The sequence below is a fragment of the Porphyromonas somerae genome, from assembly GCF_022845615.1.
GTDB lineage: Bacteria > Bacteroidota > Bacteroidia > Bacteroidales > Porphyromonadaceae > Porphyromonas_A > Porphyromonas_A somerae.
Genome location: NZ_AP025559.1, coordinates 115,343 through 173,013 on the forward strand (window position 1 = coordinate 115,343; position 57,671 = coordinate 173,013).

44 protein-coding genes, 1 tRNA gene, 2 pseudogenes and 1 riboswitch (2 of these 48 running past the window's edge) are annotated in these 57,671 nt (G+C 47.6%); of the genes and pseudogenes, 25 read left to right on the forward strand and 22 right to left on the reverse strand.

Features of this window, described 5'->3' with window-relative positions; all coding sequences use genetic code 11:
- The 6 genes in view from MWL85_RS00430 to MWL85_RS00455 are tightly spaced (at most 32 nt apart) and all read right to left on the reverse strand, a layout consistent with a single transcriptional unit that may run on beyond the window.
- A protein-coding gene (locus tag MWL85_RS00430; RefSeq protein ID WP_244400889.1) for an alpha-L-fucosidase crosses the window boundary here: on the reverse strand, positions 1–569 show its beginning. 1,309 nt of this gene lie to the left of the window's left edge; only the first 569 of its 1,878 coding nucleotides appear in the window; it begins with the start codon at positions 567–569; the stop codon falls past the left edge of the window.
- Positions 570–573: 4 nt separating this feature from the next.
- Positions 574–1,704 carry a DNA-processing protein DprA gene (gene dprA / locus MWL85_RS00435; protein ID WP_244400891.1) on the reverse strand — a complete coding sequence of 377 codons (1,131 nt, stop codon included), beginning with the start codon at positions 1,702–1,704 and terminating at the stop codon, positions 574–576.
- A complete protein-coding gene (locus tag MWL85_RS00440; RefSeq protein ID WP_018028728.1) occupies positions 1,705–2,124 on the reverse strand; it encodes an acyl-CoA thioesterase in 420 nt (139 codons plus the stop codon).
- Positions 2,121–3,404: a peptidase U32 family protein gene (locus tag MWL85_RS00445; protein WP_021903729.1), complete on the reverse strand. Its 1,284-nt coding sequence runs from the start codon at positions 3,402–3,404 to the stop codon at positions 2,121–2,123. The genes MWL85_RS00440 and MWL85_RS00445 overlap by 4 nt, the downstream gene beginning before the upstream one ends.
- Positions 3,404–4,399 (reverse strand): glycoside hydrolase family 130 protein, encoded by a 996-nt coding sequence (locus MWL85_RS00450; protein WP_244400893.1) that lies wholly within the window; start codon positions 4,397–4,399, stop codon positions 3,404–3,406. Before MWL85_RS00450 ends, MWL85_RS00445 begins: the two co-directional genes overlap by 1 nt.
- Positions 4,400–4,431: 32 nt before the next feature.
- Complete coding sequence (locus MWL85_RS00455) at positions 4,432–5,709, reverse strand: MFS transporter (RefSeq protein WP_244400895.1); 1,278 nt, start codon at positions 5,707–5,709, stop codon at positions 4,432–4,434.
- 375 nt (positions 5,710–6,084) lie between these two features.
- On the opposite strand from MWL85_RS00455, the gene MWL85_RS00460 reads away from it, so the two are divergent.
- The 3 genes from MWL85_RS00460 to MWL85_RS00470 are packed head-to-tail and all read left to right on the forward strand — an operon-like array spanning position 6,085 to position 6,977.
- Positions 6,085–6,255, forward strand: coding sequence for a hypothetical protein (locus MWL85_RS00460; protein ID WP_244400897.1), 171 nt, complete (start codon positions 6,085–6,087; stop codon positions 6,253–6,255).
- A 59-nt stretch (positions 6,256–6,314) separates the two neighbouring features.
- The gene (locus MWL85_RS00465) at positions 6,315–6,608 is read left to right on the forward strand and encodes a type II toxin-antitoxin system HigB family toxin (RefSeq protein ID WP_244400899.1); all 294 of its coding nucleotides are present in this window, start codon (positions 6,315–6,317) and stop codon (positions 6,606–6,608) included.
- Between the two features lie 12 nt (positions 6,609–6,620).
- On the forward strand, positions 6,621–6,977 hold the full coding sequence (locus MWL85_RS00470; protein ID WP_244400901.1) for a helix-turn-helix domain-containing protein: 357 nt from the start codon (positions 6,621–6,623) through the stop codon (positions 6,975–6,977).
- A 167-nt stretch (positions 6,978–7,144) separates the two neighbouring features.
- On the opposite strand, the gene MWL85_RS00475 is transcribed toward MWL85_RS00470, so the two are convergent.
- Positions 7,145–9,394 (reverse strand): TonB-dependent receptor, encoded by a 2,250-nt coding sequence (locus MWL85_RS00475; RefSeq protein WP_244400902.1) that lies wholly within the window; start codon positions 9,392–9,394, stop codon positions 7,145–7,147.
- A 115-nt stretch (positions 9,395–9,509) separates the two neighbouring features.
- Positions 9,510–9,609: riboswitch (TPP riboswitch) on the reverse strand.
- Between the two features lie 161 nt (positions 9,610–9,770).
- Between MWL85_RS00475 and MWL85_RS00480 the strand changes: the two genes are divergently transcribed.
- The 5 genes from MWL85_RS00480 (at position 9,771) to MWL85_RS00500 (ending at position 14,227) form a co-directional block, all read left to right on the forward strand.
- Entirely contained in the window at positions 9,771–10,037 is a 267-nt protein-coding gene (locus MWL85_RS00480; protein WP_244400904.1) for a hypothetical protein, read from the forward strand.
- On the forward strand, positions 10,034–10,870 hold the full coding sequence (locus tag MWL85_RS00485; protein WP_244400906.1) for a DUF5675 family protein: 837 nt from the start codon (positions 10,034–10,036) through the stop codon (positions 10,868–10,870). The genes MWL85_RS00480 and MWL85_RS00485 overlap by 4 nt, the downstream gene beginning before the upstream one ends.
- Entirely contained in the window at positions 10,867–11,472 is a 606-nt protein-coding gene (locus MWL85_RS00490) for a hypothetical protein (protein WP_244400908.1), read from the forward strand. Before MWL85_RS00485 ends, MWL85_RS00490 begins: the two co-directional genes overlap by 4 nt.
- A gap of 151 nt (positions 11,473–11,623) precedes the next feature.
- A complete protein-coding gene (locus MWL85_RS00495) occupies positions 11,624–13,531 on the forward strand; it encodes a family 20 glycosylhydrolase (RefSeq protein WP_244400910.1) in 1,908 nt (635 codons plus the stop codon).
- Positions 13,532–13,558: 27 nt separating this feature from the next.
- Entirely contained in the window at positions 13,559–14,227 is a 669-nt protein-coding gene (locus MWL85_RS00500) for a GDSL-type esterase/lipase family protein (RefSeq protein WP_244400911.1), read from the forward strand.
- 28 nt (positions 14,228–14,255) lie between these two features.
- Here the strand turns inward: MWL85_RS00500 and dusB are convergent, their stop codons facing one another.
- The 7 genes from dusB to MWL85_RS00535 all read right to left on the reverse strand — a co-directional run bounded on the left by dusB (position 14,256) and on the right by MWL85_RS00535 (position 21,654).
- Positions 14,256–15,236, reverse strand: a complete 981-nt coding sequence (gene dusB, locus MWL85_RS00505) for a tRNA dihydrouridine synthase DusB (protein WP_244401832.1) — start codon at positions 15,234–15,236, stop codon at positions 14,256–14,258.
- The gene (locus MWL85_RS00510; RefSeq protein ID WP_244400913.1) at positions 15,223–16,920 is read right to left on the reverse strand and encodes a SulP family inorganic anion transporter; all 1,698 of its coding nucleotides are present in this window, start codon (positions 16,918–16,920) and stop codon (positions 15,223–15,225) included. The genes dusB and MWL85_RS00510 overlap by 14 nt, the downstream gene beginning before the upstream one ends.
- Before the next feature lie 93 nt (positions 16,921–17,013).
- Positions 17,014–17,763, reverse strand: coding sequence for a 3-oxoacyl-[acyl-carrier-protein] reductase (fabG, locus tag MWL85_RS00515; RefSeq protein ID WP_244400915.1), 750 nt, complete (start codon positions 17,761–17,763; stop codon positions 17,014–17,016).
- Positions 17,764–17,777: 14 nt separating this feature from the next.
- Entirely contained in the window at positions 17,778–18,362 is a 585-nt protein-coding gene (locus MWL85_RS00520) for a TetR/AcrR family transcriptional regulator (protein WP_244400917.1), read from the reverse strand.
- Positions 18,363–18,366: 4 nt separating this feature from the next.
- Positions 18,367–19,692, reverse strand: coding sequence for a ribosome biogenesis GTPase Der (gene der, locus MWL85_RS00525; RefSeq protein WP_244400919.1), 1,326 nt, complete (start codon positions 19,690–19,692; stop codon positions 18,367–18,369).
- Positions 19,693–19,714: 22 nt separating this feature from the next.
- The gene (era, locus tag MWL85_RS00530) at positions 19,715–20,611 is read right to left on the reverse strand and encodes a GTPase Era (protein WP_244400921.1); all 897 of its coding nucleotides are present in this window, start codon (positions 20,609–20,611) and stop codon (positions 19,715–19,717) included.
- 23 nt (positions 20,612–20,634) lie between these two features.
- On the reverse strand, positions 20,635–21,654 hold the full coding sequence (locus tag MWL85_RS00535) for a beta-ketoacyl-ACP synthase III (protein WP_244400923.1): 1,020 nt from the start codon (positions 21,652–21,654) through the stop codon (positions 20,635–20,637).
- Positions 21,655–21,873: 219 nt separating this feature from the next.
- On the opposite strand from MWL85_RS00535, the gene MWL85_RS00540 reads away from it, so the two are divergent.
- The 14 genes and pseudogenes from MWL85_RS00540 (at position 21,874) to MWL85_RS00610 (ending at position 36,683) form a co-directional block, all read left to right on the forward strand.
- Positions 21,874–22,308, forward strand: a complete 435-nt coding sequence (locus MWL85_RS00540) for a YkvA family protein (RefSeq protein WP_244400925.1) — start codon at positions 21,874–21,876, stop codon at positions 22,306–22,308.
- Positions 22,309–22,711: 403 nt separating this feature from the next.
- Positions 22,712–25,030, forward strand: coding sequence for a type I DNA topoisomerase (gene topA / locus MWL85_RS00545; protein WP_244400926.1), 2,319 nt, complete (start codon positions 22,712–22,714; stop codon positions 25,028–25,030).
- Positions 25,027–25,773 carry a tRNA (adenosine(37)-N6)-threonylcarbamoyltransferase complex dimerization subunit type 1 TsaB gene (tsaB, locus tag MWL85_RS00550; RefSeq protein WP_244400928.1) on the forward strand — a complete coding sequence of 249 codons (747 nt, stop codon included), beginning with the start codon at positions 25,027–25,029 and terminating at the stop codon, positions 25,771–25,773. Before topA ends, tsaB begins: the two co-directional genes overlap by 4 nt.
- Positions 25,774–25,987: 214 nt before the next feature.
- Positions 25,988–26,848 carry an ACP S-malonyltransferase gene (gene fabD / locus MWL85_RS00555; RefSeq protein ID WP_244400930.1) on the forward strand — a complete coding sequence of 287 codons (861 nt, stop codon included), beginning with the start codon at positions 25,988–25,990 and terminating at the stop codon, positions 26,846–26,848.
- Between the two features lie 188 nt (positions 26,849–27,036).
- Positions 27,037–27,545 (forward strand): annotated as a pseudogene (locus MWL85_RS00560) (helix-turn-helix domain-containing protein).
- Positions 27,546–27,668: 123 nt separating this feature from the next.
- Positions 27,669–28,085: a hypothetical protein gene (locus tag MWL85_RS00565; protein WP_244400934.1), complete on the forward strand. Its 417-nt coding sequence runs from the start codon at positions 27,669–27,671 to the stop codon at positions 28,083–28,085.
- A 244-nt stretch (positions 28,086–28,329) separates the two neighbouring features.
- Positions 28,330–28,814 (forward strand): annotated as a pseudogene (locus MWL85_RS11670) (helix-turn-helix domain-containing protein).
- A gap of 523 nt (positions 28,815–29,337) precedes the next feature.
- A tRNA-Phe gene (locus MWL85_RS00580) sits at positions 29,338–29,410 on the forward strand.
- 185 nt (positions 29,411–29,595) lie between these two features.
- Positions 29,596–30,933, forward strand: a complete 1,338-nt coding sequence (locus MWL85_RS00585; protein ID WP_244400936.1) for a BamG family beta-barrel-assembly machinery protein — start codon at positions 29,596–29,598, stop codon at positions 30,931–30,933.
- 103 nt (positions 30,934–31,036) lie between these two features.
- Positions 31,037–32,413, forward strand: coding sequence for a tetratricopeptide repeat protein (locus MWL85_RS00590; protein WP_018029032.1), 1,377 nt, complete (start codon positions 31,037–31,039; stop codon positions 32,411–32,413).
- A gap of 36 nt (positions 32,414–32,449) precedes the next feature.
- Complete coding sequence (locus MWL85_RS00595) at positions 32,450–33,151, forward strand: LptA/OstA family protein (RefSeq protein WP_244400938.1); 702 nt, start codon at positions 32,450–32,452, stop codon at positions 33,149–33,151.
- Between the two features lie 17 nt (positions 33,152–33,168).
- Positions 33,169–34,419, forward strand: coding sequence for a hemolysin family protein (locus MWL85_RS00600; RefSeq protein WP_244400940.1), 1,251 nt, complete (start codon positions 33,169–33,171; stop codon positions 34,417–34,419).
- A gap of 32 nt (positions 34,420–34,451) precedes the next feature.
- Positions 34,452–36,215: an aspartate--tRNA ligase gene (gene aspS / locus MWL85_RS00605; protein WP_244400942.1), complete on the forward strand. Its 1,764-nt coding sequence runs from the start codon at positions 34,452–34,454 to the stop codon at positions 36,213–36,215.
- A 24-nt stretch (positions 36,216–36,239) separates the two neighbouring features.
- Complete coding sequence (locus tag MWL85_RS00610; RefSeq protein ID WP_018029036.1) at positions 36,240–36,683, forward strand: DUF4878 domain-containing protein; 444 nt, start codon at positions 36,240–36,242, stop codon at positions 36,681–36,683.
- A 64-nt stretch (positions 36,684–36,747) separates the two neighbouring features.
- On the opposite strand, the gene smpB is transcribed toward MWL85_RS00610, so the two are convergent.
- Positions 36,748–37,233 carry an SsrA-binding protein SmpB gene (gene smpB / locus MWL85_RS00615; RefSeq protein ID WP_244400943.1) on the reverse strand — a complete coding sequence of 162 codons (486 nt, stop codon included), beginning with the start codon at positions 37,231–37,233 and terminating at the stop codon, positions 36,748–36,750.
- A gap of 709 nt (positions 37,234–37,942) precedes the next feature.
- Here smpB and MWL85_RS00620 point away from each other — a divergent pair.
- The 3 genes from MWL85_RS00620 to MWL85_RS00630 all read left to right on the forward strand — a co-directional run bounded on the left by MWL85_RS00620 (position 37,943) and on the right by MWL85_RS00630 (position 45,913).
- Positions 37,943–41,092, forward strand: a complete 3,150-nt coding sequence (locus tag MWL85_RS00620) for a SusC/RagA family TonB-linked outer membrane protein (protein WP_244400945.1) — start codon at positions 37,943–37,945, stop codon at positions 41,090–41,092.
- Between the two features lie 24 nt (positions 41,093–41,116).
- Positions 41,117–43,117: a SusD/RagB family nutrient-binding outer membrane lipoprotein gene (locus MWL85_RS00625; protein WP_244400947.1), complete on the forward strand. Its 2,001-nt coding sequence runs from the start codon at positions 41,117–41,119 to the stop codon at positions 43,115–43,117.
- A gap of 414 nt (positions 43,118–43,531) precedes the next feature.
- The gene (locus MWL85_RS00630; RefSeq protein ID WP_244400949.1) at positions 43,532–45,913 is read left to right on the forward strand and encodes a TonB-dependent receptor domain-containing protein; all 2,382 of its coding nucleotides are present in this window, start codon (positions 43,532–43,534) and stop codon (positions 45,911–45,913) included.
- A 603-nt stretch (positions 45,914–46,516) separates the two neighbouring features.
- Here the strand turns inward: MWL85_RS00630 and MWL85_RS00635 are convergent.
- From MWL85_RS00635 to MWL85_RS00665, 7 genes are all read right to left on the reverse strand, one after another.
- Positions 46,517–47,845: a hypothetical protein gene (locus tag MWL85_RS00635; protein WP_244400951.1), complete on the reverse strand. Its 1,329-nt coding sequence runs from the start codon at positions 47,843–47,845 to the stop codon at positions 46,517–46,519.
- Between the two features lie 23 nt (positions 47,846–47,868).
- On the reverse strand, positions 47,869–49,266 hold the full coding sequence (locus tag MWL85_RS00640; RefSeq protein ID WP_244400953.1) for a glycoside hydrolase family 18 protein: 1,398 nt from the start codon (positions 49,264–49,266) through the stop codon (positions 47,869–47,871).
- Between the two features lie 23 nt (positions 49,267–49,289).
- A complete protein-coding gene (locus MWL85_RS00645) occupies positions 49,290–50,501 on the reverse strand; it encodes a DUF1735 and LamG domain-containing protein (protein ID WP_018028229.1) in 1,212 nt (403 codons plus the stop codon).
- Positions 50,502–50,513: 12 nt separating this feature from the next.
- On the reverse strand, positions 50,514–51,578 hold the full coding sequence (locus MWL85_RS00650) for a glycoside hydrolase family 18 protein (RefSeq protein WP_244400955.1): 1,065 nt from the start codon (positions 51,576–51,578) through the stop codon (positions 50,514–50,516).
- A gap of 21 nt (positions 51,579–51,599) precedes the next feature.
- Positions 51,600–53,162, reverse strand: a complete 1,563-nt coding sequence (locus MWL85_RS00655; RefSeq protein WP_244400956.1) for a SusD/RagB family nutrient-binding outer membrane lipoprotein — start codon at positions 53,160–53,162, stop codon at positions 51,600–51,602.
- Positions 53,163–53,192: 30 nt separating this feature from the next.
- Positions 53,193–56,303 (reverse strand): SusC/RagA family TonB-linked outer membrane protein, encoded by a 3,111-nt coding sequence (locus MWL85_RS00660; RefSeq protein WP_244400958.1) that lies wholly within the window; start codon positions 56,301–56,303, stop codon positions 53,193–53,195.
- A gap of 598 nt (positions 56,304–56,901) precedes the next feature.
- Positions 56,902–57,671, reverse strand: the 3' portion of a protein-coding gene (locus MWL85_RS00665) for an NAD-dependent epimerase/dehydratase family protein (RefSeq protein WP_244400959.1). 187 nt of this gene lie beyond the right edge of the window; the window shows 770 of its 957 coding nt (coding positions 188–957); its start codon lies off the right edge, out of view — the gene reads right to left on this strand; the stop codon is at positions 56,902–56,904.

A 57,671-nucleotide genomic window follows, 5' to 3' on the forward strand; every position in this document is an offset into this window, starting at 1 on the left:
TACTTGGTGAGTAGCTCCCGCACCTGAGCCATATTGTATTGGTGGTGGGGTGGGGTGATGGGGTCGGCATTGTGCGAAGTGAAGGGCACCGCATAGGGGTAGTGCCAATCGATGAGTGAGAAGTAGATGCCGAAGCCGATACCGGCTTGGTGGCACGCCTCTGCTAGCTCGCCAATGAGATCTCTCTTGGTAGGGGTGTTCATCACATTGTAGTCGGTGGTCTCGGTATCGAAAAGACAGAAGCCATCGTGGTGTTTACTGGTCATTACCACACTCCGCATACCGCCCTTCTGTGCCAAAGCGACGATCTCTTGGGCATCGAACTTTGCCGCATCAAGTTGTTGAGTGTAGGCTTCATACCAGTCGCTAAAGCCGATGCCGAAGGTGAGGATTTGCTCCGAATAACCTTTCGTGACTGGCTCTCCCTGAAAGACGCCACCAGGGATGGAGTAGAGCCCATAATGTACAAAGAGGGAGTACTTATCGCCGTACCAATCGTTGCTTTGTGCTGAGGCGGTAAGGGCTACTAGAGCAGTGAGTGAGAGTAAGAGTTGGTAGAGTCTTTTCATTGTCTTAATGGTTTTTGATGCAGTATCTCCCTCCTGGAAGTGAGTGGATTTGTCCATTCAATTCAAGCTCAAAGAGCATGCCCGAGATGGTCGGCACCTCCTCTCCTAGCTGCAGTGCTAGGTCTTCAAGCGTGAGGTGGTCGGCGGTGCGTAATGCCTTGAGTATTGGGTTGCTCTCCTCCTGCTCCTCTTCAAAGGGAAGCCTTTGGGGCTTGAGTGTGGGGAGGAGCTGGAGCTCGTCTAGGAGCTTATCGGGGGTGGTGATGATGCTTGCTTTTTGGTGGGCAACTAGTTTGTTGCACCCTTTTGAGGCGGGGTCAAAGATTCGTCCAGGGGCGACCAGCACTGAGCGACCGTAGTCAAAAGCGATGTTGGCGGTGATGAGTGAGCCACCCCGCTCGGCACTCTCGACCACTATCGTACCTAGGGAAAGGCCGGCGACAATCCGATTGCGCTGTACAAAGCGTTGGGGAAGAGCCCGTGTGCGGTAAGGGTATTCGGTGACCACGCCACCGCCCATGGCGATCATCTGCTCGGCGAGATCGCGGTGTGAGCTAGGGTAGAGGGTGTAGTGCCCATGTGCCACCACGCCGATGCTCTTGAGCCCATATTTCAAAGCCGCTTGGTGCGACAGTTTATCCACACCGTAGGCGAGGCCACTCACGATGGTGATATCGGGGCGTAGTGCAGCAATCCCCTCCATAAGGTATTCGAGCACATCAAGTGAGTAGTGGGTGTTGCGTCGGGTGCCGACAAAGCTTATCATCGGGCCTGAGGGGATTTGCCCTTTCACATAAAGCACTAACGGGGCATCGAAGCACTGAGCCAAGAAGGGCGGGTACTCCTCATCGCCAAAAAAGTAGAGCTTGAGGGGTCGCCTACGCTGTTGCAGCTCCTCCAGTATCTCCAATTCTCTCTTCGCTAGCTCTACCCCATTACCCGAAAGTAGCAACTGTGCTAGCTTTGGTCGGATATTGGGGTGCTTCATTAGCTCCGCAGGGGTGGCTGCCATCACCGCTTCTGCCGAACCCATTTCCTCGATAAGGGCTTTGGCGGTGACAGGTCCTATCCCCTCCGTGAGACTAAGCTGTAGGAGAGCCAACTGCTCGGAAGAAAACTGCAGGGAGCTTTCCATTTAAGGCTGGATATTAGCTAGGAGTTGGTCGAAGTATTCGCCTCGTGTCAATTTCCCGTCCTGCACCAGCACAGCCGAGATCTTGCCCACAGCGGCTATCTTTTTATCCGAAAGACGAATGACATCTTGGTCAAAGACGAGCCGCACGCCCTCGCGATGCACATTGAGGCCTACCCAAAAGCGGTCGCCACTCTTGAGGGAGACCTTGTAGTCGATCTCCACTCTCGCAACAAAGGCGTCGTAGCCGAGGTCGTGCATCCGTCCGAAGTTATCACCGAGGCTCTCGAGAAATTCGTGCCTCGCATGCTCCATATAGCGCTGATAGTTGGCGTTATTGACCACTCCTTGGAGGTCGCACTCGTAGTCTCTCACCTTCATCTCAATGAGATAGAGGTACTTCTTATCTGGCAATTGGCTCATAAAAACTTGCTTTTTCCTTTCTCTTCAACCATTCTCATCACATAAAGGCGATCGCCTGGACGTACCTTTTCGGGCACCTTGACGCTAAAGCGTATGCCTTTCTCTGTAATCTCAGGGGCGATGCTATCGGCTACCCGCATCTCATTGGCAGGGAAGAAGACGGCTCCTGTAGTGGGTCCTGTGATGAGGAGCTCCTCGCCCTCTTTGATCAGTCCACTCTCGAGCTCCAACTCTGCTACACCTAGCTTGGAGAAGTACTTGATCACCCGACCGACATGCGTCTTGACCCTTGTGGCAGAAGAACCGTACTTGTGTGTCCACTCGCCCAATCGCTGGCCGAGGTAGTAGCCGTCCCAAAAACCACGATTGAAGACAGTGGCGAGTCGCTCGTCCCAATTCCGTATCTTCTCCTCGGTGTAGCTCCCATCGAGGTGGGCTAGGATCGCCTCATTGTAACACTCGCATACCGTCCGTACATACTCGGGTCCTCTGGCACGCCCCTCTATCTTAAAGACACGCACCCCAGCGTCCATCATCTTATTCATAAAGTGGATGGTCTTGAGGTCTTTGGGCGACATAATATATTGGTTCTCCACCTCCAGCTCCATATCACTTGTGGTATCCTTGACTAGGTAGCTGCGTCGGCAGATCTGGTTGCACGCCCCGCGATTGGCACTGCTATTCATCTCGTGCAGGCTGAGGTAGCACTTGCCACTCACCGCCATACAGAGAGCGCCGTGGGCAAACATCTCTATCCGTACCAGTTCGCCCCTTGGCCCTCGGATATCCTCCTCTACAATGGCTTGGTGGATGCGATCCACCTGGTCTAGATTGAGCTCGCGTGCCAACACCACCACGTCGGCAAAGCGGGCGTAGAAGCGGAGTGCCTCCACATTGGTGATATTGAGCTGCGTAGAGAGATGCACCTCTACCCCTTGGTCAAAGGCGTAGCTCATCGCTGCAATATCGCTCGCGATGATGGCCGATATGCCAGCCGCTTTGGCGGAGTCTACAATCTCGTGAAGTAACTCCATATCACCATCGTAGATGATGGTATTGACCGTAAGATAACTCTTCACCCCCTTTTCGTCGCAGAGCTTTACGATCTCCTCCATATCGTGGGTGTCGAAGGTCTTGGCACTCCTTGCCCGCATATTGAGCCCTTCGATGCCGAAGTAAACGGCATCGGCACCCCCTTGTAGTGCAGCGTGGAGCGACTCCCAGCTGCCTACAGGTGCCATAATCTCAAAGTCTTTGCGACTAAGTCCTTTCTGTATCATCAGAGGATATTGGTCTCCTTGGTAAACTTGATGATCTCATCAATGTAGCCAAAGGCTAGCCCCGTTACACTATCGGCACAGCCGTAGTAGATAGCAATTCGGCCAGTCTCCGCATCGTGGATCGCTGCACAAGGGAAGGTTACATTAGGTACATCGCCCATGCACTCATACTGCTCAAGGGGGCTGATCAGATACTCCCCACTACGGGCAATCATCTTCCAAGGCTGCTCCTTATCTAGCAGTGCACTACCAAAGGCATAGACATACCCATTGCAGCTCCTCAATACTCCGTGGTAGATCATCAGCCACCCCTCGCTCGTCTCGATAGGGATCGGTCCGGCCCCCACCTTGAGGCATTGCCATGCACTCACCTCGAAGGGTGCTGGCGCCATTACGTGGCGGTGCTTACCCCAGAAGACCATATCAGGAGACTCGCTATAGAAGATATCGCCGAAAGCGGTATGCCCATTGTCGCTCGGACGAGAGAGCATCGCGTAGTTGCCATTGATTTTACGAGGGAAGAGCACGCCATTCCTATTGAAAGGAAGGTAGGCATTCTCTAGCTGATGGAAGGTCTCAAAGTCCTCTGTCCACGCCACTCCAATCGTAGGCCCATGATAGCCATTGCACCAGGTGACATAATACTTGCCTTCCATCTCTACCACACGTGGGTCGTAGCCATAAACCCACTCACCAATCTCAGGGTCGGGGCAGGTGAATTCGATCTTCTCGGGGCGGATATCCCACTTGATACCATCCTTACTGAAGCCTACGTGCAGACGCATACGGCGGTTCTTGTCATCCACTCTGAATACCCCAGCAAAGCCATCCTTGTATGGCACCACGGCACTATTGAATATGCTATTGCTGTGAGGTGTCTCGTAACGACCGATCACCGGGTTTTGGCTATAGCGCCAGAGTACCTCCTTTGACCCCTTTGGTCTATCTTCCCATGGCATATTGAGCATCGCAGGCCCTTCAATCTTTATATCCATATCTCTATTGATTCATTAAAAAGTGATTATACTTATATCTCATTGCCCTCGTCATCGTAGGTAAAGGGCACTTTATAGGCACAAATAAGCCCAGGAATGGCTACCACTAGCGCGATGAGGAAAAATAGCTCGTAACCCACACGGTCGCTGATAGAGCCACTCACCATGCCAGGGAGCATCACACTTAGATTCATCAGACTGGTGCCTATGGCATAGTGTGCCATCTGGTGTGGTCCACGTGCCACCTGCTGCATCATAAAGAGGTTGAGCCCCACAAAGCCGAAGCCATACCCGAAGTACTCCATTGTGATCCCTATAGTAGTCCACCCGAGCCATTCTGGTTGGAAGTAGGCGAGCAGGAAATAGACCACAAAAGGGATGTTGAAGATCAAGGCTAGGGAAAAGAGCACCTTACGCAGCCCGAAGTGACTAATGTAATAGCCACTCAGTAGGCTACCGAGGATAAAGGCGGCCGTACCTGCCGTGCCGTAGATGAGTCCAAATTGCTCATTGGTAAGCCCGATACCCCCCTCCGCTACTCCTGCCTTAAGGAAGAGCGGTGCAATCTTTATTGCCAGCCCCTCCGTGAGACGGTAGAGGAGGATAAAGAGTAGGTAAAACCAGATGTGCTTCTTCTCAAAGAAGCTGACGAATATCTCCACAAAGCTCTTCATTGCATCGGATAGGGAGCGAGTCTCCTTGCTCTCTTCGGTGTTCTTCATCTTCCCCGGCAGTATCGCTAAGTGGTAAAGCGCCACAGCAAGCATAATCACTCCCGCTAGTAGAAAGACGATACGCCAGGCCCACAGCACTCCGTAGTCCTTTGAGAGGCTACCCACGAGGTAGACCAAAGCACCACGGGCAAAGATCTTGGCAATATTGTAGGCGGCACCTTGCCACCCAATGTATTGGCTCTGTTGCTTTTGGCTAAGGTATTGCATATAGGTGCCATCGCCTGCAATGTCGTGCATGGAGCCACTAATCGCCATCAGTGCCATTAGCACAATAGTCACCGCAAAGAAGTTCTCCACCCCGAGCCCTGCAAAGATGAGACCTAATACCACTGCCGACACCAACTCCGTTAGCACCACATACTGCTTCTTGGTGCCAAAGATTTCCATCACGGGACTGAAAAGGGGTTTCAAGCTCCACGGCAAAGTGAGGAGCGATGCCCAAAAGGTAATCCGACCATCGGGGATCCCGAGGTCCTTAAACATCAAGAGCGATACATCCGATAGCAACACCATCGGAAGCCCCATCGCAAAGTAAACCGTCGGCACCCACACCGCAGGACTTTTCGTTTGACTCATCAGATAACTTAATCAATAATATTACTATTAGAATACAAACTTACCAAATTCCTCCCTATTCACCTTATCACCATTGGCCCCCTTGCGGGTCGGATCTCCTGATTTAGTGCTAGAATGTTCTTCTTGGAACAGCCATAAAACCTCTATACAAGTAGAGCAAAAGTTGAGATGCAACAAAGCAAATGCTTAGTTGCATCTCGGCGATTGCTTAGTTGCAACTCGCCAATCGCTTAGTTGCAACTCAGTTTTCTTTTTTATATAGTATTGAATATCAGTTTGTTATAAATGGGCTTTTTGAGCCACTACTTCCTCCTATTTTATAGGGTCATTAACTTATACATTTACTCCTAATGCGTAACCCCTGAGGAAGTCGGTGTGGAAGTGGGTTTGGAGGGGGTGGTGTATCGTCTATGTATCTTGAGAATGTTGCACGAAGTGCCATTCATCTCTGGTAGTATTGAAGAGCGTGTGTGTAAGGTGCTTGGTGTGAAGGGGGATGGGCAAAGTGCTTTAATGGAGGCGGTGAAGGCTGAGCTGGAGGAGTAGAATGTTTTGTAATTCAAAATAATTGTGCTATATTTGTGGCGTAATTCAAAACTTTTGATGTGAGGATAATTAGTATAAGACGTATTCGGGAGTATTACGAGGCACACCCTGAGAGCAAGGTGGCTTTGCTTTACTGGGTGGAGGTTGTAAAGCGAGCCAAGTGGCGTAATGCTATGGACGTGAAGCGTAGTTTTGGGAGTGTAGACTCGATTGGCGGTCAGAGATATGTCTTTAACATAGGGGGCAATAAGTTTAGGCTTGTTGCGGTTGTGCAGTTTAATCACGATTGTGTATATATTCGCTTTATAGGTACACATAGTGAGTATGATAAGATTGATTGTAGGACTATATAAGTAGAGGGGATTATGGATATTACACAAGAAAAGTATGAGTATGCCCTCAATAGGATTGAGGAGCTTTTGCCACTTATGGAGCGTGGAGAGCTATCTACTTCGGAGGATAGTGAGTTGGCGATTATGAGTGATATTGTTGAGGCGTATGAGGCGGAGCATTATGCCCTTGACACTTTGTCGGTAGGAGAAATGATTAGGTATGCTCTTGATGAGTGTGGCAAGAGTCAGGCGGAGCTTGCTCGTGAGCTTAATTTGTCGGCTTCTCGTATTAGTGACTTTGTGAATGACCGGAGCGAGCCTTCGTTACGTGTCGCTGGTGAGATTTGCAGGTTGCTAGATATTAGTCCTCAGATGATGTTGGGGGTGTAGATAGATTGTTTTAGGGTGAAAATAAAGGGTGCTACTGTGTGGTGCACCCTCTATTGATTTCATACGATAAATTAATATGGGATGAAGCAGGCAGATTCATTCTGTAGTTAAGACAATAATAAAGGACCCCCAAGAGGAGGTCCTTTATACGTATTAGGGATCGTAGCTTAGAAGGTGAGGGTAGCACCTACTACGAAGTGAAGTGGTGCGGCAGGGAAGTAGCCTGTCCATGCCTTGCGCTCTAGCTTGCCACCCTTCTCCTCTGCGTAGCCTTCGCTCCAGCCATTGGTCACGTAGCTACTATTGTAGAGGTTGAGCACCTGTAGCTGAAGTGATAGCGACTGCCCATTGCTGAATGGCTGCAGATAATTGGCCATGAATTGACCTGTGTAGTAGTGTGGAATTGAGCGGTTCTCAAAGCCCGAATTATCGAGATACTGCTTGCCTACATAGTTGCCACTGAGTGCCAAAGAGAGGCGGTCAATTGGCGACCAAGTGAGCGAGTGATTGAATAGTAGCTCTGGGCTCTTAGAGAGGGGAGTGCCCTTGAGAGGGGTTGCTACTTTTTCCTCGGTAGTATAATTGTCCTCAACAAGTGTCATCTCCACCACTCTATTGCGGGAGAGGGTCCCATTGGCCGATAGTGTGAGCTGAGAGGTGATCGCCCAGGTAAATCCTAGCTCTGCACCAGCACGGTAGCTCTTAGGTACATTCATAAGGAGTGGTTCGCCTACGTCACTCACCTTGCCATTTTGCACCAATTGATCCTTGTAGTACATTCCGTAGAGATTGGCAAATAGGCTGAGGTTCTCCCCATTATTCCAATTGCCCCCTAGCTCTAGGTCGAGCATATACTCGGGACGAGGCATGATCTCATTGCCATTGGCATCGTACTCCTTGCTCTCAGTATAGGCCTTGCGATTGGGCTCCTTGCCAGCAGTGGCTAGCGAGAGGTAGAGAGAAGTCCGATAATTGGGGCGATACTGAATGCCCACCTTTGGGAGGATAAAGTTGTAAGGTAAGCGGTAGTCGAGCTGATCTAATTTCTTATCGTGCTTGCTCCACTTGTCGGTAGATCCGTTCATCACGGCATAGACGTGACGATACATCACATCGGCGTAGAGCATCACCTCATAGGAGAGGTCCAGCTCCCCCTTTAGGTAAATGGAGGCATCGGTACGGGTGGAGTGGTTGCGATAATACTCCTGATTAGGCGTGTACTCAATTGACTTATCCTCTACGTAAGGGATCAATCCATAGTGGTCGCCAATGTAGCGATTGGCTGCCAACCCTCCTGATAGGCGGAGATGGTCTACAGAGTAACCGATATTGAATATTCCACCAAAGAAGTGGTTGTCTAGGTACTTCTCTCTAATCAGCGTTCCCTTGGACTTGTCCGAAGCAGGCAATAGACCATACTCTCTTAGCTTCCGCTCGGTGCGGTACTCGTGGGTAAAGCCTTTGCCACGAGTGTAGTGAAGGGTAATGTCGTACTTGAGGTTGGGCAAAGGGTAGTGGCGGAAGATAGCGTAGGTATGCTGCTGGTCGTAGTTGTCGGTGTTGTCGTAGAACTGATGCTTGCTGGCATCCTTCTCCTTGACATTCATCCAGCCTGCCGAATTGAAGCGACGACCAAAGGCTTTCTCTTGGTCAGGAGTCAAACCATTCCACGCAATTCCTGTCTTCTGAATTCCACGGTGGTGGATCAGGCGGAAGCTATAGTAGGTGCCTTGATACATTGCTTGGGCTAGGTAAGCTAGTCCCTCAGTGCCAGAGCGATCTACATAGCCATTGCTGCGAATGTGAGAGAGGTTGCCCCCGAGTCGCCAGCCACTAGCGAGGTTACCACTCTCTAAGGCCACCCTATTGCGGTTCAGTCCGTACGAGCCCCAGTGGGTGCTCAGGCTTCCTCCCGCCTTTGAGCTAGGATCGGCACTCTGCATATCCATTGTCGCACCAAAGGCACCAGCGCCGAAAGAGGAGGCACCAGCTCCGCGGACAATTACAATATCCTTCAGACGCGAACCGAAGTCGGGCATATTGGCCCAGAAGACGGTCTGGCTCTCCGAATCATTCACTGGTACGCCATTGACTGTGATATTGACACGAGTGGGATCCACACCACGAACCGTGAAGTAGGTATAGCCTCCGAAGACGCCACTCTCATTGGTGGTGACGAGCGAAGGGGTGCCCTTCAGAAGGGAAGGGATATCCCACGCTGTGGTCTGCTGCTGCAGCTTCTTTACCACTATCTGTTGCTTAGTGATGGGGACCCTTGCACCTGGGCGAGTGCCAAGTACTACCACCGTCTCTAGATCTCCAGTCATCTCCACCTTCTCTTGTGCCGAGGTGGCTACTGGCAATAGCACTAAGAGCAACCCCGCTAGGGTGGCTCTCAATTGTTTGGTTGTTTTCATTCTCTTTTCTCCTTTTGTTTTTTGATAAACATTTCATTTGAGCTGTAGCCATATTTTTTATGTCTCAAATAAGGAGTGGTAATAAAAGATAAGAGAAAGGCGCGACACAAAGCGGTCGTTCGCCTAGTTGCATCCCTACGCCGGCATTATCCGTACAGGTTTGGAGGGTCTCATCTCAGCCAAAGCAATTGTCTTTAGCACCCCTTGCGAGTTTTGAATATATGGTAGCTCAGCTACTTCACCCGCAAAGTTACGTGAAATAAATCGACCTAGCAAATATGGCATCGTGAAGAGCCTCGGTGAATAGTTTGTAGTTATTATCTTTTCTTGTAAATTTGCAATGGATACCAAGTTGGTGTCTTAAATAAGAAGTGTTATGATAACAATAAGTGCAAGAGACTTTAGAGAGAGTCAGGGGAAGTATTTAGAAAAGGCACTCAACGGTTCTGACTTAATATTGACAACTCGAGATTATGGATCGTTTCGCATTGTACCAGTCAGAAGTGAGGATAAGGTGTATAGTGATGCTGAGTTGGACGAGATGGTTCAATCTGCTATAGCAGAGTATGAGGCGGGTGAGACTATTAGCTATACAGCTAAAAAGCTCAGAGAAATGGCCAACCTTCAAGTCTCAGAGAAATGAATATCAAGCTAACTAAGGAGGCAGAAAGGGACTATAAGAAGATAATCAAGAATGGTCAAAAGAGTAGCCTTAAAAGGATAGTTCAAATATTTGAGGAGCTGGAAGTGAGCCCAAGAGAAGGAATAGGCCAGCCTGAGCGATTGAAACACTTCAAAGATAAGGAGGTGTGGTCGCGTAAGATTGATAAAAAGAATAGGATCAAATTTATAGATCCAGATGGGATGGAAGTAGTTATTGGAGACTTTTACGATAGGCAGGGCAGGTATCTAGGTTCTGACGGAATAGATGATGGTAAAATCTATCTGCTAAACAAAGGGATGCGAGCCAAGTTCGAAAATAAGGCTGTGAACTGGGGAGGATCTTTATCCGAAGCTAGCGTGAGTAACCTAAAAGAAAATTCTACCCAAGTAGGTGGATTGATAATACAAAATCGCATAGAAGAGGGAAATGATTATACCATTAGTGAGTTTGAAACTGTTGGTGGTGAACAGAATGTTACGGGTTATATGCTTGAACCTGCTGGACCTTCAACAACTACACCTAATCAAGATAGAAGAATCCCAGAGGGAGTTTATAACATAGAAAACTATTCCAGCAAGAAATATCCTAACAATTTTCTCCTTTCAAATGAAGATGTTCCCAAAGAAAGATTAATTCTATATCATTCTGGGAATTACGGTCACAATACTGAAGGTTGTAATATGCCTGGAGCAACAAAAGGAGAAGGCTTTGTAGGAAATAGCAAGAAAAAGATGCAAGAATTGAGGGTGTTTATTAATGGCATTGGGGCAGAAAACGTGCTAACAATCATCAACAATAAGATTGAAAAATGAAACTAAGAAAGATGCTTCTGACTTTTGGAGCTTTATGTCTATTACTTGCGTGTAACACTAAAAAAAACACTAATAACACCAATTGTGATAATACTATAACAACGAGAGTAGAAAACCTCAAGCAAGCTTTTGAACAAAGAAATTATCCTTGTTTTTTTAGACAGTTTCCAAACACATATAAAGAGCTTATAGAGTTTTATGGTTACGATGATTCCACTAGAGCAAAACCTTTATACGATTATTATCACTCGCACATCAATTATTTGTTTGAGTATGATGGCAAGTTAATTGATGAAGCTTTTGTAATCAAAGTGTATGGGATAGCAAAAAATGGTATATGGGATGCAGATTGCGTAGGTCTTTTTCAGTTGAATTTAATCGAGCTAATAGAAAGAAACCCAGTTGTTATTTTGCAAGTATTATCAAAGCAACCCGCAAAAGACATAACTGGCTTTTGGTTCTTCGTCTTTGATGGGGCTGAAATTTTTGACTTACAGAACAAAGAAAGGTTTGATATGATATACAACAAAATAGACTCCCTTGATAAAAAGCAGGGACTCATATTGAAAAATGAGTTTAAAAAAAATGTACTCCCCCCCTAAAGTACAATACTCCTATGATAGATCTTTTCCTGGTTATTTAGAAGGAAAAGGATTAGATCGTTTATCTCATTAAGGATGATGAACTAATTATCTTAGTTATTTCAATGCTAGGGCACTACGACGATAAATAACTCACTGCTTCCCTCCGATTATGGCTGCCAAACATTATATCGCTTTATGGCTGATTCTTTGCCTTGCACCGCTTTCACTCTTTGCTAGTGAGCCTCCACTCCTGCCTATGCCTAAGGTGGTCACGTGGGACGAGGGGTATTTAACGCTTGATTCACTTGGGGATAGTATCGATGCTCCTAGAGAGCTTCAGCAATATAGCTCTTTAATTAGTAGTGAGTATCCACTTGGAGGTGAAGGGGGAGTGATCTCGCTTTCACTTGGCCTGAAGCACTCCAATCGGGAGGCGTACCGACTAGAGGTGAGTAGGGAGGGTATAAAGATACGGGCGGTGGAGCCTATCGGGATTTTCTATGCCATTCAGACATTGCGCCAGCTCTATGATCCAGAGCAGCGGGGCTTTAGATATGTGGCGATTGAGGATTATCCCGCCTTCCCTTGGCGTGGCTATATGATTGATGTGGGTCGCAACTACCAGCGGGTGGAGCTAATCAAGGAGCAGATAGATGTGATGGCGGCCCTTAAGCTCAATATCTTTCATTTCCATCTCACTGAGGATGTGGCGTGGCGACTAGAGATCAAGCAATATCCTCAACTCACCGATCCGAAGAGTATGACGCGGGACCACGGACTTTTCTATTCGGAGGCTGAGGTGAAGGAGCTCCAGCACTATTGTAGTGAGCGAGGAATTACTCTGGTGCCTGAGATAGATATGCCTGGCCACTCCAAGGCATTTGAGCGGGCGATGGGCTTTGGTATGCAGACGCCCGAGGGACGGGAGGCGGTGCTCAATATCCTGCGTGAGGTGGCGGAGACTTACGATTTTCCGATCATCCATATCGGGGGTGATGAGGTGCAGATTACCGATTCTACCTTTCTGCCAGAGATGATCCGATTCCTTGAGCAGAAGGGCATCACGGTGGTCGGCTGGCAACCAGGGGGCAACTTGACCTCCAGTACCCTCCGACAGCTTTGGGGCGAAGACTCTAGTACACTCTCTAGTGGCTCCTCGCTTCGCTATATTGATTCCCGAAACCTTTATACCAATCACCACGACCCTTTCGAGGCGATCCCTCTGATCTTCAATCACCAGATTGGTGGGGTGGACCAGGCTACCGATCGGGCTTTGGGTGCTACCCTTTGTCTTTGGAACGACCGTCGGCTCAGGAGAGGAGAGGATAATCTGCTTCACAATCCTCTCTATCCTTCGCTCTTTGCCTTTGCAGAGAGATGCTGGAGAGGGGGCGGTAATGCCTACTCATATGTGGGCATTCAAAAAGGGACCCTTCAGGAGTTTGCCAACCTAGAGGAGCGTATGTTGGCACTTAGAGAGAAGCAATTCCCGCACCTTCCCTTTCAGTACTACAAGCAGAGCGATATTAGCTGGAATATCTATGGCCCGTACGATAATGAGGGGCAAACGGATGCACGCTTTGCACCCGAACTGGTGCCACTTGAGACGCTCACCCCTGATACCACCTTGGTAGGAGCTACCATTATCCTTCGCCACTTTTGGCACCCAGCTGTGCGTGGGCACTTCCAAGAGGCAAGGGCCAATACTACCTATTACGCTAGTCGTAAGGTGTGGAGCGACCAAGAGCGAGAGGCGGAGATGTGGATAGGCTTTTACGACTTTTCACGTTCTACCGCTACCCCTACTCCAGCGGAAGGAACGTGGAATAATTACGATGCCAAAATATGGGTCAATGGTGAGGAGATCGCACCTCCGCACTGGCTGAGAGCTGGGCAGGATGGAGGAAATAACGAATACCCCTATGAGGATGAAAACTACTTCATTCGCCCTCCACACCGTGTCCACCTTCACTACGGGTGGAACGAGATTCTAGTTAAAGCGCCAATCCCTGCACTCTCGTCGGGCATTTGGTATGCCCCGAATAAGTGGATGTTTACGGCCATTATCCTTCCTTAGTTTTATAACAATAGAATTATTATATATATGAAGACGATTAATCATTTATTGTTGATTCTCACGCTGTGCAGCCTGTCGACCGTTGCTTTGGCGCAGAGTGGCGATTACCGAGGTTCTACCTACTATCACCAGCGTGAAAGCCTATTCCGTACGCTACCAGTGCAAAATGGTGCAGTAGTCTTTCTCGGTAATAGTATCACCGATGGGGGCGAGTGGGGCGAGCTATTTCCCGACCAAAAGGTCCTCAATCGTGGTATTAGTGGGGATGTGACTTTGGGTGTTTTGCATCGCCTCGATGAAGTGATTCGCCATCAGCCGAGTAAGGTTTTCCTGCTGATTGGTATCAATGACTTGGCTCGGGGACGTTCCAAAGATGAGATTTGCCATAATATTTTCCAGATTGTCCGAGAGATCCAACAACAGTCACCTGCCACACAGATCTATGTCCAGAGTATTCTCCCGATCAATGACCAGTATGATCGCTTCAAGGCTTTAGTGAATATGGGCGATGAGATTATTCGTATTAATAATGAGCTTGAGCAACATGCTGCTGAAGGTGGCTACACCTATATTGATCTCCACTCTGAGATGACAGATGGGGCAGGTCGTCTGCGTGATGACTTTGCCAATGATGGTCTCCACCTAATGGGTGTCGCCTATCAGCACTGGGCAGATATCCTCCGCAAACTACTATGAGATAGGCCTCGCCACCGTTATATGGCGGCTACGGAATCATCTCTGCTGCTTGGTCGATGAGCTGTAGCAGCTCTGCTTCGGTATTGGTGCGGAGCATAGCTACACGGTGGCTCTTGAAGTCGGGAATCCCTTTGAATAGGGGCGTAATGGCGAGGTGTCGGCGGAAGTGTAGGATCCCTTTGAGTTCGTTTTGGCACTTGGCAATGCTCTCGTGGAGCATCCTCTTGAGTACCTCTACGTACCACTCTGTGGGGTGCTGCGGTACCTCTTTGCCATCGAGCACCGCCCGCATCTCCTCAAAGACCCACGGCTGACCGATCGCACCTCGGCCTACCATCACCGCATCCACTCCAGTAGTTTCAAATCGTTCGAGGGCTATCTCGCCACTCGTTACGTCGCCATTACCGATGATTGGAATGGTGATGTTGGGGTTTTGCTTCACGCGAGCAATCGGTTCCCAATCGGCCTCTCCCTTGTACATCTGACTTCGGGTGCGGCCATGAATGGTGAGTGCTTGGGCACCCGCCTCCTGTATCTGCTCCGCCAGTTCCTCGATGATGATATGGTCGCTATCCCAGCCGAGTCGTGTCTTGACCGTCACCGGTAGCTCTACCGCATTGACCACCGAGCGAATGATCTCCAGCATCAGCGGGATATCGCGTAGCATCCCTGCCCCTGCCCCTTTGCCTGCCACCTTCTTCACGGGGCAACCAAAGTTGAGGTCGATCAGCTCGGGTCTCGCCTCTTCTGCCACCTTCGCTGCCTCCGCCATCGTGGTGGCATCTCGCCCGTATAGCTGTATGGCAACTGGTCGCTCCTCATCTGCCACTACCATCTTCCGTAGAGTGCTAGGGATTGAGCGAATGATGGCATCGGCATTGACAAACTCTGTTACCACAATGCTGGCGCCAAACTCACGAGCGAGCAGCCTAAAGGAGGCGTCGGTGACATCCTCCATCGGGGCAAGGAATAGGGGGCGGTTCCCCAAGTCGGTTTTACCTATCTGCATGCTTCTTGGTCCATTCCTCATAATCGTGAGGGTAGTGGGTCTTGAGGAAGTCCATTGCCCGCTCCACGGCTAGTGAGATGTGTGGCGTCACGTTTTCCTCACCGAGAAGGTCCACCACTCCACCCTGTCGGAGTGTCTCTAGCACCGCTGGCTGTACTCCACTGAGAATAATCTGCGTATGCGACTCCTTGTGGAGTTGGACCATAGTGATGAGGTTGTGAATGGCTGTGGTATCTACGAAAGGCACCATGCGCATACGGATGATACGAGCCCTTGGGTTACCCGGCATATTTCGCATTGTCTCATCAAACCTATTGGCAATGCCAAAGAAGAATGGCCCTTCAATCTCGTACACCTCTATGCACTTAGGGAGATTGAGCTTAGTGGATTCAGGGTGCCTATTTTCGTCATCTATTAGGTTGATTTCCGAGGCATCGAGCACTCGCTTCAGTAGGATTAGAATGGCGAGTACCATACCGATGCCGATCGCTACTGTGAGGTCAATCAGTACCGTGAGGAGAAAGGTGATCACCATCACGAGGGAGTCGCCCTTCGTTCCCTTAAATATCGCGATAAAGGAGCGCCAGCCACTCATATTGTATGAGACCACTACCAGCACACCTGCCAGCACAGCCATCGGAATATGACTGGTGAGCGGGGAGAGTACCAGCAATATCAGTAGCAGCACCACCGCATGGATAATGCCTGCAACGGGAGTTCGACCACCATTGTTGATATTGGTCATGGTACGAGCAATCGCACCAGTCACAGGGATACCTCCGAAAAAGGGCACCACGATATTGGCCACTCCTTGCCCCACCAACTCCATATTGGAGTCGCTCTTAGCCCCAATCACACCATCGGCTACAGACGCAGAGAGTAGGCTCTCAATAGCACCCAGCATCGCAATGGTAAAGGCGGCGGGAAAGAGTTGCTGCAGTCGCTCAATGGTCACCACTGGCATCACCAGGTTAGGCAAACCCGCCTCAATAGTGTAGCGGTCACCGATATTCTCAGGACGCGCAATCCCGAGGTAGCCCAGTAGCACACTCACAAGGGTGAGGAGAATGAGAGCAATGAGCGAACTCGGTAGGTTTTTATTGATCTTTGGCACCAACACAATGATCGCAATAGCAGCGATACCGAATAGGAGTGCCATCCACGAGGTAGTGCCAAAGGCACCGAAATAGGCTTCCCACTTACCGAGGAAGTCGCCCGGGAGGTCGGTGACCTGTAGTCCAAATAGATCCTTGACCTGAGTGGTAAAGATGGTGACGGCGATACCAGCAGTAAAGCCGACAATAATGGGGTAGGGGACAAACTTAATCAAAGAGCCAAGTCGTAAGAGCCCTAGCAGCACCAGCATCACCCCTGCCATCAGTGTGGCAAGTGCTAGTCCGTCGATGCCATGCTTCTGGATAATCCCAAAGACAATAACGATAAAGGCACCCGTAGGGCCTCCAATCTGCACTTTACTCCCGCCGAGTAGCGAGACGAGAAAACCTCCGATGATGGCGGTAATCAATCCCTCGGTAGGAGAGACGCCACTGGCGATACCAAAGGCAATGGCGAGCGGAAGCGCCACCACACCTACAATGATACCAGCGGTGAGGTCTTTGAAAAAGGTCTCCTTATTATAGTCCCTAAGATCTTTAAATAGTTGTGGGACAAGTCTATTTTTCATAATGAGTAAGTAGTAAATAGTTACCTGAACATAACGAGTCGAAATGGTAGGCAGCTAAAGCTATCGTGGCTCACGATAGGGGAGGTCGGTGATTTACATCACCATCCCGCCGCAGACATTGATGGTCTGCCCAGTAATGTAGGAGGCGGCATCGGAGGCGAGGAAAGCCACCACTTGAGCCACCTCTTGTGCCTCTCCAGGGCGACGTAGGGCAATCGACTTGCTCCACTCTGCCACCACCTTTTCATCTAGTACATCGGTCATATCGGTGCGGATAAAGCCGGGGGCTACTGCATTGATTCGGATGCCTCTCGAGCCTAGCTCCTTGGCTGTGGACTTGGTAAATCCAATTAGCCCCGCCTTGGAAGCCGCATAATTGGCTTGCCCAGCATTGCCCGTCACACCTACGACCGACGAGATGTTGATAATGGCTCCACTGCGGGCCTTCATCATCGGCATGGTGACCGCTTGAGTGAGGTTGAAAGCACTCTTGAGGTTGACCCTCAGCACATCGTCCCACTGCTCTTCCGTCATACGCATCAGCAAGGTGTCCTTGGTGATACCGGCATTATTAACCAGAATATCTATCTTACCAAACTCCTTGAGTACCTCCTCCACAAAGAGCTTTGCTGCAGCGTGGTCGGCGGCATCAGTGGCATACGCCTTTACCTTAACCCCGAATTGACCCAGCTCCTCCTCTAGGCTGCGGGTATTTTCATTGAGCGAGCGGCCGGTAAAAGCCACATTGGCACCTAGCTTTGCCAGTTCGGTAGCTATGGCTCTGCCGATTCCTCTACTTCCTCCTGTTACGATGGCTACTTTGCCTTTTAGTATTTCATTCATAGATTTATTGCATATTATTTTTGTAATCCTTCCATCAATAGGCTACGCACCACCCGATAGGTTTGCGTCACCGCCTTTTCTGTACGACCCAGTTGACCGCGGATAAAGGGCACCTCAAGCCCCTTCAGGCAAGCATGAATCAGCACGGCACTAGTGCGGATATCTATCTGCCTAAAAGAGCCATCTGCCACACCATCGGTCAGTATCTTCTGTATCAGCCTCCGCTCCAGTACATCAAACCTCATTCGAGCTCGCTCCACCGTAGCAATATCGTTGAAAAACTCCGCCTCTAGCGTGCCATTACGCTGTACCACCTCATTGATCGCCCGCTGTCGTTTGGCTATAAAGAGCATCAGCTTCGCAATGCCATTCATCGGCTGGTCCACAAACTCCTTCAGCTCTTCGTAGAGCAACTGCAGCTCGCCTTGAATTACGGCGAGGTACACATCACTCTTAGTGCCGAAGTAGTTGTACAGAGTGCGGCGCCCCTTGCCTGCTGCTACTGCGATTGCATTCATCGTCGTAGCGTGGTATCCTTGCTCCGCAAAGAGGTCTCTTGCGACCTCTATAAACTTCTGTCTTGTCCTATCTATCGCCACTGCCTTATTTTTTATCTCTGATGAAAATATTGATCGGTGTACCAGAGAAGTCCCAGTTGCTACGCACTTGATTCTCTAGGAAACGCTTGTAAGGCTCCTTGACCCACTGAGGTAGATTGCAGAAAAAGACAAAGCTAGGTACCTGCACCTTGGGGAGCATCGTCACATACTTGATCTTGATGTACTTGCCCTTATTGGCTGGTGGCGGTGTCTTCTCGATGATAGGGAGGAGCGTGCTATTAAGCTTGGCGGTAGGGATGCGCTTCTTTCGCTTATCAAAGATCTCCTGAGCCAGGTCTAGCACCTTGAGGATACGCTGTTTCTCTGTTGCCGAGATAAATAGGATCGGGAAGTCCACAAAAGGAGCCAGACGCTCGCGTATCGCCTCCATATATCCATTCATCACCTTTTGGCTCTTCTCCTCTATCAAGTCCCACTTGTTTACGCAGACGATCAGCCCCTTCTTATTCCGCTGAATGATGGAGAAGATATTTAGGTCTTGTCCCTCAATCCCTTTCGTCGCATCCAGCATCAATATGCAGACATCGCTATTCTCAATCGCACGAATACTCCGAAGCACCGAGTAGTACTCCAGATCCTCATTCACCTTGCCACGCTTGCGGATACCTGCTGTATCCACAAGGCTAAACTCGTGACCGAACTTATTATAATGCGTGTAGATAGAGTCGCGAGTGGTTCCTGCAATGTCGGTGACAATGTGTCGCTCCTCGCCTAGAAAGGCATTGATCAACGACGACTTTCCCGCATTGGGTCGCCCTACCACTGCGATACGAGGGTAGTTAAACTCCTCTTCCTCCTCATCTCTCGCCTCGGGCAGCGACTTCACCAGTAGGTCCAAAAGATCGCCAGTCCCAGTGCCGTTGATAGCAGAGATAGGAATTGGGTCGCCCAAACCTAGTTTGTAAAACTCTGCCGCATACACCTCCATATTGAAGTTGTCCGACTTATTCGCCACCAAAAGCACCGGTTTGCTGGTCTGCCTTAATAGCTGAGCAATGGACTGATCAAGGTCGCCCAAGCCAGCCTGTATATCTACCATAAATAGGATCAAGTCGGCCTCCTCAATAGCGATCTCCACCTGCCGATTGATCTCCCCTTCAAAGACATCGTCCGAATTATCCACCCAACCCCCAGTGTCTACTACGGAAAAGGTGACCCCATTCCACTCCGACTTGCCATATTGGCGGTCACGAGTAGTACCAGGCTCATCCGTAACGATAGCTGTGCGGCTCTTAGTCAGCCGGTTGAATAGCGACGACTTCCCTACATTGGGTTGCCCCACTATAGCTACCAGATTATTTCTTGCCATATCTTATACCTCTCTTTCTTTCTTAATCCAATTTATATCCGAAGTTGCGGAGCATTCTGTCGCTGCTCCTCCACTCCTTCTCTACCTTCACGAATAGCTGTAGGAATACCTTCTTATCAAAGAAACGTTCAATATCCTGTCTTGCCATCGTGCCAAGCTTCTTAATAGCCGCCCCCTTGTGCCCTATTAAGATACCCTTTTGCGACTCCCGCTCCACATAGATATTAGCGGCGATACGGATGAGGTTTTCCTCTTCCTTAAACTCCTGCACCACCACCTCTGTGGCATAAGGGATCTCCTTTTGATAGTAGAGAAATACCTTCTCCCGAATAATCTCCGAGACAAAGAAGCGAGCCGGCCGATCGGTAAGGGCATCCTCCTCGAAGTAGGGAGGCGAATCGGGTAGAAGTGCCTCTACACGCTCTGCAATATAGGCGATGCCTGCTCCGTGCAGCGCTGCTACGGGTAGCACCTCCAAGGCATTTGGCAAAAGTGCCTTCCAAGTCTCCACCAGCTCCTCTAGCTTTTCGGGTGTGGATAGATCAGCCTTATTGATCAGTACCAATACTGGCACCTGTAGCTCCCTCACATTGGCAAGAAACGCCTCATGCTTCTTAGGATCCTCTATCACATCGGTCACATAGAGCAGCACATCAGCATCTCCCAAGGCACTCTTCGAGAAGCCGAGCATCTGCTCCTGCATCTTGTAGGCGGGATCCACCACTCCTGGGGTATCGCTATAAACTACTTGCACTCCCGGTTTATTGACAATGCCGATAATCCTATGGCGAGTAGTCTGTGCCTTATTGGTGATGATACTGATCTTATCCCCCACCAACTTATTCATCAGGGTCGACTTACCCACATTTGGATTGCCTACTAAGTTGACAAATCCCGACTTGTAACCTCCTTCACTCATTATTATTGATATCCTCGCTTTATTTATTGACCGATCTTATCGCCATCATACCCCCACTTGAGGTAGATAGAGCCCCATGTGTATCCTGCACCAAAGGCGGTGAGGATCAGATTGTCACCCTTGCGAAGCTTACTCTCCCACTCCCATAGGCAGAGGGGAATCGTAGCCGAACTGGTATTGCCATAGCGGTCAATATTGACCATCACCTTATCCAGCCCTAGACCCATACGCCGTGCTGTAGCATCGATGATCCGCATATTGGCCTGATGAGGCACCACCCAAGCAATGTCTTCAAAAGTTAGCCCATTGCGCTCCATCACCTCCACAGAGCAGTCGCCCATCTCCGTCACCGCCTCCTTAAAGACGTGGCGACCATCTTGATGCACATAGTGCAGATGCTGGCGGACGGTCTCCTCACTTGGAGGAACAGCCGAGCCACCTGCCGGCATGATTAGGTGCTCCCGACCATCGAAGTTGCACTTAATCAGAGCGTCCATGATACCTACCTCCTCCTCGGTTGGTTCCAAGATAACACAGCCTCCAGCATCGCCAAAGAGCGGGAGTGTATTGCGGTCGTCAGGGTTGGTAATGGCGCTCATCTTCTCCGCAGACACCAGAAGCACTTTCTTGTAAAGACCACTCTCTACAAAGCCTCTCGCAATCTGCAACCCATAGATAAAGCCAGGACAAGCCCCTTGAAAGTCGAAGCAGGGCACGCCAGGAATGCCACACTCGCTGGCAATTACTGAGGCAGTGGAGGGAAAGTGGTAGTCGGGCGTGTTGGAGGAGCAGAGCACCAAGTCAATCTCCTTAGGGTCTACCTTGTGCCGTGCCATCATATCCTTTACCGCCTGAATGCCGAGGTACGAGGAGCCCGCACCCTTTTTCTTGAGTATCCTCCGTTCCTTGATCCCTACACGTGTGGTGATCCACTCGTCGCTCGTATCTAGTCGCTTTGCAATCTCTTCATTTGTGAGTACATCATCTGGGACATAGCCACCAATGGCTGTAATAGTAGCAAATCTCTTCGTCGTCTTATCCATCTCTTACCTATGCTGTCTTTTATAATTATTTATCATTTCCGCAGAAGTGAGCAATTCAGATAAGTCACTTCTGATGCCGCAAAGATACCAAAATATTTCTATTTATTCGGAAAGTGTGCAATCGCTTACTTACCCCTTAGTAAGAGGCAATATTTGGGAGGGTGGCTCAAAATGTGTAATATTGCACTAGATATAAAAACCAATGGATAGATAAATAGTATGGGAATATTGAGATTGACAAGGCGTGCGGGTAGTCTATGGACCGTGCTAAAGCAAGCAGAGCCAAAGGACTTTACTAAGTACAGTAGCCACTTCAGCGAACTCTCCTTTATGCAGAAGGTGGGCAGAGTGGGGGAGCTGCTGGGAGATACAATATTGATGCCCGTCCTCAAACTATACTATATATTATTGGAGCCTAGTGTGCCCAAGCAGACCAAGCTCTATATTATGGGGGCACTTGGCTATTTTATACTTCCTATTGACTTGTTGCCCGACTTCATCCCTGGGCTATTAGGTTTTTCTGACGACCTCATCGTGGTGGGCATCATCCTCAGGCAGGTGCGTAAGTATGAGACCCCACAGATACAAGCCAAGGCGGAGCACCTCCTTCGCAAGCTTTGCCCCTTGAAGAAAGAGGCCCAACCAACCCTCTAACCTCCCCCTTCCCCTGTCAAAGGAGTCGTTTCTCAACTGGTGCTTCATCGACCATCCGGCACGTCCATTACACATTGGGTGATGCTGAATTATAGATGAAAAGTGGTTTTGTAACCAACTGGTACCCAGAGATATATTTTGACGTTTGGCGAGTTGCAACTAAGCAATCGGTTAGTTGCAACTAAGCAATCGGATAGTTCCAACTAATCAATCGGTTAGTTGCAACTAATCATTTGCTTTGTTGCAACTCAGTTTTTGCTCTCCTAGCTAGAGGGTAACTTTTCGTGCAATAATCCCTTCCTGTGAGTTCAGTTTTTTGTCTAGTTATATATAATGTGTACTTTTGCAAATCCAATCAATTTTGGGCATGAAGAGTGTAGGGCAAAATAATAATGATAAAGATATGGCAAGTAACCTGGTGATAGTGGAGTCACCCGCTAAGTCAAAGACCATTAGTAAGTTTCTAGGCAAGGACTACCAAGTCCTCTCTAGTTACGGGCATATACGTGACCTTAAGACCAAGGGGATGGGTGTGGATATTGAGAATAACTTTGAACCGCAGTACGAGGTCTCTGAAGATAAGGAGCGAGTGGTTAGGGAGCTGAAGAGTGCTTCCAAAAAAGCCGAGAGTGTGTGGCTTGCAAGTGATGAGGACCGCGAAGGAGAGGCGATAGCATGGCACCTAGCTGAGGTGCTTGGGCTGGATAAGAAGGCAAAGAATAGGATTGTATTCCACGAGATCACCAAGACAGCGGTAGAGCATGCCCTTGAAAACCCTCGTGCCATTGATGAGCAGATGGTCGATGCTCAGCAAGCCCGTCGGGTGTTGGATAGGATTGTTGGTTTTGAGCTGAGCCCAGTGCTATGGCGTAAGATCCGTCCGCAGCTTTCGGCTGGAAGGGTGCAGTCGGTAGCCGTCCGGATCATCGTAGAGAGGGAGCGAGAGATCACTGCCTTTGAGCAAAAGAGTAGCTTCCGGATTCGGGGGTTATTCATTACCACGAGCGGGGAGAAAGTGGTGGCAGAGGTGGCGAAGCGACCTGAGACAGAGGAAGAGGTAAGGGAAATCCTCAACGCCCTCATTGATGCCAACTATAGTGTGGGTAAGATAGAGGTGAAGCCGACCAAGCGCAAGCCAGCAGCTCCCTTTACCACCTCTACCCTACAGCAGGAGGCTTCTAGGCGGTTGGGCTATCCCGTAGGGCTTACCATGCGATTAGCTCAGAGCCTATACGAAGCCGGGCACATTACCTATATGCGTACCGACTCAGTTAATCTCTCCGACTACGCCATTGCCACTAGCTGTGCTCTAGTAGAGCAAGCCTACGGCAAGGAGTATGTTAAAGCCCGTCGCTATAAAGTCAAGACCAAAGGTGCTCAGGAGGCACACGAAGCGATCCGCCCTACCAATGTGGAGGTGGAAATTGCAGGAAAGAATAAGCAAGAGCGCGCCCTCTACGAGATGATTCGCAAGCGGACACTCGCTTCGCAGATGGCAGATGCAGAGCTTGAGAATACCACAGTACAGATATTGAGTGGTACCCCCACCCAGTTCGAAGCCAAGGGAGAGACGGTCACCTTTGATGGCTTCCTCAAGGTCTACTTAGAGGGTCGCGACGATGAGGATACCGAGGAGGAGACTGGCCTACTACCACGCCTCCAAACTGGTGACCCCCTATTGAGTGAGGAGGTGGTAGCACGCGAACGCTTTGCACAGAGACCCCCTCGCTACACAGAGGCATCGCTGGTAAAGCGGTTGGAGGAGCTCGGGATTGGGCGTCCTTCTACCTACGCTCCTACCATTCAGACCATCCAAAAGCGAGAGTATGTGGTGAAGAAGTCCATCGATGGCGAGTCACGCAATTATGTAGAGCTCAAACTCGAGAAGGGAAAGATCTCCAAGCGTACCAAGAAGGAGGTCTATGGGGCAGATAAAAACAAACTCTTCCCTACCGACACTGGACTGGTGGTTACTGACTTCCTCGTGGAGTACTTTCCTCAGGTGTTGGACTATAACTTTACCGCACGGGTAGAGGAGGAATTTGACGAGATTGCGGCAGGCAAAAAGAAATGGAATAGCGTCATCGCTACATTCTACGACCTCTTCCACGATAACGTAGAGGGGGTGATGGCAGAGAAGAGCAATCACAAGGTGGGCGAACGCATCCTCGGTGAAGATCCCAAAACTGGTGAGCAAGTCTCTGCTAAGATCGGGCGCTTTGGTCCGATGATACAGATCGGTATTGCCGACGAAGAGGGCAAGAAGCCACGCTTCGCCTCTATCCCTACCAACCTTTCACTCGAGACCATTACCCTCGAGGAGGCACTCAAGCTATTCGACCTGCCACGTACACTCGGAGAGTACGAGGGGGATAAAGTTGTTGCCAGCATCGGTAGATTTGGCCCTTATGTTCGCTTTGGCAAGCTTTTCGCTAGTATTCCAAAAGATCTTTCGCCCTACGAGATCACCCTTGAGGAAGCGAAGCCGCTCATTGATGCCAAGAAGGAGCAGGAGCGTAATAAGTTCATCGCCTCCTTTGGTGAAGGCGATGAGGTGGTAGAGGTGCTCAACGGTCGGTGGGGTCCCTACATCAAGTATCAAAAGAATAACTACAAGATCCCCAAGACAACAGATGCCAACACGCTGACAGAGGAGCAGGCACGCAAAATAATTGCCGAGACGGCAGCAAGTGGGGCTAAGAAGAAGCGTAAAAAGAAATGATGAAAAAGAGATATATCCTACTCCTAGATAGCTCTACCGACTACTGCACAGTGGCTCTAGCCGAGGAAGGCGATACCCCAACGATTATCGCTGAGGCGGAAGAGACCGACCGCTCAAAGCAGTCGGAACGATTGGCTGTGATGGCACAGGAGGTGCTTTCGCAGCTACCACAAGGCAACGAGCTATCCGCCATCTGCGTAGCCGAAGGACCCGGAAGCTACACTGGGCTTCGCATCGCGGCAGGGTATGCCAAGGGTTTGGCTTTTGCCAAAAGGGTTCCTCTCCTCGCTATATCCACCACTCAGCTCATCGCCCGTAGCTATCTCGCCCACGAGACAGCACCCGAAGAGGCACTATTGATGCCGATGATCGATGCCCGTCGTATGGAGGTCTACTCGGCACTCTATAATGCCAAGGGGGAGCCTGTATCAGATATCGCCGCTTTGGTCTTGACTGAAGAGGAGACGCAGGCCTCTATCACCGAGTTGGTAGAGCAGCATCCCGTAGTCTACTTCGGATCGGGTGCCGAGAAGGCACAGAAGCTATTCCAGAGCCTACTACCTGGTAGTCGCTACGTTGCCAATATCTACCCCCACGCCAAGCATATGGCGAGCGACGCCTTCCGTCTGCTAGGGGCCGGAGAGCACCTCGACGTTGCCTACTGGGAGCCTTTCTACCTCAAAGAGTACCAAGCCAAAAAGTCCCTCAATAAGGTACTCGCCCAGCTCCTCCCCAATAAATAAGCTAGCGAATGCTTTATCGGACAAGTCGGACAGGTCAGACAAGTCGGACAGATCGGACGGCACGTAGATAAGTGCTACGAAATCCGACTTGTCTGACCTGTCCGATTTGTCCGATAAGGTACCTCCCCCCCCCCCTCATAGATATTTGGGAGATAATGCGTACCTTTGCGATGTATTATAATTAAGTAAAAACAAATTAGAAAGAAAGATCGTTATGGCATTACGCGCATCAGTATTCCCAGGACAAGGAGCTCAGTTTGTAGGTATGGGGCAGGACCTCTACGAGAGCAACGCCGAAGCAAAGCAGCTATTTGAGCAAGCCAATGAGATACTTGGCTTCCAAATTACCGATACTATATTTCATGGCACCGAGGAAGAACTTAAGCAGACCAAGGTGACCCAGCCAGCGGTATTTATCCACTCCTACATCTCTGCCAAGGTGAGCGACGAAGGGTGCAGTGCCGATATGATGGCAGGTCACTCCCTAGGCGAGTTTACAGCACTCGCTGCTTCGGGAGCTCTCTCCTTTGAAGATGCACTGAGGCTAGTGAGCAAACGAGCTCAAGCGATGCAAAAGGCGTGCGAGCAAGCCCCTTCCACTATGGCCGCTATCATTGGGCTGAAAGATGAAGCGGTGGAGCAGCTCTGTGACTCCGTCCAAGGTGAGATCGTGATCCTTGCCAATTACAATAGCCCTGGCCAAGCGGTGATCTCGGGTTCCGAAAAAGGGGTACAGCAAGTCTGCGAGCTGGCAAAAGAGGCGGGTGCTAAGCGTGCCTTGCCCCTCAATGTGAGCGGAGCCTTCCACAGCCCATTTATGGAGAGTGCCAGAGAAGAGCTAGAGGCAGCCATCAGAGAGACCCACTTCAAGGCACCTAGCTGCCCTATCTATCAGAATGTCGATGCCCTCCCCCATACCGACCCTGAGGAGATTCGCCACAACCTCATCATGCAGCTCACAGCACCAGTTCGCTGGACGCAGACCATCCTTAATATGCACAAGGATGGAGCAGAGAGCTTCACTGAGTACGGCCCCGGTAAAGTGCTCCAAGGACTCATCAAGCGCATCTTCTAACCCCCGCCACTCCCACTTGTGAGGAGCCAAAAGCCCTAAGTTCTAAACCGAAGTGCAATTTTTGAGGTACTAGGGACTGCCTTTATCACGGCTTATTTTGTGGCCGATCGGCCACAAAATAAGCCGTGAAAAAGGGCAAAGAAGGGAGTGTGGATTCATAAAACAAAAATGGGAGGCCGAAACCTCCCATGGGATTAGTATATTTGTTTTATGAACAAAAAAAGTACAAACATCTAACCCTTGACCAAAGATACATAATTGAGAGCAGTCTAAAAAAGGGTTTGTTGAAAAAAGAGATCGCGGAGCTTGTAGGAGTCTCTCCATCTACCATTACTAGGGAGATTAAGAGGAATGCCAACAAGAGTGGAAGATATACTCAAATGCACGCCCAAATGCTGGCCAATGAGGATAAGGAAAGGGTTAAGCGAAAAAAGAAGAGAGGGAAAGGTGTGTGGAAGAAAGCAATCGAAAAACTAGGGGTTAAAGTTTACTTCGCAGACCCTTACTCCTCTTGGCAAAAAGGAATTATTGAATACTCAAATATAAACTACTGAGACAATACTTGAAAAAGAATGAGGACTTCAAAGATATTACCAATAAGCAAGTACTGAATTATGTACAGAAAATCAACTCAAGACCAAGAAAAAAACACCAGTACAAGACCCCAATGGCGGTCTGGTTGGAAAATAATAAGTAAATTGCACTAGTAATTTGAATCTACGATTCAAGGAATGGCGATATAAAATTTACAGGTATAGAGCACACTTGGAACGGAGGAACATTGGCACCTCTAATTGTTACACCTCAAAAAAAAATAATTATGTTTTTAAATTTAAGAAATATATTAATCATCTTCTGTAGTATGATTTGTCTTAACGCTTTTTCAATTAAAACAGATATAAAAGATTCTATATCTTATGTAGCTAGCACTTTTATGCAGTATGATGTCTTCATTAGTTCTTATAAAGTCTTTGATGAAGACTTAGAGTGGGTTGAGAAAAATCACCATGACTGGGTTATAAATTATTTTGAAAAAATTTATATCAAGTATGATTGTACTTTATATTCTAAATTTGCATTATCAATTTCGTTATATAAAATTGGTAAAAAACAATATTTAAAAGAACTATGGAAGAAGTATAGATATTTGTTTTTTATAGATTCCAAAAGAAATGAAGATGAAAATGTAAAAAAGATATGGGATTTAATAGACTGCTCCAAAATTAAAATGGAGTAACTTAAAAAATATAGATATAGTATCACGACATAGATAATGCTTCAAATCGAGAGCTTTTCTTGCCGTTAGCCTAAGTTCTAAACCGAAGTGCAATTTTTGAGGTACTAGGGACTGCCTTTTTCACGGCTTATTTGGTGGCCGTCGGCCACCAAATAAGCCGTGAAAAAGGGCAAAGAAGGGAGTGTGGATTCATAAAACAAAAATGGGAGGCCGAAACCTCCCATGGGATTAGTATATTTGTTTTATGAACAAAAAAAAGTACAAACATCTAATCCTTGATCAAAGATACATAATTGAGAGCGGTCTAAAAAAGGGTTTGTTGAAAAAAGAGATCGCTGAGCTTGTAGGAGTCTCTCCATCTACCATTACTAGGGAGATTAAGAGGAATGCCAACAAGAGTGGAAGATATACCCAAATGCACGCCCAATGCTGGCCAATGAGGATAAGGAAAGGGTTAAGCGAAAAAAGAAGAGAGGAAAAGGTGTGTGGAAGAAAGCAATCGAAAAACTCGGGGTTAAAGTTTACTTCGCAGACACTTACTCTTCTTGGCAAAAAGGAACTATTGCATACTCGAATAAACTACTGAGACAATACTTGAAAAAGAATGAGGACTTCAAAGATATTACCAATAAGCAAGTACTTAATTATGTACAGAAAATCAACTCAAGACCAAGAAAAAAACGCCAGTACAAAACCCCAATGGCTGTCTGGTTGGAAAATAATAAGTAAATTGTACTAGTAATTTGAATCTACGACAAGAAAAAAAGATGGCGATAATTGATATTCTTTGCAGAAATTTATTAGTACTATATTTAGGTGCTTTCATTCGTTATGTAGTTAATTGTATGTTGAAATCGAAGAAGTCTTTTCATACCATTTTGTATGGTGTGACCGAAAAGAGTAAAGAAGATGAAATATCAAATATCAATAACGAGTTTGTGAATCGCATATATGGCATTGTAGGGTTAATAATTATAGTTATTATTATAGTATTGATAACCAGGTGAAATTATGCTGAAAGTAGAAAGGTAATTTGAGTATCTTTTGTTACTCATATAAGGGTTACGAGCGATACCCTTGTATGGGTATTAATAGCCGTGAGCAATAAACAGGAAAAAACGACGTTAAATAATTGATAACCATAATTAATTAGGGTCTACGAAGTAAAATAAAGGGCCGAATAGTTTGTTGATTCAAAAAATTGTGGTACCTTTGCAAAGCAAAACTCAAAAGAGTGGCAAATTAAAGTGTTGGTGCCATAGCTCAGTTGGTAGAGCAAAGGACTGAAAATCCTTGTGTCCCCGGTTCGATTCCTGGTGGCACCACTCCCTCCCCCCGAAGGCTCGCAGATCTTCAATACATGAAGACGCGAGCCTTCATTTTTTTCTGCGCGATGGAAAACTCAGTAATAAGCGTACATTCCGACGAATTCGGGAGTACATAGCCATCATCTCAAATAATTTCCCTAAATTTGCGAATAGTTTATGTCATAATGGTAATGTAGCGATAGATGAATAGGTTTCGCAGATATATAAATCAGAGAGCATCACACTTCTGCTTAGCTATTGCAGCTGTAGTAGCTGTGGGTATGATGGGGAATAGTGTGGTCAAGGCTCAAGGAGTGGAGTCAACTCCTCTCACCCGTTTGGGATATGGTTCACTTGCCGAGACTTCACCCGTCTCATGGCGTGGTATGGGGGGTGTAGGCATCGCTATGAGTAGTGCCAAGGTGATCAACCTCCAAAATCCAGCAGCTTATGGTGCCACAGACTCGCTTTCGTTTGTGATGGATATTGCTGCTTCAATCAATTGGGGGCACAATAAAGATGGTATCAATCGGCACAATGCCCTGATGGGAGGTCTCGACTACTTGGCACTCCAATTCCCGATTTACAAAGATAGGGTGGCGGTGAGCACGGGTATCGTCCCGCTTTCCAATGTGGGCTACAGTCTCGTGAACGATGTGACGATAGCTGGGCGAGAGAATGCTAATATCATTCGCCAGTCTTTCTCTGGGCAGGGTTCGCTACAATCTTTCTACCTAGGGGTAGGGGCGAGGGTCTATCGTGGACTTTATGCTGGCGCCAATGTGAAGTATCACTTTGGCAAGTTGACTCATACCGTACACCTGATGCCAAATGCACAAGTGCTCTCTCAAGATTATCAGAGTTACACTATCCGCTTGGATAATTGGGGGGTAGATGTAGGGTTACAGTATAAATTTCATCTCCCTACAAAGGCACAAGACGAGCTGACACTTGGGCTGACTTATTCACCACGAATGAGGTTTACACCTGAGCTGTTTAGCTACTCCAATACCAACTTTGGATCGAAAAATAAGCCCAATATCACTAATAACTTAGTGAGAGCAGCCTCTTCGCTCCCTCATAAAGTGGGCGTAGGGTTGGCGTGGGATATGCCTAAGAAGATGACTTTGGCTGCTGACTTTGAAACGCAGCTTTGGGGTGACCAAGCCATCAACAACCCATTCAAGAATGACCAAGTCACCTTCAAGAATAGCTACAGAGGGGCAATTGGAGTACAAGTAACCCCCAATACCTACTCGAGGAGGTATCATGAGAGGATGTACTACCGTGGTGGTATCAACTACCGTAGCTCTTACCTGTCTATCCCAAGTGTGGGTCAGGTGCAGACCGTAGGAGCATCATTCGGATTAGGGATGCCAGTGACTATGTTTGGCAGTGATAGGACTTCCCTTATCAACCTCACCTTGGAGTATAGTCACGACTTTTCGACCCTCCAAAAGAGCTTTTCGCAAGATATGCTGAAGCTATCGCTAAGTCTGAATTTCAATGAAACTTGGTTTAGAAAACTAAAAATCTACTAACATAATAAACCGAATGCCTCACATGCCATCAAATAGCAAACGAATAGAGGCTGAAGGCATTCAGTCGGAATAAAAAAGGCAACATACTAAAAAAGGAATAACGATGAAAAGAAGTTTTTTACTACTGTCGGCTCTGCTATTGAGCCTGTTTAGCCTAGCATCTGTGAGTGCACAGACTGGGGTGGAGTCGGGGACTCCTTTCGGTCACGGCAATGATAGCATTCAGTGCCGAAGAAATATCACCTTCTATAAGACCTATCACCAGAGTGGCAATTATAAGGATGCCTATGACTTCTGGGAGAAAGTATATACCGCATGCCCTGCAGCGAGCAAGGATACCTATATCATAGGTGCTGAACTGCTAAACTGGAAGGCCGATCAAAGCCAGACTCCAGAGGAGAAGAAGGAGTGGACTAAGAAGCTGATGGAGATGTACGATACTCGTATCAAGTACTTCGGTGATGATCCTAAGAGTGGTACAGACTATATCCTCGGCAATAAGGTGTCTGACTATATGCGCCTAATGGGCAATGACTCAGACTATGATATGATCTACGGCTGGCTAGAGCCTGTGGTGAAGGCGAAGGGTGCTGAGACCGATCCACTAGCTCTTTCTCAATTTGCTTATGCTTCTATGGCTAGGATGTTTAAGAATCCTGCCCTTAAGGCCAAGTATGTAGATGAGTATATGATGGTGGATGGCTACTACGACCAAAAGATCAAGGAGCTTGAAGCTGCTGGCGATGAAAAGGGTGTTGCTTCGTATAACACCTATAAGGAGAACGCACAGGCAATGTTTGCACAAAGTGGTGCTGCTAGCTGTGAGGTGATGGAGGAGGTCTATGCTCCACAGGTAGAGTCGCATAAGAATGATAAGGAGTACTTGTCCAAGACCATTGCTCTACTTCAGTCTGTTGGTTGTACCGAGAGCAATGTATACTTCGCTATGTCGGAACACCTATTCAATATCGAGCCAACTGCTGACGCCGCCACAGGTATCGCTAATAAGGCCTTTAAGGAGAATAAGTATAGCCGTGCTCGTGAGTACTACGAGAAGGCTATTGAGCTCAGTACTAATGATGTGAAGAAGGGCGAGATCTACTACATGCTCGCAGTGATGAGCTACAAGCAAAATAGCTATAGTGCAGCCCGCACCTACGCCAATCAGGCGATGAACTTCAAGAGTGGCTTTGGTGCCCCAATGCTACTCATAGCCAACATGTACGCAGCTACTGCTAAGAGTATCTACCCAGATGATCCTATCAAGCAGCGTATCGTTTACTGTCTTGCAGTAGATAAGGCACAGCGTGCAAGGTCTATGGACCCAAGCGTTTCTGCAGAGGCAAGCCAGCTGATCAATACTTATAGCCAGCACTTCCCTGCCAAGGAGGATGTATTTATGCACCCTGACCTTGCTCCAGGCGCTTCCTTTACTGTAGGCGGTTGGATTGGTGAATCCACCACTATCCGCACACGATAAGGCTGCCCCACTTCACCCCTGAGGGGCGAAGAGTCTATGAGTGATACCTCATCACGATATATAAGGAAAAGGATACTAGCACAGCCCGGTTTATGGGTCTGTGCTGGTATCCTTTTTTACATTACTTTCTCCCTTTCGGCTTGTAAAAGTAAGAAGGGAGATACCCTTATCAAGGAGGTGGACACACTCCCCTATTCAATGGTGACAAGAGATATCTCTTCGCTCATCTCGGATAGTGGGATTACTAAGTACAAGCTGGAATCACCCGTTTGGTACACCTACAGCGAGCCTGAGGCTAAGTGGTACTTCCCTGAAGGACTATACGTGGAGCAGTTCGATACTCTTTTCCAAACCAAAGCCTCTATCAAGGCAGATACCGCCTACTACTATCAGGATAAAAAGCTATGGGAATTGATCGGTAATGTTGAGGTACTGAGCCGTGAGGGGCAGAGGTACTTTGGACACTCGCTCTACTGGGATGAAGAGCTGGCTGAGGTGTACTCTCACGAGCATACCACGATTATCCCTAGTAATGGTCAGCTTATTGAGAGTAAGTATGGCTTCAGAAGCAATCAGAATATGACACGCTATGAGCTCTACTCTTCCTACGGACATGTGGATGTGGAGGATAAGCCACTAGCTCCTGCCGATAGCACCGCTGTTGCACCGGATAGTATAGTACCTTCACAGTCTTCACAGCCATATCAAGCTCCCAAGTCTCCAGCCACTCAAAAGTAGTCTATTAAGCAGCCACTATGATATACTTAGCCATCATCATTTGTTTACTTTGCTCAGCATTCTTTAGCATGTCGGAGATCAGCTTTGTATCAGCCGATCGGCTCAAAGTAGAGCTGGACAAAAGCAGTCAGAATACCCTCTCTCGCATTGCTACCCACTTCTATAAGAATGGCAGCCGATTTATCACTACGGCATTGGTGGGCAATAACATTGTCAATGTGATCTATGGCCTTTTGGTAGCAAAAGCACTGGAGGAGCCACTCACTGCTTTGCTCCATAATGATATAGGGGTGGTGTTGGTACAGACCATTATCTCCACAGCCTTTGTCATCGTATTTGCCGAATATATTCCAAAGGCGATAGGGCAGGCAAAGCCCAATATCGTGATTCGCATCATCACCTTGCCTTTCTTCTTGATCTACATTATACTTTACCCCATCACCCTACTGATCGGGTGGATCAGCAAGCTATTCTTTAAGCTCTTTGGAGTAAAGAATGAGGATGATACCGTGCAACCTCTCACCAAGGTAGACCTTGATTATTTTATTGAGAGCAACGTCAATCAGCAAGAGAATGCCGATGAAGCTCGTATTCTACAAAATGCCTTGGAGTTCTCCGATATTAAAGTCAGAGACTGTCTAGTGCCACGCAATGAAATTATCGCCGTGGGTGACGATCTCACTCGAGAAGAGCTCATTGAGATATTTGATAAAACGGGCTACTCCAAGCTACCTGTATACAAGGAGGATATCGATGATATTATCGGTTATATCCACAGTATTGAGATGTTTAGGATGGGTAATTCACGTGAGTGGCAAAGCCGTATCCTCCCTACAATCTTTATCCCCGAATCCCTTCCAGCCGAAAACGCATTGAAACAACTAATGCAGAAAAAGCGGAGCTTGGCGATAGTGGTAGATGAGCTAGGTGGTACAGCTGGTATGGTCACCCTTGAAGATATCGTGGAGGAGATCTTTGGAGATATTGAGGATGAGCACGATACTCAGAGGATTGCTATGCGGAAGGTAGGGGAGAACGAATACATCATCTCGGGTAGGGCAGAGGTAGATACTCTCAATGAACAGTTTGATCTACAGATACCTGAGAATGAAGACTATCAGACACTAGCAGGATTTATCCTACATTATAGCCAGGAAATTCCTGATGCAGGGGAGGAGTTTACCATACCTCCGCACTTCCAAATACAAGTGCTAAGGGCTACTGGAAATAAGATAACTTTGGTGCGATTACGTAAGATAGAGTCTTGAGGCAAGACAAGACAATAAAGATATTTAGAGATATGTATAGGACAACAACTTGTGGTGCACTTCGTGCAGCCAACGTCGGAGAGGAAGTAACCCTCGCAGGATGGGTACAGAGAAATCGCCGTATGGGAGGAATGAGCTTCATTGACCTTCGCGATAGATACGGCATCACACAACTAGTATTTAGCCAAGAGCACAATGCTGAGCTGGCGGAGAAAGCTGCTCACCTAGGCCGTGAGTACGTGATTCAGGTAAAAGGAAAGGTGGCTGAGCGCTCATCGAAAAACGACAAGATAGCGACGGGAGATATTGAGGTGATTGTCACCTCTCTCACGGTGCTCAATCAGTCGGATACCCCTCCATTTACCATCGAAGATCAGTCGGATGGCGGTGATGAGCTACGTATGAAGTACCGCTATCTCGACCTGCGTCGTTCCCCCGTTCGTCGTAACCTAGAGCTACGTCATAGGATGGGCATTGCTATTCGTCAGTACTTAGACGGCCTCAATTTCCTCGAAGTGGAGACCCCAGTACTCATCAAGTCAACCCCCGAGGGGGCTAGAGACTTTGTGGTGCCTAGTCGAATGAATCCCGGTGAGTTTTACGCTCTACCACAGTCGCCTCAGACCTTTAAGCAACTGCTGATGGTGGCTGGCTTTGACCGCTACTTTCAGATTGTGAAGTGCTTCCGTGATGAGGACCTTCGTGCCGACCGCCAACCAGAGTTTACCCAGATAGACTGCGAGATGTCGTTCGTGGAGCAAGAGGATATTATCAATACTTTCGAGGGGCTAAGCAAGCATCTCTTCCACGAGATCCTAGGGATAGAGCAGTCCGAAGCCTACCCACGCATCAGTTGGCATGATGCCATGAAGTACTATGGTAGCGATAAGCCCGACACCCGCTTTGGTATGCGGTTTGTAGAGCTAATGGAAGTGCTGCAGGGGCATGGCTTCAAGGTATTCGATGAGGCAAAGTACATCGGAGGTATCTGTGTGGAAGGCGCTGCTAGCTACACTCGCAAGCAGCTAGACCAACTCACGGAATTTGTAAAGCAACCTCAGGTGGGGGCCAAGGGAATGGTCTACGCTAGAGTGGGTGAAGACGGCACGGTAAAGAGCAGTGTGGATAAATTCTACAGCCAAGAGGTGCTCCAACACTTGGCTAAGACTATGAAGGCAGAGGCGGGCGACTTGATCCTGATACTGAGTGGCGACGATGCGATGAAAACTCGTAAACAGCTCGGTACCCTCCGACTTCATGTGGCCGACCAAGAGGGGCTGATGGATCCAAATACCTTCTCCTGCCTATGGGTGGTAGACTTCCCTCTGCTCGAGTGGGACGATGAAACCCAGCGCTACTACGCTATGCACCACCCCTTCACCTCACCAAAGCCCGAGGATATTCCACTCCTCGATACCAACCCAGGCGAAGTGCGTGCCAATGCCTATGATATGGTGATCAATGGTGTAGAAGTAGGTGGTGGCTCTATTCGTATCCATGATAGCCAGTTGCAGAAAAAGATGTTTGAAGTCCTTGGATTTACTGACGAAAAGGCCGAGGAGCAGTTCGGATTCCTGATGAATGCCTTTAAGTACGGTGCTCCTCCTCATGGTGGTATCGCTTATGGTTTCGACCGTTGGGTATCGCTTTTTGCCAAACTGGATAGCATCCGTGACACCATCGCATTCCCAAAGAATAACTCTGGACGCGATGTGATGATCGATGCCCCTTCTCGCCTTGATCAAGAGCAGCTCGACGAGCTCTCCCTATCGCTCGCACCACAGAAAAAGAATTGATTTAACTAGACAAAACAAATTGACATGAAAAAGATTACAAGCTATTTATCCATTGTGGTACTGACCTTTGCACTCGCAGCGTGCTCTGTGATAGGTGGAAATACCCCCGAAAAGGTGTCGGAGGACTTCTTCAACTACCTCAACCAAGGCAATAAAAGTGAGGCGATGAAATTGATTTCTAGTGATGCCTCAGCCCTAAGCGATACAGAGGTCTCTCTAGCAATAGAGGGATTAAAGGTCGTATCTAAGTCGCTAAAGGTATACAATGCCATTGCGGAGAAAGAGGTCAGCACCAATGTCGCTGATTATGTCTCTTTTGATGAGAAAAGCAAGGAGGATAACCAAGCAACCGTAGAGATGACTATAGATACCAAAGAAGCCATTGGCGATAATGGAGGCCAATACAAAACCTCTACTATCTATCTAGTCAAAGAAGAGGGCAACTGGAAGATCCAAAGCATCCGCTAACCAGCTTCCCCCTCACTTATATAATTAAATACCCGTGGACCGCTTGTCGCTCCACGGGTATTTTTTATATCTTATACCGACGGGCCTGCTCCAGCTCCCGCTTCATATCCCGCTCCTTAAGATCTTGGCGCTTGTCGTATTGCTTCTTACCCCTTGCCACACCTATCTCCAGCTTGGCAAGCCCCTTAGCATTGATATAGAGTTTTAGTGGCACAATGGTCAGCCCCACATTCTTCACCACCTCCGCCAGCTCCCTGATCTCCTTTTTATTGAGGAGTAGTTTGCGGTCACGCCGAGCCGTGTGATTATTGTAGCTACCATAGAAGTACTCAGGGATATAGATATTATTAGCCCAGACCTCCCCACGATCCACGATACAAAACGTATCCACCAGAGAGGCCTTGCCCAGGCGTAGCGACTTGATCTCGGTCCCCAGCAACACCAATCCAGCAGTGTAGGTATCGAGTATCTCATAGTCAAAGGTAGCCCGTCTATTCTTAATCAACACACGAGTCCCAAACTTCGCCTTATCTTTATTCTTCTTCGCCATAACTCCGCAAAGTTAATCAAATCCACCGACACCACCTACGCCTCCACCTTGTGGCGATAGGGGTCCCCCTGCAAAGCACAACTCAAACGATACAGAAGAATGGGAGAAAATAATGCCTCCAAAGCCCGATTTATAACGGCTTGATATCCACCGCCATATAGAAGTGAAACCTGAGTTGCAACTAACCGATCGGCGAGTTGCAACTAAACAATTGCCGAGTTGCAACTAAGCATTTGCTTTGTTGCATCTCCACTTTTACCCTACTTGCATAGAGGTTTTATAGAAGTGCTTCATTGAATGATCAGGTGTTCGTGCTGCGCCTCTAGCACATGGGCTACGACAAGTCGGTCTGACTGATAACTTAAGTATATACTTCTAATGCGGATGCTCTACTTTTAGAGATAGGGCTAAAGGCATTATGATAATCAATTTGATCCTCTCATACAAAGGATGATTCCCCACCATACGACTAATCAAAGGGTTCAATACAATGAAACTCCTAATGCATTAGTGCCAAGATTCTATTGATTGTAATGCTATTAGATAAATTATTGCTAACTTTGAATGTAAAAGCAATAAGTGTTGTTAATGTTTTGATGTGTTAACAGTAAAACTTTATCAGATTATAGCTCATTAAAGCCTGTGGATAACACACACTAACGACTAACAATCTATCCTACTTTTAGTAAAACTTAAAACAACAAACAGTATGAAAATGGTCAAAACTTATGCTGCAGGCTGGGTGCGGTATACGATCTTATCCCTTCTGCTTGCACTGTGGGTAGCCCCATCTGCACTAGCTCAGACCGTGACCGTTACTGGTACGGTTCATGATACCGAAGGGTATGAAGTGATCGGTGCTTCAGTAACCGTAGTAGGTCACCAAGGTCTAGGCATTGCCACCGACCTCAATGGAGCTTTTAAGTTGCAGAATGTACCCTCTAATGGCACTCTGCGCATCTCCTTTGTAGGTATGAAGACTCAAGACATCCCACTTAATGGACGTACTCACATAGAGGTGATCCTAGAGCCTGATAATGAGCTTCTTGATGAAGTAGTGGTGACCGCTCTCGGAATTAAGCGTGAGAAGAGGTCGCTCGGCTATGCTATTCAGGAGCTAAAAGGTGAGGACCTTCTCTCCTCTAGAGAGTCCAATGTCACCAATGCTCTTTCAGGTAAGATCGCAGGTCTTCAAGTAGTCAAAGGTGGTGGCGGTATTGCTGGCTCCTCAAAAATTGTACTCCGTGGTAATAACTCCCTCACAGGCGATAACCAACCGCTTATCGTGGTGGATGGTGTGCCAATGGACAACTTTACAGGAGCTTCCAATAATGACTTCTGGAACCCCTCTCTTGATATGGGTAACGGACTAGGCGACCTCAATCCTAATGATATCGCCTCCATGTCGGTCCTCAAGGGTGCTAGCGCAGCAGCCCTTTATGGCTCACGAGCAGGAAATGGTGTGATATTGATTACCACCAAGAGTGGGCAGGCTCAGAAGGGACTCGGCATCAGTATCCATTCCACTACGGGCTTTGAAACCATATTTATGGTACCTAAAGTACAGAAAAGCTATGCCCAAGGCTCGTACGGTGTGTTTGATACCGAATCGGGTGCTAGCTGGGGACCTAAGATTGAGGGTCAAGAGGTCACCCATTGGGATGGCACTAAGGCACCTCTAGCATATTATGACAATATTGCCAACTTCCTCAACACAGGTATCAATACCCAAAACTCTGTAGCGCTCTCTAGGCAACTAGGCAAAGGCTCATCGGTATACGCTTCGATTACCCACTCCTATAATAAGGATATGACTCCAGAGTCAAAGCTCAACCGTCTCAACATGATCACGAGATTTGTCTCTAAGTTTGGAGCCGATGATGCTTGGACCGCTGATGCCAAAGTTCAGTACATCAATACCAATGTACATAACCGCCCCATCGCAGGTAACCGCTCCGAAAACTACTTCGGAACACTCCTCACCATGCCTGGCAACGTAGATATCACACAGCTTAGCCAAGCCGTTAATGATATGGGATACCATATCTGGTACAATCCAAAGTCAGGGCTCAACCCTTACTGGGCTACTAAGTACAGTCAAAATGATGACCAGCGTGACCGCTTCCTGATTAGCGGTTCGCTAAAGTATCAGTTTACAGACTGGCTATCGGCAGAGATCCGTTCTGGTGCAGATATCTACACCACCAACAACGAGAGTAAGATGTATGCCTACGGACCTATCAAGGCCAATGGCTCCTACAGCACCTCCAAGGATGTATTTAAGGAGACCAACCACAGCTTCCTGATTACCGCTGGCAAGGATGAGCTATTTGGTGACTTCGGTCTTCACGGAACCTTCGGAGGTAACTTGATGCACCGTAGCTTCTCCAGTATTGGTGTGACAGTTGGTGAATTGACCGTCCCCAACCTCTTTAGCGTCAATAATAGCAAGGGAATGCCTGCACTACCACAGTCGGCGAGTGAACACAAGATCAATTCACTCTACGGAACATTGCAGCTCAATTACGCTGGTATGGTCTATCTTGATCTCACCGGTCGTAACGATTGGTCCTCTACATTGAGCAAGGCCAATAGATCCTTCTTCTATCCATCGGCCAGCCTTTCATTCATCTTCTCAGAAGCACTTAGAAAAGCGACAAGTAGCGATCTATCGTGGCTTACCTTTGCCAAGATTAGAGGTTCGTACGCATCAGTGGGTAACGATATGGGCCCTTACCAGCTCTACAATACCTACTCCATCAATAAGGATCCTAACGGCAATGTGGTAGCTTCAAAAAATGAAGTGCTGTTCAACTCGGACGTAAAGAGTGAGCTGATCCACTCCTGGGAGGTAGGTCTGGAGGCCAAGCTATTGGATAGCCGCCTCAATTTTGACCTCGCTTTCTATAAGTCCAATGCCGTTAATCAGCTACTCAATATCCCAATCAATGGTCTTGAAGGATATAAGTATAAAAAGATCAATGCAGGAGATATTGAAAATAAGGGATTTGAGCTGATGGTTAATGCAGTCCCTGTCATCACGAATGACTTCACATGGGACCTTACACTCAACCTCTCCAAAAACGTCAATACGGTTAAGGAGCTAGCAGAGGGCGTAACTCAGTACCAGCTAGGAGCCTTTGATAATGTCCATGTACTTGCCGCTGCTGGCGAGCGATATGGTGTGATCTACGGAACTAAGTTTGCTAGAGTAGAGGACGAGAAGAGCCCTTACTACGGCAAGGTAATTGTAGATGAAGAGGGAATTCCTACCGCAGCCCCTGGCTCACATTACCTAGGTAATCAGCAGCCAGACTTTATGGCCGGTATCACCAATACCTTTACCTACAAAAACCTCTCACTCAGTTTCCAGATTGATGGTCGCTTTGGAGGTAAGATATTCAGCTTCACCAATCGTATGCTTAAGGCCAATGGTCGCTCCTATGTGACGGCACCTGATGGTAATAGAGATAAGATCACTTATGATGGCGTACAGCTCGTCAATGGTAAGTATCAGCCTAATACTGCTAAGACCGATCCTCAAGACTTCTGGACCAAGCTAGAGAGCAGGAGTAGTGGCAACGTAGGTATCACTGAGGAAAACCTTTTCGATGCCACCAACATCAGGCTTCGTAACCTCTCAATCAACTACGTGCTACCACATAAGCTGCTCGATGGCACAGCTATTCAGGGTGCTTCCATAGGGCTCTCTGCCAATAACCTCTGGATGATTAAGAGCTATATGGATGGTGTTGATCCTGAGTCGGTGTATGCAACTGGCTCCAATGCTGTAGGACTGGAGGCGCTTGCCCCACCTACCAATCGCTCTTATTATATCAACCTATCGATTAACTTTTAAGCCTAATAAGAGAATAATATATTTATGAAACATCTTAATATTATACTTGTAGGACTGGCGACACTCCTCTTAGGTGGCTTGGTAACGGCCTGTAGCGACTTTGACGACCTTAATAGAAGTCCTTTCGAAGCGGGTGCCAACCAAGTACAGGTGGAGTACTTTATCAATAATGCCATTATTAGTGCACAGATGAATCCCGACGTGGCTGAGCGTTCCTTTGTCCTCTATTGGAAGGATGCTGGCCATATGGATCGCGTCGGTTCACTCTCTCAAAACTTCACCAACGACGGGTGGACTCAAGCTTACTTTGACCAAGTAACCTCTTGGCTCACCCACATCAATTCTGCTATCTCTCTATACCAAGAGCAGAAGGCAGAAGGTAATACCAAGACCTATAGCAATAATCTCTATCAAGTGGCACGTATTTGGCGTGTCTACCTGATGAGTGAGTTTACCGACAACTTCGGTACCATGCCTATCAATAGCTTCCAGGGAGAAAAGGTACAGTTCAATACCACTGAAGAGGTTTACACCTTTATGCTCAAGGAGCTCAAAGAGGCAGTGGCTGGTTTTGACACCAATACCGTGAGTGGCGACATTACTAATCTGGACCCTGCTTATGGTTATGATTTCGATAAGTGGGCAAAGTATGGCAATTCACTACGTATGCGACTAGCAATGCGTATCTCAGGAGCCAATCCTACTTTAGCAAAAACTGAGTTTGAAGAGGCCGCTAAGGGAGGTAAGTATATCTCCACCTTTGATGATAACTTTGCTGTGCAAGAGCGACCAGGTTGGGATGCTCTTACCGGTGTGATGAGCCGTGAGTGGAATATGCAATACCTCTCTCCTACGCTAAATAACCTCTATCTCGGTCTCGGTGGTGTCACTTCCGAGACACAGGTAGGTGCCTATGCTAGGTCTGCTGTAGAGAAGCTTAATAAGGATCGTGAAGAGCCCATCAATCTTAAGTTCTGTGATCCTGATTATATGGGCGTTAAGTGGGAAGGCTACTTCAGCAGCAAAACTAATGACCCATCAGCAGGCTATTGGAGCGATGGACTGCCCTATAGTATTGACCCACGTGCTTACAAGGGTTATAATATTCCTGGTGATATTAATAATCCACACTTCAATAAGTACCCCTCATGGGCAACGGGTAATGTAACCAATACTGAGCGGGCACTTCTACTGCCAAAGCCTGAGGGTGTAGAGAAGCAAGATACACTTGTGGTAGTTAATTCAGCTTTCGCATGGAATACCTCCACGCCAGGCAATTGGGGTGAGATGGGGTCTATCAACAGGGTCTATAGCTTCCCAGGCTCTATGCCAAGGCTAGTCAATGAGTTTAGGAATAGTAGCATGAAGCGCGTATTCTTTGGCTCTTGGGAGAGCTACTTCCTTTTGGCCGAAGCAGCCCTTAATGGGTGGTCGGTAGGAATCGACGCCAAGGAGGCGTACGAAGCTGGTATCAAGGAGAGCTTCACCTACTGGGATAAGTGCTTCCCAGATAATACGATCTCAAAATATCTCACCGAATACCTCGCCTCTGAGGAGTACAATAGAGTGGGTACCTCTGTGAGCTGGGATCATACGGCTGAGCCACCAGCTACTAAGGAGGTAAGTTATCTTGATGCCAAAACAAAGGAGATGAAAAAGACCACCTTTACCTATCCTGCTAATCAACTCTATAAGAATGGACAGGTGAAGAATGACCACCTCACCAAGATCATCACACAGAAGTTCATCGCACAAGTGCCATGGTTGCCACTCGAGACATGGAGTGACCATAGAAGACTTGGCTTGCCATTCTTTGAGAACCCCGTAGTGGAAAAGACCATCGAAGGCTTCGATGCACTGACCACTACCAACTATATGGAGAGCAAGTGGGAGTTCTTCCCACAGAGGCTACCATTCCCTACCTCTCTTAAGAATAACGTGCCTGAATCCTATAAGGACGCAGTGGATAAGCTGGGAGGACCAGACAACATATACACTAAAATGTGGTGGTCTGCAAAACCCTAAGAGGTTCATTAAATAATTAATCCTCCACTCGGAGGTAATAAGAGAGCCACTTCTAGATCGCTAGAAGTGGCTCTCTGCATACAATAGTTTTATTTCAACACCACCTGGGGAAGGGCGAAGGACCTCACGGGAGTCCTTACCTCATCGGGGGTGTCTTTATCGCGGGCACCTTATCGGACAGGTCGGAAAAACGATGCCTCGTCCGACTTGTCCGACTCGTCCGACTTGTCCGATAAGGCACCACCGATAAGGTACCCCCAGCCAAAGCATCCGACAGGGTGCCATTCAGCTAGCCCTCGGTCAAGACTCGCAGAGCCATTCTGCAACTTCCAGAAGTGTGCAACTGGGTTGCGAGCGATAATATCTACCTTTGCGGGCGGAAGGGGGAAGTGATTAGTATATATTGTATATCTTATGAGGCGATTATTTTTGTTGGTATCCCTACTGATGATGGTAGGCGTTTTGGGAGTTTCGGCACAGGAGCTCCGAGGAGTAGTATATGACGAAGCTGGGGAACCCCTTCCCTATGCCACCATTAAGGTGAAAAGCATCGGGGAGGGCAAGGTGCTTACTGGGGGCGTAACTCGTGACGATGGCTCTTTCGCATTACAGATAGGCAATCATCAGTTACCACTATTGCTCGAGGCGAGTTTGATCGGCTTTGCTCCAAAAGAAGTGAAGTGCGATAGTTTCTCTACTTATCAGATCGTGCTGGAGGAGAGTGCCCTAGTGCTAGAAGAGGTCTCCGTCACTGCCAATCGCATCACACACCGAATGGTGGCTGGCGGTATCAGCACCTCCATAGAGGCCTCACCGCTCGCACACCTCTCGGATATCTATAGCGTGCTCCGAGGAGTGCCATTAGTTGAGATCGAGGGTACTGAGGTACGGGTAGCCGGCAAAGGGACCCCCATCATTTACATCAATGACCGACTGATGACCGACCCCAATCAGCTACGCAATCTCAAGCCTTACCTCATTCGTGATATTGAGGTACTCACCAATCCTGGTGCCAGGTATAGCTCTTCTACCGAGTCGGTGATCAAGATCTACACCAAACGAGAGCAAGGTACTGGCCTCAGCGGTGAGGCAAAGCTTGATCTTTTCAATCAGATTGGTAGCCCTATAGGTTATCAACCCTATCTTCGCCTTAATTATCGGCTCAATAATTGGGACTTCTTTACTAGTGTGATGTACCAAGATGAGCAGACCAATCACTCCTTCCCCTCTCTTCGCACCCACGGCAAAACTGATCAAAGCGAGTGGATCAATCAATCCACCACTAAGCACAAGGAGGGGGTGCAGACACAGGAGTATACCATCGGTATCAATTACGAAGATGATGTGCAGAGTGCAGGTTTTAGGTATCGTATTGCTGCCGAAAAGGAGGATTCTTGGATGTTCTCCGACCTCACCAGCCACCATCTCAAGCCCACTCCCGAAGTGGTGGAGCGCTATTTTAGCAAGTCCCAAACTCTCAAGCCCTGGAATGCCTCGCACCGACCCAATCTCTATTACCTTAGGAGGTTTGGCGATTGGAGAGCACAGATCGACCTTGACTACTTCCAAACTGGCATGAGTCAATCTACCGAGAAAGCAGATGAAGGGAAGACCGAGGAGTACGAGCTTTCGGGCGTGGAGAATAGGCATGGAGCCAAGTATCAATCGGCAGGTGCACGTTTAGACGTCGCTGGACCACTCTGGGGCGGTCGCCTTGAATTGGGTGGTGAGTACTCTAAGGTACATAACCGCTTCTATAATCAGCTAGATGCCAGTCTCAACCTTAGCGATCTAGATAGCGAGCAGAGGGAGCAACTACTAGCGCTTTACCTGGAGTATCAGCATAAAATAGCCTCCGAATGGCATCTTACTGCAGGGGTGCGTATGGAGCACCTCGAGAATAAGTACATAGATAAGGGGATATTAGATCCGGATAAGAGTCATACTACTACCAATCTATTTCCCACACTAGCAGTCACAGGACGCCTGTGGGGCGTACGTACGGAGCTCTCCTTTAGGAGCCGTATCCACCGACCTAGCTATATTCAGCTACAGCCACAGTACCTATACGTGAGCCGATACGAGTACAAAGTGGGCGACCCCAACCTCAAGGACGCCATAGACTACTCTACCGCCCTCACCTTCAATAAGAGCTGGTTGACTACCATCCTGAGCCATACCTATAGCCGCGACTGTCTCACTCCAGAGACAGGATTATTTACCGACCCTACTACTGGAGTGGTACGCCCTTATATTACCCTCTTCAAGACGGTTAATGCCCCTCCACATCACGGCCTATCGGCAGCAATGGTAGCTAGCCCTACCATTAAGTGGTGGAAGCCCACCTTTACCCTACGTCTCTCCAAGATGATCGGCTACGACCTTTGGAACTTCGAGGAGCGGATCACTAATCGTAAGGCAACCCTTGCCCTCAGCGTGGCCAATCAATTTACACTCCCCAAGGAGATCAGTATGGTGTTCAACGTAGGTTACACCCCCTTTGGCAACGAGGATAATATGGAGTTCACCGCCCCCATCCTCACCAGCTATGCCGAGATCTCCAAGCGGTGGCTTAAGGAGCAAAACCTCATTACCACCCTCTCCGTTAGTAACCTCTTCAATACCACTCACTCCGTACGTACCGCCACTAGATACAGCGTGATGGAATCCACCGAGTATGTGCCACCACGCATCGCCTTCACCATCTCCTACCGCTTCAATAGCTCCAAGGATAAGTACCAAGGCACCGGCGCCCTCGAGTCAGTCATCGACCGTATGAAAGTGGGTCACGACTAACCAGTGCCTCACCGAAAAGGTACCTCACCAGACAAGTCGGACAGGTTGGCAAATCATCGCCCCCATCCGACTTGTCTGCTTTACCTGTTCTGTCTGATAATGGGTAACTCTCCAGGGGTTACGCATTAGAAGAGAGTATTGTACGAATGATCATATACAAGCTGTTGAAGATAATGGAGTAAGGACCTCGGCAGAGGTGCCTCTTAAATAAGCACAGGTCAAAGGGGCGTTAGCCCCGCATGACCTGTGTGCAAGAGCATATTCACCACCTCGTTGACCCCGGCTGAGGGGTCAGATCTAGAGATAGGGTTGTCCGACCCCTCGGCCGGGGTCGCAAGGATATTTTACACCTATCTTTACACAGGTCTTCGGCTCTGCGTGCCACGACCTGTGCCTATTTAGCACGGACCTCTGCCGAGGTCCTTACTCATAGACACCCCGCTAAAAACCTTATGGTAAGAACCTTCTAATGAGTAACCCCTGGGTAAATCTCCACTAGAAAAGTAGGTCGGCTTCATACATCAGTCTCCTTGAATAAAAAAAAGCGAGTGACTGCCATTAAGGTAGTCACTCGCAAAAGGTTTATAGGATAGTAATAGGTTTTTATATTACCTCAATAGCTAATGAACCATAAACATTGCCGTAGTCATCTTTAACTAGCAAGGTGGTTTGTCCAACCATTTGTCCATAAATCGTTATGTCATCTCCCCACCACGATTTATTAGCCATTGCAATTGATGCATTAACAGTATTAAAATAGAGCGACCAATTATTTCGTCCTGAATTGTTTTCAATAATTCTAATGGTCACACTTGAACCAGCATTTACGATTACTTTTTGCTGAGAGAATACTATCAATTGTTGAGGTGCTTTCACTACTACCTTAGTAGAGACTTCATTGCCTGAAATGATGTCTTTAATAGTTAGTAAGGATTCACCCTCCTTATGTGGAATGAGTTTTACCGTCTTATTGACCAATGTAGCGGTGATGACCTCTTCATCCTCAACCACTATCTCATAGTTTCCATTACCAGTGTAGATCTCAATATTCTTTTCACTACCCTCATAGAAATAGACTGTGAGTTCATCCGTATCATCAATAGTGGTAACGAATGGCTGTAGTGTGGTGGTTAATTTAATCTCCTTAACCTGTTCGGTAATGTTGTCCTTAACTGTGATGGTTCCTTCGCCTACTGCTGTCGCTGTAAGGATAATGGTATTGCGATTGACCACGATCTTCACTAGCTCGGGCTTGTCACAAGTAACGGTGTAGTCACCTGACCCACTCGTGATGGAGATATTCTTACTATCTCCAGTAGGTATAGTTACTTCATAGGTATTGAGAAGCAGTGGAATAGGTGTGATTTCAACATTGATGCTTTTCGTGAAGCCTAGCTCGGTATCTTTGATAGTAATGGTGCCAGTTGCCACCTTCTTAGCTGTAAATACGAAGTTTTGCTCTTGGAAGTAGTAGGTACCCAGTGCAGGGTCACTTAGTTCAGCTTCGTACTTTGAGGAGCCATTGAGGATCGTAACAATGCTGGTGGCACCTACCGAAGTCTTAAGCTCACGGTGAGAGAGCTTCAGTACTGGTTCGGCCTCTATGCTCACCTTGATCTCCTTGCTTTGACGTGATACTTTATCGGTGATGGTCAGTAGGGTCTCGCCTATTTTGATACCAGTGAGGGTAACGCTCTCCTTGGTGACTGAAGCAGTCGCTATACCTATCTGTGGTATGGAGACTAGATAGTTACCTGAGCCACTCTTAATAGGTATTTCGAGTGACTGATTTGGCTGTAGTGTGGCTTCGGATAGCTCTACTACTAGGTTTGGCACCTCTTTCTGCTCCTCATTGGGCTGGTCTTTGTCACAAGAAGTGAGAGCAAAGAGAGCCATCACGAGGATAAGTCCTTTGGATAGTATATTTTTCATGTCTCTAAATTCTTTTGCTGTAATTATTTACCCTTTGGTCCTATAAAGTGAGGGCCAGAGTATATACAATCTTCGCCGTAGAAGACTTGAGTAATCTCGGAGAGCTGTGCTGCAAAGCTATCACAATTGTCCTTCGTTACTGTCATATTGAAGATCATCAGGCACTGCATCTTTTCATTAAGAATAGAGCGTGCAGTTGATGCTCCTCTGCTTAATTGATTGTAGCTAGCTTGAATTGATTTGTTGCCAAACCGATTGTTGGGGATACCAATCGTGCTAGGGCCAGGAACACCGTAATCAGTCCAAGCGTAGTCGATATAGTCGGATGCAGTCTTCCCCGTCTCATCTGTCCTATCCGCTCTAAATGGTGAGTTGTACTCGTAGTGGGTAATTAGCGTATTGGGCAGGGTCTCACGTAGTGCTCGTAGGAACCATAGCCCAGACTGCTCCTTATATCTTAGGTCGGGAAGCTTATGATATTCTGCATACTCTTCGTCCACGTCCCATCCGTCAATGCCCGCCTTTTCAGACCAGTACTTCAACTGACTAGCAAAGTCTAGTGCCTCTTCGTAGCTCTGGAAGTTGTGATATCCTACACCATGGTGATTGGGTAGAATGTCCATAATGAGTTTGATACCCCTATCGCGAATTGGCTTGATGAACACATCAGGATTATTGACAATAGGTTGAAGCTCACTATTAAAGAATAGTACACGTCTCTGATTGGTGAGGTCATAATTCATATTGGCAGCAAAGCATACGATCATATCGAATACTGGTAGCTTACTATCCTTAAGTACAAAGTTGGCGATATTGCGGGGATCCCAATCGTTGGTCTCTACATAAGCAACCATCTTGATAGGCTCGGTATAGCCCTCTACAGTTGGGAGTGGCTTTTTATTTTCCTCGGAGAGAGGCACAAAGGCACCCATTAGAGGAACCTTGATGAAGTGTGCTACCACTTGATCATCTATTTTTACCAATACTGGCAAATTGTAGATGCTGTAGGGAAGCTCCTCTATCCCTGTGAGAGTGGCTTCTATTACCTTATGAGTAGCGTCTGCTCCATCCTTGAGGGCAAGGGTTGCATTGCCTTCAGGCAATATGGTGTATTGACCGAAGGGGTCTTTTCTCTTGAGTGCTCCTAGCACCTTGCTGTAGGTCTCTTCGTCGTAAGGAAGTAGCTCTATCGTAGATTCTTTGCTAGGTAGTGTCACGTTGAGGTCTACAGTGCCGTCATAGTACGTGGTACTGAATAATTGCTCGCCTGTCTCAGCATCTATGATGCTAGGCTCACCTAGGAGTACCTTCTCCACTAGAGGGTCAGGTCCAGGCATCTCTATAGTGAGATTCTTTTGACAACCTACAGTGAGGAGAGCCATTGAAGCCGCTCCAAGTAGGGTGAAGATATACTTTTTCATATTTATATTCTTTCTTTATCTGCTTACTTCTCTACACTCTCAAGTGGACTATCAAGCGTTACTACATTTACTTTAGGGTCGGCACCGCCTTGCTGTACCCTAAGGACGAGATCGTGTCCATTGCCAGTAAGATCGGTGACTGTAGCTCCTTCTGCAGCATCCATCTTCCAATAGGCAAGTAGTGCTGGGTTGGTAGGGTCTTCTTTCAGCATATGCTCTAAGAGCTCAGCAGGTTTACGGACACTTTTCCATACACGCACCTCAGCAAGCATGGCATATAATCCTCTGCCCCCGCTATAGCTTCTGCCAATATACCACTTGTCTCCTCTTGGAACGATGGAGCAAGGCTTCCTGAATGAAGATTTCATCTCGCCATCTATGTAAACTGTAACAATTTGAGTGGCTGCCTCGTAAGTGAAAGCAACGTGATACCATGCCTTGGTCTCAAATGGCAAGTCAATCACTTCACCAGCAGCTTGGAGTTTATTCCCTGGTACTCCAGCATCACCAAAGCGGAGTAGTGTGCCGCCCTCTATACCCATAAGGGTAGAAATTTGTGCCTCACCTTCGTCTTCAGAGTCTCTGAACTTTTGTGCATTTACCAAGCACTCCATAGTGAAGTCGCCCCTATGTGAAAAGTCTTTTGCAAGGTCAAAGTAGAAGTCTCTAGTGAGTAGTACAGCTTTTTTGACTTGTACTTTATTCTCTTCCCTCAATAGAGTAAAGATAACCACATCATTTGGTTTATTCATCTTCGCTCCATTAATAGGGTCAAGTCTGAGGGCAAATGTATAGATTTCATCAAACTCGATCTCGTCAGTGAGGTTGATAGTGACAGAAATTGGCTCACTAGTAACTGCAAAAGCAGGAATCGGTGTAATCTCCTTAGGAATAGAGATGGCTGATGAAGGCAGTAACTTTACATTGCCTTTACCATATTTTTTTGCTGCTTCTTCATCAATTGATATGGAGATGGCCTTCTCACCTTCAGTAGATAGCGTAAGGTGAGCTCTGAGGTCAATAGTGGTCTGCTCAATCTCAGGCTTATCGATCTCTATACTGCGTAAGGTATAGGGGTCCGCCAACTCGGTCTTGTCTTTGGTAATGATCTCTAGGGTGGCACTTTGCTCAGTGAGCTCTCCGCCCTCAAGGTGCTTCTCTTTATCGCACGAAGCTAGAGCTAGAGAGATCAAGAGAAGTACGATGCTCTTACATACCCAGTTATTTGTATTCATAGTGTTGTCGTCTTACTTGTTTAATACTCTTTGCTTATCAATGAGAGAGGTAAGGGTGCCATAAGGCATAGTCTCTACTACATTGCTGGCATCTAGCTCTGTGTGGTAATACGCCACGCCTGCCTTATTGGGTGCTTGCCAGTAAAGGATGGATTGCATACGGGGTAGCTCGTCTAGTGAGAAGTGGGTCTCATCCATAAAGCCCTCTTTCTGATCTTTTCCCTTGAAGCTTGCTGAGGGTAGATACCTATTGTCTTTCCATTGGAGTGCCTCACTCTCAAAATTTGAGAGACGGTATTCCAATACCTTCTTATTGAAGATGATCCAAGTGGCTTTCTCGATCTCCGCACGAGCTTCCTCAAAGGGTGCCTCAATAGCTAGGAGGGCTTTATTGGCACCACCAGCTACAGCTGTGATCTTGGAGAGTAATTGGGTAGCCTCTTCCTTGGAAATCAATTGGAAATTCTCAGGGAGCTTTACACAGATACCGTCAAAGCCATATTTGCTAATCGCGTCAACTTGCTCTTCGGTGTCTTCAGTCGCCTTGGCTAGAGCATTGGTATGTAGCTCTTCGGTAAGGGCCTTTTCGAGGTTTGCGAGTTGCTCAGCTTGCTCTTCAGGTGTTAGTGGAGTCTCCAAGTCTTTCCAGCTATTTCTAAGTTTATCGCGCTGACGTTTGAACTTTGTCTTGAGCTCATCGGCATACTGAGTGTCAATGGCGTGGAAGTCAATAGCATTGAGTACTTTGGTCTTCTTTACTTGTTGTGTGGTAGATAGGTCTTTCTCCATCCAACCAAGTAACTGGTGTCGGCTATCCTTCACCACTACTACATCCAGATAATCAGGTAGTCTGTAGAGCTGTGCTCCTGAGCCACCATCAGCACCCCATCCATAGTGCATTGCCATGACGATGGGTCGGCCAAGTAGGCTATTTTTATAACTCTCAAGAGTTTCGGTATTGATTTCATTGCGTGGGGTAACCACCTCAGCAGGCTCTATTCTTACATTTTTGTTGCAAGAGAGTAGTGCGAGACCTATGATTGTGGCAAGTACCCACTTAGTCATTTTCTTATTCATAACGATTACTTCCTCATCTGTTTAGTTTCTTTTTGCCCACCATAGGGGTGCTCCATAGCTATCTTTACCTCCAATGTCTTGGATGGCGGCAGCTACGTTTGTGGCATTCTGAGTCTTCTCGCTTGAGACAAACTTTAGGCGTTGCATACCGCCAGTGTCTCTTCCATTGACTTGGGTGATTTGTTGTACCTCACCTGAACTTGAATTAACAACTGCAGGGAGAAGGTTGGGGTAGCCTGTCCTACGCCACTCGCTCCACGCCTCTACAGTATTATAAGGGAAGAGCGCGATCCACTTTTGTGTGATGATCTTGGCCTTTTGCTTCTCTACATCGCCATTGGCATCGTCCCAATTGACTGTGATATCAGAGCTAAAGTCGGGTAAACTTGTCTCAGGTAGGACTTTATCAACAAAGCCACCTCGCTTATTGGTATTCTGTAGATACTCCTCTGGAAGCTCTACACCCCATTGCTCACAAGATAGGCGGATGCCCTCTTCATAAAGCTCTTTTGCCGACTTGTCACTTACGTTCCAACCAAGCAACTTACCTTCGGCTTTCAGGAAAGCCACCTCAGCTGCGGTAAGTAGATAGATGGGGCTTGATGACGTAATATTAGGGCTAGAGTAGCTAGAGATGATTGCTGCATTGCCTTTGATAGAGCTACTAGGTGAGCGCAAGCCAAAGGGCTTTCCGTCTCGTACCTTAGTAAAGTAAGCATCGGTACGAGGGTCGTTGAATGCTAGCAGGTATTCCACAATGTCAGCTCCAACTCGAGAGTCGTTCCACCCATTGGTTTTTGCTAAAGGGTTGTCAGTACTTGGTGTCTTAGCATTCAAGGCGTTGGACTCAATTACCCCATTAGCAACTGCCCACTCAGCATACTCCTTAGCCAGTTCGGGAGCTACTCCTGATATTCGGATTGACATACGAAGAATTAGTGATCTTGCGTAGGTAGCCCAGTTTCTAAGATTGCCGCCATACATCTCATCATAATCTGCATACATAGCAGAAGCACCTGCAGGGCCCATCAAAGACTCTGATGCTTTCTTTAGATCCTCAAGCATGTTTTTGTAAAGCTCCTCTTGAGTGTCGTAAGGCACAGAAAGGTTGGCACCATTAACCTTTGAGTAAGGGAGAGGGCCATAAATGTCCGAGATATAGTGAGTGATAGCCACTCTTGTAATGGTGGCAAGCGCCATCGCTGGGTGGTTGATATCGCCATCAGTAGCACCATAAACACTCATATAGTCTGGAAGAAGGTGCTTGGTAAAGGTATCTTCCATAGGATAGTCATTCCAACCAATTCTTGGGCTGTACGCAGCAAAGTCAGAGACAAAGCTAGGGGCGCCAGCAAAGCCGGAGTAGGGGGATAGCATATCAAAGGTCATCTGATAACCATTCTCTTGATTAGGGATGAGCCATTGTGCTAGCTTATTGACCTGTGAGCCACCCTTAGGTAGACTACCGAGGTCATCTCTTGTAACACCTCCAAGGTCACGATTGTACTCCTCAAAATTCTTGGTACATCCCACTAGGGAGGCACCTAGGAATAGTGCGACGAGAGGGAATAATATCTTATTCATAATTGTTATCTTCAATAAACGCATTAACCATTAAAAGTCTACCTTGACATTGAAGCCAAAGCTAGTCTGAGTAGGCATCATAAAATAGTCAAGCCCCTGTGAATAGTTGCCTGTGCTAGAAACTGCCTCAGGGTCGAATGGAGCCTTATTGTAAAGGAAGGCTAGATTGCGACCGAAGAGAGATAGGTGGACACCCACAGCGTCATTAAACCATTTCCTTGGTAAGTTGTAAGCTATGTGAGCCTCTTGGATACGTATATTAGTGGCATCGTAGGTGTAGTATTGTGCCATACGTTTGCTACCTATCGTGGTAAAGAAGCGCTCAGGATTCATAAAGATGTTGCCATCCTGCACGTATCCACGGTCACGTGCAGCGGCAGTACGCTCCGAAACTCCATAGTTGTCAAGAGCTGCCTGCGTCATGGAAACAACGACACCCCCAAAGCGACCAGTAAGTGTTGCCCCTACGGCCAATCCTTTGTAAGAGATTTCATTGCTCCACCCTGCATTGACCTTTGGAAGGACACTACCAAGCTTTACACGCTCTTTTGCATCAAGTCCTCTAATTCCGAGAGAACCATCGGCATTGAGGATGATGTCACCTCTGCTGTCGCGACTAAAGTCTTGTTCGGTGTAGATATCTCCAAGGGTTCCCCCCTTTTGGAGGACGTACTTTATGCCTAGAGCACCTATTTCGAGGAATTCCTTAGATTCTTTCTCCTTAGTAATAGGGTTGGTATAGTTCTCAGCTAGCTCCTTAATTTCATTGTGGTTATATCCAAGGGTGAGATTGGAGTTAAAGGCCCATCCATCATTATTTCCTAGGTGTAGCCCTGCAGCCAGTTCAATACCTTGGTTGCGTACCATACCCGTTTGGAGATACATGCCGCTATAACCAGATCCTGCTGGTACTGTGACGAAGAATGTTTGGTTTTTCGTGTCTGTGAGGTAGTAAGTCATATCGAGTGTAAAGCGATTGCTAAACCACTTGCTTGAGAAGCCCACTTCGTAAGAGTCGGTTCGCTCAGGGTAAAGCTCTCCAACAGGGAAATGGGTCAGATCGCTATAGCCTTTAGTCTTAAAGTCCTTCACGAGGGTAGGGGTGGTTAGACCTCTTTGGAAAGGTGAAGCTACCGAGCTGAATGAGGCTCTTACCTGTAGATAACCTAGCACTGGGGAGATCTTAGTCTTAGTATCGGCACTAAGCATATCAGTGATCACGCCTGAGAGACCTACAGATGGGTAGAAGAATGACTTGTGAGGTGAATTGGCTAGCTGGGAAGCCCAGTCGTTACGGCCTGTCACAGTCAGGAATAGGTAAGAATTAAGACCTAGCTCCAAGCTCCCGAAGATACTTTGAGTTTGCTCAATCCAACCCTCAGGGAAAGCTACACTCTTCTCGTGATTTTGGTCAATATTGAAGGTGTTGAATAGATTGGCAGCACCTGCATCTCTGAGTGGTCCTCTTACTGTGGAGCTTTCAAAACGAGTGTCTTGAATAGAAGCTCCTAGGGTGGCATTGATATTTAGCCTTTGACTACCCAGTTCAAAGCTCTTATTAAAGGTGCTCAATACATCGGCATAGGTTTGGCGGTCGGTTGACTTTTCCTCTCCGTAATAGCCGTTCTTGGCACTCTCTACATTGATCTTTTCAGTGGTAGCATATCGGCTATCTGTGGCTAGTCCATTGGTTACATCGGAGCGTACACGCCCTTGAATGTTCCACTTCTCTGCCTCGTTCCACTTCATAAGGTCGTAGGCTACGGTAGCAGAAAGCATGTAGCGCTCTCTCTTGCTGTGTCGTAGGTTTCGATAGGCAACCCAAAAAGGATTCTGAAGTGTGTATTCACCAGCTCCATACCGCCAGTTTTGTACATATATATTTCTGTCGGCATCAAACTGTTCAAAGTTCTTTACATTGTCTGTGTGTTCACTCCTAGGCATCAAGTAAGCAGAAGCAAGGGGGTTCATATACTCACCTTGGTTCACCATATTATTGTGCTTTTGGATGATATAGCTAGTGGAGAGGTCTATAGATAGACGATCCTCAAGTAGTGAAGAGGTATTTCGTGCAGTGAAGTTGTAGCGTTCATACCTGTTATTTGGCACCAAGCCCCATGAATTAGTCGTGCTGACCGAGAGATAAGTTTGGTTGCGGTCTGAGCCACCAGATACGGAGACAGAGTTATTGGTATTGAATGCAGTCTGCAAGAAGTCTTCAATTCTATAATAGCCATCGCACTGGTTGCCTATTGGGCTGCCCCATGAGGTTTGTCTGCCATCGCTTCCATAGCGGTACTGAAACTCAGGAAGCCACATTGGAACTCCCCAATCATTATTGGTCGAGAAAGTAACTCTTGGCTTTCCAGAGGCACCCTTTTTAGTGGTGATGAGGATCGCACCATTGGCTGCGGCACTACCATAAAGTGCTGCTGCTGAAGCACCTGTGAGGACACTGATGCTCTCAATATCATTGGGGTTGATATCAGCGGCACCCTCAGTACTACCATTGGAATCAAATTGTCCTGATCCTTGCTTGGTCGTAGTAGAGAAGATGGGCACACCATCAATCACATAGAGGGCGTTATTATTGCCATCAATAGATTTCGTACCACGCATGACCACTTTACTAGCACTACCCATACCTGCAGAGCTACTATTGATGGTCACTCCGGCTACTTTACCATTGAGGTTATTCACAAAGTTGGCATCTGCTAGTTTGTTAAGAGCCTCGCCTTTGAGCTCTTGGACGTTGTAGGAGAGGGCTTTCTCGGAGCGTTTGATACCGAGTGCGGTGACTACTACTTCGTCGAGGAGTTCATTATCTTCTTGGATAACGATGTTGAGGGTGGTTTGGCCGTTGATAGGCACCTCAATAGTCTTGTATCCCACGTAGGAGACACGTATGGTACCATTCTTTGGCACTCCAGTTAGTGTAAATTCACCATCTAAGCTAGTTAGCATACCTTTGGAGGTATCTTCTACTAGCACTACAGTGGCCCCTATTACGGGCTCATTGTAAGTGGCGTCCGTGACCACACCTTTCACGGTGATGGTCTGGGCTAGAGCATTGGGTGCAGTGAGTCCAAGGAGCATCACGAGGAATGCGATACGGACTTTGCACAAGTAGTTGAAACTCATACCTTAGTTTTTGAACGTATTAAATTATAAAACAATTATTACTCATGTTCCACTTCGTATTCGTTAGGTGCGAATGTGGTTGTACAGCAAAGGAAAGGTGGTTACTCCCCTTTTTATTCCTTGTTAGCAGTTACAAAGGTACCAAATTATAGTATCAATGGCTAAGCCTTGCAAAAATATTTTAATTGGAGCCTCTATTAGACAACTCTATTCTAATTAAGAGGTCCTTCTGCAAAGTGCCATTTTCAGACATTTGCCTGCAAATGTTTTATGACGATGCAGGAGGATTTTTACACATTGAATTATGATGAAATATAAGCCGTTGGGAGCCCTCTTGTAAATACCTGATAATCAGTGCCGTGTTTTGTCGTTTGCTTTGTTGCAACTAAGCGATCGGTTAGATGCAACAAAGCAAATGCTTAGTTGCATCTCAGTAAATGCTTAGTTGCAACTCAACTTTTGCTCTCTTAACTAGAGTGTGGATCTTCGTGTTGCATTCTCCTTAACTGAGGTGGCTAATCGGACTTTTATGCAATAAAAAAGTCTCCTAGGATCGGGGAGGATGCCTAGGAGACTTTGTATGGTGTTGTGGGGAAAGTTACTTTTTGTAACGCTCGGTGAGAACGCGAAGCATATCGGTTGTCATGCTATCGAGGTCGTACTTGGGTGCCCAGCCCCACTCTTCGCGAGCACAAGTGTCGTCGAGTGAATTTGGCCACGACTCTGCAATTGCCTGTCTGAGTGGGTCTACGTCATAGACCATCTCGAAGCTAGGCATCTGTCGCTTAATGGCGGCGTAGATATCTCCTGGCTGGAAGCTCATGCTGGCGATGTTGAAAGAGTTGCGGTGAACGAGCTTAGTAGGATCGGCCTCCATGAGCTGTACCATGGCGTGTAGCGCATCGGGCATATACATCATATCCATGTAGGTGCCTTCGGCGATTGGGCAGACAAACTTGCCCTCTTGTACTGCCTTGTAGTAGATATCTACTGCGTAGTCAGTGGTGCCTCCACCGGGGAGTGCTACATTGGAGATAAGGCCAGGGAAGCGTACTGAGCGGGTATCTACTCCGAAACGACGGTGGTAGTAATCGCCAAGCAATTCGCCTGATACCTTGGTGACGCCATACATGGTGGTAGGACGCTGTACGGTATCTTGGGGGGTCTTATCTTTAGGAGTGCCAGGACCGAAAGCTCCGATAGAGCTAGGGGTGAAGACGGCACAATTCATCTCGCGTGCCACCTCTAGGGTGTTGAATAATCCGCCGAGTCCTATTTTCCAAGCCAGCTGAGGTTTGTTTTCGGCTACTGCCGATAGGAGTGCAGCAAGATTGTAGATGGTATCAATATTGTACTTCTTCACCACGT

Coding starts and splice junctions, on each gene's coding strand:
- dprA (WP_244400891.1), bottom strand. CDS start 1,704: ATGGAAAGCTCCCTGCAGTTTTCTTCCGAGCAGTTGGCTCTCCTACAG.
- MWL85_RS00440 (WP_018028728.1), bottom strand. CDS start 2,124: ATGAGCCAATTGCCAGATAAGAAGTACCTCTATCTCATTGAGATGAAG.
- MWL85_RS00445 (WP_021903729.1), bottom strand. CDS start 3,404: ATGATACAGAAAGGACTTAGTCGCAAAGACTTTGAGATTATGGCACCT.
- MWL85_RS00450 (WP_244400893.1), bottom strand. CDS start 4,399: ATGGATATAAAGATTGAAGGGCCTGCGATGCTCAATATGCCATGGGAA.
- MWL85_RS00455 (WP_244400895.1), bottom strand. CDS start 5,709: ATGAGTCAAACGAAAAGTCCTGCGGTGTGGGTGCCGACGGTTTACTTT.
- MWL85_RS00470 (WP_244400901.1), top strand. CDS start 6,621: ATGGATATTACACAAGAAAAGTATGAGTATGCCCTCAATAGGATTGAG.
- MWL85_RS00475 (WP_244400902.1), bottom strand. CDS start 9,394: ATGAAAACAACCAAACAATTGAGAGCCACCCTAGCGGGGTTGCTCTTA.
- MWL85_RS00480 (WP_244400904.1), top strand. CDS start 9,771: ATGATAACAATAAGTGCAAGAGACTTTAGAGAGAGTCAGGGGAAGTAT.
- MWL85_RS00485 (WP_244400906.1), top strand. CDS start 10,034: ATGAATATCAAGCTAACTAAGGAGGCAGAAAGGGACTATAAGAAGATA.
- MWL85_RS00490 (WP_244400908.1), top strand. CDS start 10,867: ATGAAACTAAGAAAGATGCTTCTGACTTTTGGAGCTTTATGTCTATTA.
- MWL85_RS00495 (WP_244400910.1), top strand. CDS start 11,624: ATGGCTGCCAAACATTATATCGCTTTATGGCTGATTCTTTGCCTTGCA.
- MWL85_RS00500 (WP_244400911.1), top strand. CDS start 13,559: ATGAAGACGATTAATCATTTATTGTTGATTCTCACGCTGTGCAGCCTG.
- dusB (WP_244401832.1), bottom strand. CDS start 15,236: ATGCAGATAGGTAAAACCGACTTGGGGAACCGCCCCCTATTCCTTGCC.
- MWL85_RS00510 (WP_244400913.1), bottom strand. CDS start 16,920: ATGAAAAATAGACTTGTCCCACAACTATTTAAAGATCTTAGGGACTAT.
- fabG (WP_244400915.1), bottom strand. CDS start 17,763: ATGAATGAAATACTAAAAGGCAAAGTAGCCATCGTAACAGGAGGAAGT.
- der (WP_244400919.1), bottom strand. CDS start 19,692: ATGGCAAGAAATAATCTGGTAGCTATAGTGGGGCAACCCAATGTAGGG.
- era (WP_244400921.1), bottom strand. CDS start 20,611: ATGAGTGAAGGAGGTTACAAGTCGGGATTTGTCAACTTAGTAGGCAAT.
- MWL85_RS00535 (WP_244400923.1), bottom strand. CDS start 21,654: ATGGATAAGACGACGAAGAGATTTGCTACTATTACAGCCATTGGTGGC.
- MWL85_RS00540 (WP_244400925.1), top strand. CDS start 21,874: ATGGGAATATTGAGATTGACAAGGCGTGCGGGTAGTCTATGGACCGTG.
- topA (WP_244400926.1), top strand. CDS start 22,712: ATGGCAAGTAACCTGGTGATAGTGGAGTCACCCGCTAAGTCAAAGACC.
- tsaB (WP_244400928.1), top strand. CDS start 25,027: ATGATGAAAAAGAGATATATCCTACTCCTAGATAGCTCTACCGACTAC.
- fabD (WP_244400930.1), top strand. CDS start 25,988: ATGGCATTACGCGCATCAGTATTCCCAGGACAAGGAGCTCAGTTTGTA.
- MWL85_RS00565 (WP_244400934.1), top strand. CDS start 27,669: ATGTTTTTAAATTTAAGAAATATATTAATCATCTTCTGTAGTATGATT.
- MWL85_RS00585 (WP_244400936.1), top strand. CDS start 29,596: ATGAATAGGTTTCGCAGATATATAAATCAGAGAGCATCACACTTCTGC.
- MWL85_RS00590 (WP_018029032.1), top strand. CDS start 31,037: ATGAAAAGAAGTTTTTTACTACTGTCGGCTCTGCTATTGAGCCTGTTT.
- MWL85_RS00595 (WP_244400938.1), top strand. CDS start 32,450: ATGAGTGATACCTCATCACGATATATAAGGAAAAGGATACTAGCACAG.
- MWL85_RS00600 (WP_244400940.1), top strand. CDS start 33,169: ATGATATACTTAGCCATCATCATTTGTTTACTTTGCTCAGCATTCTTT.
- aspS (WP_244400942.1), top strand. CDS start 34,452: ATGTATAGGACAACAACTTGTGGTGCACTTCGTGCAGCCAACGTCGGA.
- MWL85_RS00610 (WP_018029036.1), top strand. CDS start 36,240: ATGAAAAAGATTACAAGCTATTTATCCATTGTGGTACTGACCTTTGCA.
- smpB (WP_244400943.1), bottom strand. CDS start 37,233: ATGGCGAAGAAGAATAAAGATAAGGCGAAGTTTGGGACTCGTGTGTTG.
- MWL85_RS00620 (WP_244400945.1), top strand. CDS start 37,943: ATGAAAATGGTCAAAACTTATGCTGCAGGCTGGGTGCGGTATACGATC.
- MWL85_RS00625 (WP_244400947.1), top strand. CDS start 41,117: ATGAAACATCTTAATATTATACTTGTAGGACTGGCGACACTCCTCTTA.
- MWL85_RS00630 (WP_244400949.1), top strand. CDS start 43,532: ATGAGGCGATTATTTTTGTTGGTATCCCTACTGATGATGGTAGGCGTT.
- MWL85_RS00635 (WP_244400951.1), bottom strand. CDS start 47,845: ATGAAAAATATACTATCCAAAGGACTTATCCTCGTGATGGCTCTCTTT.
- MWL85_RS00640 (WP_244400953.1), bottom strand. CDS start 49,266: ATGAAAAAGTATATCTTCACCCTACTTGGAGCGGCTTCAATGGCTCTC.
- MWL85_RS00645 (WP_018028229.1), bottom strand. CDS start 50,501: ATGAATACAAATAACTGGGTATGTAAGAGCATCGTACTTCTCTTGATC.
- MWL85_RS00650 (WP_244400955.1), bottom strand. CDS start 51,578: ATGAATAAGAAAATGACTAAGTGGGTACTTGCCACAATCATAGGTCTC.
- MWL85_RS00655 (WP_244400956.1), bottom strand. CDS start 53,162: ATGAATAAGATATTATTCCCTCTCGTCGCACTATTCCTAGGTGCCTCC.
- MWL85_RS00660 (WP_244400958.1), bottom strand. CDS start 56,303: ATGAGTTTCAACTACTTGTGCAAAGTCCGTATCGCATTCCTCGTGATG.